Origin of the sequence: Streptomyces sp. NPDC007264 (assembly GCF_042869095.1) — a bacterium.
Lineage (GTDB): Bacteria > Actinomycetota > Actinomycetes > Streptomycetales > Streptomycetaceae > Streptomyces.
In genome coordinates this window covers 168,806-226,476 of record NZ_JBIAFD010000012.1, presented here as the reverse complement: position 1 = coordinate 226,476, position 57,671 = coordinate 168,806, and the positions used below count along the sequence as shown (strand labels likewise).

The window sequence follows — 57,671 nt, the reverse complement described above, 5'->3', positions numbered from 1 at the left end:
CCCCGCCCCCCCCCCCGGGGGGGGGGCGGGGCCCCCCCCCCCCCACGGACGCGATCTTCTTTGTGTTGCCCGGCCTTCGCTGAACCGCGCCTCTTTGCCCCTCCGGCCCGGCCGTCAACGACACGTAGGCACACGTCAGAAGGGTGTCAGAGAACGGGAGTCAGGCTTGCCACCGCCCTGCGGTACGGCTTCCATGGATGACGTGAACAGCGCCTGGCTCCTCTTCGACCGGCCGCCGAGTCCCGCTCGGCCGTCCCGTCGTGCGCCGCGCTGTGCGGAAATGCCCGCGTCCGTGTCCCACTGACGCGTTCCGCATCCCCCGGGGCGCCGTGACATCCGTCCGGCGCCCCGCCCCGTTTCCCACCCGCGCGCCCGCCGCGCCCTCCCTCGCGTGCTGTCAACCCGGATTGGATCATGTTCGACACTTCCTTTTCATCCCGCATCGTCCTGCTCACCGGCGCCACCTCCGGCATCGGTTACGAGACCGCCCGGCAGCTCGCCGAGTGCGGCGCCACCGTGCTGCTGCACCGCCGTACCGCCGAGGAGGTGCAGGCGGCAGCCGACAAGCTGGTTGCCACCGCGGGCCTCGACGCGAACCGGCTGTGCACGTACGCCGCCGACTTCACCCGCCTCGACGAGGTCGAGACCCTCGCCCGCGAGGTCGTCGCCGGCAGCAAGGCCGGCCAGCGCTGACCGAGGGAGGTGGCGGTCTGCGCCGTCCCCGACCGCAGGCGTCACCACCTCGGCCCGGCCTGCGTCGCCTCCCTGTGCGTCCACTACGCGTCGTCAGCCCGGCGGCGAGCCGTCGCCTCAGCGCGTAGCGGGCGCCGACTCCCCCGTACGGCTCAACCACCCTCCGCGCAAGAAGACCCCTGACCCTTGACGTGCGGCCCGCGCCCGCCCCATCTGCCTTAACGGATCCTTGACGCGCCCGGCGGAATCACCCGTGGGCCCACGGGTCACTCTCTGCATACGCTGGTGCCGCCGTCCGTGTGATGGCCGGAACCCCACGCTGAGCCGCACATCAGGAGAGCACGTCGATGGCCACCACCGAACACCCACCGCCGAGCCGACTGCGGACGTGGATGCTGGAGGGCCTGTCCGACATGGGCAAGCACGGCGGCCACGCCGACCCGCATGCCGAGCCGAAGCCACCACACAAGGGCCAGCGCTGGTACCGGGTGATGTGCCTGACGGGCGTCGACTACTTCTCCACGCTCGGCTACCAGCCCGGCATCGCCGCCTTGGCGGCCGGCCTGCTCTCTCCGATCGCCACCCTCGTCCTCGTCGTCGTCACCCTGGCCGGAGCCCTACCGGTGTACCGCCGCGTGGCCGAGGAGAGCCCGCACGGCGAGGGCTCGATCTCGATGCTGGAGCGGCTGCTGTCCTTCTGGCAGGGCAAGCTGTTCGTCCTGACGCTGCTGGGCTTCGCCGCCACCGACTTCCTGATCACCATCACCCTGTCAGCCGCCGACGCCTCCACCCACCTGATAGAGAACCCGCACCTGACCAGCACGCTGCACGGCCAGCAGATGATCATCACGCTGCTGCTGGTCGCCCTGCTGGGGGCGGTGTTCCTCAAAGGCTTCCTGGAGGCGATCGGCGTCGCGGTCGCCCTCGTGGTCGTCTACCTCGCACTCAACGCCGTGGTCGTGGTCGTCGGCCTGTGGCATGTCCTGACCGCCGGGCACGTGGTCACCGACTGGACCAGTGCCCTGACCACCGAGCACGGCAACATCTTCGCCATGATCGGCGTGTCCCTGCTGGTCTTCCCGAAGCTCGCCCTGGGCCTGTCCGGCTTCGAGACCGGTGTCGCCGTGATGCCGCACGTCCAGGGCGACCCGAATGACACCGAGGAGGCGCCGAAGGGCCGGATCCGGGACACCAAGAAGCTGCTGACGGCCGCCGCTCTGATCATGAGCGTGTTCCTGATCGCCACGAGCTTCATCACGACGGTGCTCATCCCGGAGAACGAGTTCAAGGACGGCGGCAAGGCCAACGGCCGCGCACTCGCGTACCTGGCCCACGATTACCTGGGCGGTGCCTTCGGCACCCTCTACGACGTGTCGACGATCGCCATCCTGTGGTTCGCCGGCGCCTCCGCCATGGCCGGCCTGCTCAACCTGATGCCGCGCTACCTGCCCCGCTACGGCATGGCCCCGCAGTGGGCCCGCGCCGTGCGCCCCATGGTGATCGTCTTCACCCTCATCGCATTCCTGGTCACCTGGATCTTCGACGCCAACGTCGACGCGCAGGGCGGCGCCTACGCCACCGGCGTGCTGGTCCTGATGTCCTCGGCGGCGATCGCGGTGACCATCGCCGCCCGCCGCGCCCGGCAACGGGGCTGGACCATCGGCTTCGCAACCGTGTCCGCGGTCCTGCTCTACGTCACCGTCGCCAACGTCATCGAGCGCCCGGACGGTGTGAAGATCGGCGCCTGCTTCATCGCCGGCATCATCCTGGTCTCGCTCCTGTCCCGGCTGGCCCGCGCTTTCGAGCTGCGCGTCACGCACGTCGAGATGGACGACATGGCGGAACGATTCATCCGCGACATGTCCCACCGGCGCATCCGCTTCATCGCCAACGAGCCCGGTCAGCGCGACAAGGCCGAGTACCGCGACAAGATCGAGCAGATCCGGGCCGACAACGACCTGCCTGAACAGGAAGACTTCGTCTTCGTCGAGGTCACGGTCACGGACCCCTCCGAGTTCGAAGCGGGCCTGGTGGTGCGCGGCGAGGTGCTGCACAACCGCTACCGCATCCTGACCCTGGAGTCCTCCTCCATCCCCAACGCCCTGGCCGCGCTCGCTCTCCACACCCGGGACGTCACCGGCTGCATCCCACACATCTACTTCGAGTGGACCGAGGGCACCCCCTTCGCCAACTTCCTGCGCTTCTTCCTCTTCGGCCAGGGCGAGGTCGCCCCGGTCACCCGCGAGGTCCTGCGCGAGGCGGAGCCGCACCGCGCCCGCCGCCCGCGCGTCCACGTCGGCTGAGCGGTCCGCGCACGTCAGGATCCTGTCAAGATGCACGGGCCTGGCGTCAGAGACGCGTCAGGGCCGCTCGCCGGGGCGCGCACCGCCGCCTAGCGTCAACGTCATGCACCCGAGCGGACCGCCAAGCCCGGCCGGCGACCGCCACTGGCGCGGCAGCGCCCGGTTCGCGGTCGGCTGCGCCCTCGTCTTCTGCACGCTGGCCGTGCTCGTCGACTGGGACGCCGGCACCCTGACGGCACCTCGCGCCGTCCTGTGGCTCGGCCTGTCCGCAGCCGTCTTCGCCGTCCTGCTGCCGCCACGCGTCACAGCCGGTCAGGGCTGGCTGATGGTACGCGGCCCCCTGCGCCGACGGGCCGTACGGACGGACGCCCTCGTGTCCGTCCGCCAGTACGACGGCGTCACCGCCCACCTCGCCCTCCGGGACGCGTACGGCCAAAGCCTCGAAGTCGACTCCCGCGTCCTGGCCGCCAGCCCCCTCCTGTGGCACGAACTCGATGCCGGTATCCGCCGCTCCCTGGAGAAGAGCACCCTGCTCCATGGAGAAGAAGTATTCCGGCGGCTGGGCGAGCAGATCGACGGCGAGACGGCGCAGGCGATCTTGAGGACGTCAGGGATGCCCTAGTCACTCGCCTCTTTCCGAAGATCGTCCAAGCCCTGCCGATGTTCCAGGTCCACCATGGAGGGGAAGCGCGAAGCGCGTGAACGCAATGAGCCGGCGGGAGCCCCGGGGATGGCGCGTGGACGGTTGAGGATCTACCTGGGGGCGGCCCCGGGGGTGGGGAAGACGTACGCCATGCTCGAGGAGGGCCAACGGCTGCGTGCCTCCGGCGCGGACGTCGTCGCAGGATTCGTCGAGCCGCACGGGCGGCGGCCGACGGCGGCCATGGCCGAGGGCCTGGAGACGGTGGAACGGCACAGGGTGACCCACCGGGGAGTGGAGTTCACCGAGATGGACCTCGACGCGGTGCTCGCGCGCCGCCCCCAGGTCGCCCTGGTGGACGAGCTCGCCCACACCAACGTGGCCGGCACCGGCACCCGCAACGCCAAGCGGTGGCAGGACGTGGAGGAGCTGCTGGACGCCGGGATCGACGTCGTCACCACGCTCAACGTCCAGCACCTGGAGTCGCTGAACGACGTCGTCCGGCAGATCACCGGGGTGTGCCAGCGCGAGACGCTGCCGGACGAGGTGGCCCGCCGAGCCGACCAGATCGAGTTGGTCGACCTGCCACCCGAGGTGCTGCGCCGCCGCCTGGCGCACGGCGCCATCTACCCGCCGGACCGTATCGAGGCCGCTCTCACCCACTACTTCCGGGTGGGCAACCTCATCGCGCTACGCGAACTGGCGCTGCTGTGGCTCGCCGACCGGGTGGAGGAGGGACTGCAGCGCTACCGCGCCGAGCACGGCATCGCCGCACCCTGGGAAACCCGCGAGCGGATCATGGTAGGGCTGACCGGGGGCCCGGAGGGCGAGACTCTGATCCGCCGAGCGGCCCGCATCGCCGCTCGTACTCCGGGCAGCGAACTGCTGGCGCTGCACGTCGTGCCGGCCGACGGCCTCACCCACACCGATCCAGGGGCCCTCGCGGCCCAGCGGGCCCTGGTGGAGTCGCTGGGCGGCACCTACCACCAGACGACCGGCGAGTCCTTGGTCGAGGCGCTGCTGCAGTTCGCCCGGGCCGAGAACGTCACCCAGATCGTGCTCGGCGCCAGCCGCCGCGGCCGGCTGTCGCTGCTGCTGGACGCCGGAGTGGGGCATCGCACGATCCGCGGCTCGGGTCCCATCGACGTTCATGTGGTCACCCACGAGGAGGCGGCCGGCTCCGCCTTCACGACACGGAAGCCGAGTCCGGGCCGAGGCACCGGGCCGCGCCGGTTCTGGTTCGCGACGGCGGGGGCGGCGCTGCTGCTGCCCGCGCTGACCCTGATCCTGACGGCCCCCGCCACCCGGCTCGACCTGTCCGGGGTGCTGGTGGTGTTCCTGGTCGCCGTCGTCGTCACGGCCCTGGTCGGAGGGCTGGTCCCGGCGCTGGCCGCGGCGATCGCGGCGGCAGTGCTCGCCGACTACTACTTCACCACGCCCGTTCACTCGCTACGGGTCGAGCACGGCGGCGAAGTCCTCGCCCTGGTGGGCTTCGTCGTCACCGCGGCTCTGGTCGGCGCGGCCACCGACGCGGCCGCGCGGCGCACCCGGCAGGCCGTACGCGCCACATGGGAGGCGCAGGTACTGAGCCGGCTGGCAAGCGCCATGATGCACGGACGGGACCTGCCGACCCTCGTCGAGCAGGTACGGGAGCACTTCGGGCTGACCGGCGCCAGCCTGCTCGAACGCGACCCCGACGCATCACCCGGCCCCCGCTGGTACGTGGTCGCCAGTGCCGGCGCGGACCCGCCGGAACAGCCGTACCAAGCCGATGTCGAAAGCCCCGTCAGCGACAACCTGACCCTGGCCGCCCGTGGCAGCCTGGCCACCGAAGACCAGCGGATCCTCGGCGCCTGCGCTGCCCAGCTCGGCATGGCCCATCTGCACGGCCGGCTCGCCCGGCACGCCGCCGAAACCGACACCCTCGCCGCCGCCGAACGCACCCGCGCCTCCCTGATCCGGGCGGCCGACCGCGATCTGCGCGAGCGGCTGCGCACGGCGGATGAGGCCCTCGCCCGGCACGACACGGACACGGCTCAGGCGTCGATCCGCCGCGCCGCTCAGGTGGTCGCCAACCTGGCCGACCTCGACCGGCTGCAGGGCGGGGCCCTCGACCTCTACCTGCGCCCGGTCGACCTCGACGAGGTGCTGACCGCCGTACTGGACGACCTGGGCCCGGGAGGCCGCACCATCGAGGTCCGGCTACCGGAACAGCAACCCGACGTGATCGCGGACGCCGCGCTCCTCACCCGGGTGCTGACCGCCCTCGCGGCGGACGCCTTGCGCCACAGTCCGCCGCAACGGCCGCCGGCACTGCCCACCGAAGTCCTCGACAGCCGACTGCGCATCCGCCTGACCGGCGGCCCCGACGGCGCCCCGCGCCCGGACAGCCTGACGCTGCGGCTCTCCCGGGACCTGACCGAGGCGATGGGCGGCACGCTCGAACCGGCGGACGACGGCGGGCGGCTGTTCTCGGTGACGCTCACCCTTCCGGCCGCCTCCACACACCCGTGACCCCGCGCCGGGCGACCGCGCTGAGCGCGGCCCCACAGCGCGTCGGGGTCAGGTCACCGGTGGCGCATGTCCCGTTGCGGGCAGCGTTCGCAGCGGGCGACGTGTAGGGATGCCACCCGCTTCCAGGCCAGCGGAGCGATGCGGCCGCGCGATCGGCGCGGTCGGTACGGCTTCGGTCCTCTCTGGTCCCCCCAATGGCTCAGGGAGCGTGCGGACTGGCATCGCAGGCCCGTCCAGCGCCCGAAGCACCGCTGACGCTTACGGCAAGCCGATGACGGCTCAGGCAGGTGAAGCAGCCTGCTTCGAAGCGGCGCAACATAGCGCGGGATCGCCGGTTGGCCAAACCGGCGATCCCTCGAATCATTGATGCTCCACCGCCACTACCTGCCCCCTACGTCGGAAGGCACGACCGCCACCACATCCACAGCGGCCCAGTCCCGCACCTGCGCACGTCACAGACGCGATGGACAGTTACGCCGCCGCGTAGCTCGCGCGGAAGAGGTCCACAGCCCGCTCCACGTCCCACTCGGAGCGCAGCTGCACCTCCAGGTCGCCCGTACCGTGGTGGCCGACCTCCGTCACATCCCGGGTGAAGCCGGGAATGAGGTCGACCTCCCTGGGGTCGGCCTTGAGATAGACGAGGAGCTTGGTCTTCTGCGGCTGGCAGACGCAGGCGAAGTTCCGCAGGCGCTGATACGCCCGGTACTGCTTGCGCTGCACCCGGCTGACGCCGTCTCCGAGGCCGAGCAGCACCTCATCGACCACCTCGGCCAGCTCCGCGACGTCCTTGTGAGCCATGAGCCACGACATGTAATAGAGGCCCTGGTCGATCACGCCTGCGTCGGTGCCGCGCTTGTACTCAATTTTACCGACTGCAGGAGCTCGGACATCGGCTCTGAACTGCCACGATTCATGGACTACATGTCCGTGACGGCGGGTTGGAATCGTTGCTGTAGCTCGTCCGGGTGGACTCATGGGATGGCCCGTCCCCTGGGATGGGTGGACGCCGCGGGGCTGCTGACTGCCCTGGGCGGTTAGATCAGCTCGGGCGAGGGTGTGTCACTGGAGCTTCCACAGCCAGATGCCTTCGCCAGGGCCATCAACGCCGTGGAAGGTCGTACCACGTGCTAGGACTTTGCCGTCGGGGCTGAACGCCACCGAGTCGCTGACGTGGTCGGTGACGGTATGAGTGCTGCGGCCGGTGGCCACATCCCACAGGCGGACGCCGCCTTCGCCTCCGGTAGCAAGCGACTTCCCGTCCGGGCTGAACACCACCGAGTACGTGATCCCCCCCATGAAGGTGGTCATGGTGCGGCCGGTGGCCACATCCCACAGGCGGACGCCTCCTTCGCCTCCGGTAGCAAGCGACTTCCCGTCCGGGCTGAACACCACCGAGTACGTGGGCTCCTTGATGAGGGTGGCGGTGGTGCGGCCGGTGGCCACGTCCCACAGCCAGCACCCAACCACCTTTCCGTCTATGTAGACCTGGTCGCTGCCCGCGAGCGTCTTGCCGTTGGGGCTGAGCGAGACCGAGCGCATGTCTCGGTCTTGCCGGGTCAAAGTGGTGATGGTGCGGCCGGTGGCCACGTCCCACAGTCGGACGCCGCCTTCGCCTCCGGTAGCAAGGGTCTTCCCGTCGAAACTGAACACCAGCGATTCGGTTTGGGGGGTGTTCAGCTTGACGGTGGTGACCCCGGTGCGCGCGTCCCGCAGGCGTACGTCGTAGAAATTGCCGGTGGCGAGGGTCTTGCCGTTGGGGCTGAACGCCAGAGAGCTCATGTCGTCTTGATCGGAGAGCACGGCGATGGTGTCGCCGGTGGCCACATCCCACAGTCGCGAGTCGGAGGCGTAGGTGGCGGCGGCGAGTGTCCTGCCGTCGGGACTGAACGCCAGAGCGGAGGCGTTTTGATCGGCGAATTTGTCAGACTCTGGCCAGAACTTCACAGCAGCCCCGGCAGCTGCGCCGACTACTCCTACTGCAAGCGTGCCGAGGACTATGGTGCGCCGGTGGAATCGTCGCCGGGTCGGCGGCGCTTCCGGTCGCTTGCCCGGCACCCTGCTCTGTGCCGGAGGTGCGATGTGCGTGGCATGGTCAGATGCTTTGAGGCGGCTCAACTGTGCTGCCTGCCCGGCGGTCGGGGCCTCACCGGACGCGTTCTTGGCTACCGGGCATTTGTCAGCGGTGTCCGTGCCGCGCTGGTTGGGGCGCGGGAGGTTGCGGGCGATCAGCCTGTGCCTCAGATGGGGGTAAAGCTCGGCGAAGGTCAGCACCGGGGGGCCGCCGACAACCCCTGCGCCAATCAGGTCGAGCAGCTCCCCGGTGAACGCGGTGTAGGTGTCGGCTTGCCCCGCGTGCGCGGTGCGGTCAGCTGCGGTGAGGGTATAGGTGCCTCGTACGTCGGTTATGTCAGCCAAGTGCTGCCGATCCCCTGCGAGCACATCAATAGCGCGACCGGAGTAACAGCAGTCCAGCACAACGGCTTTAACCTTGGCCGGGCTTCCGAGCAGAACGCTTCGGATCTTGGAGTACTCCAGTCCGGTAACGTCCGGTTCGTCGGCGAGGGTGTCGCTCACGGCGAGTACGAGATCCCCGTTCATGGTGACTGTGCCGTGGCCCACGAAGTACAGCAACAGCACACCGTTGGTGTTTTGAGCATGGCGGCGCAGATCGCTCATCACACGACGGCAGTCGACGGGATTGAGGATGCGAGTGACCTGGTCGTCGGGCCAGCCGCCCAACTCCTCATCGACGAGCATCCGGTGCACGCCCCGCAGGCTCTTTCCCGCGGCAGGCACGGACGGGAAGGATGGATCCTGGTAGGTGGAGACACCGATGAGCACGGCGCGGGAGCCGGATCGGTCGATTCGATCAGTTCCCGGTGTCATCGTCGCCGTCCAGCACCCGGGTGATCAGACCTATGGGATCGCTCACGCGCCGAGCATCGACCTCGACCGTGCGGCCATTGGCGGTGACGGTCACCTTGACGTCTGAACGCCGGGCGCGCAGCCACGCAGACAGTGACTGGGCCAACGCCACACCCACTCCGCCGGAACCTAGAGCGACAGTGATCACGTCAAGCCCGCTGCCGAGCTCCGTCTCTGAAACCTCCCTGCGCACGGCCTGGACGGCGCCCTCCAACTCACGCTCCGCGCGGAGCCAACCGACAAGCGCGGCCAACTCTCCAACCTCGTCGCCACCCCTGATACGAATCACAGCGTCCATGACCTTCATCATTTCAGGCTGATCGCCAACAGACAGGAAGTTGGCCTCTCGGCACTTTCCACCGCGACGGTGGACAGAGCCGTGAGGCGGGTCGGTCAGGTCGTTGACCCCGGGGTGATGAGGCGGACTTCGAGGTCGGCGATGCGCCGGTCCTGGAAGCGGAGATTCGAGCGGGCTGCCTTGAGTCGCTCGTCGAGGGTGCGGTTGTCGGCGGTCAGTTGACGGATCCGCTGCTTGAGGGTGGTGTTCTCGGTGGTGATCCGCTGAATGGCTTCCTCGGTCCACTCGGCTTCGAAGTCCCGGATCTGGCCAAGGAGTTCGCCGATGCGAGAGCGCTGGGTGCGGATCTCGGTGTGGACGGCCTTGAGAGCATTCTCGGCGTTCAGGGCGCGTTCGCGCCAGGTCGCCTCGCGTTCGTCGTCCTGTTCAGCGAGCGTGCGGGATTGGTGTTCGCCGGCCTGCGTCATCGCTGCGGCGACCGCGGCTCCGGCCTCGACGTTGTCGTAGAGGAAGGTGCGGGAGACGTCCGATCGGCGGGCGACGGCGGCGACGCTGACCTGGGCTCTCTCGCGTCGGAGCCGGGCGATGGCCTGGTGGACGCGCTCAAGGGCGGCTTCGGTCTTGCGGCGGCGGGCGGCCAGGGCTGCCGCGGTGCGGGGTTCGGGAACGGTGGCGGTGTTCATGCGGCTTCCTGTTCGGGGTCATCTCCGTCGGCTGTGCACGTATCGCTGTACTCGTCCGGCTCGTCGCTGCCCGCGTCGGCGAGGTCGGCGGCGCGGAAGGCGGTGGACCATGGGCGATGGAAGTAGTCCTGGGGTTTGCGTAGGTCCAGGGCGAGGGCCTCGTCGCGGAGGCCGAGGCCGGCCAGGGCCTTTTCCAGGCCGTCGATGGCGCGGGCAGTGGGCTCGAAGTAGCGGTGGAGGTAGTCGGCGGTGGCGTCGTCGGGGGCGCCTTCGGCCAGCAGTCGCCACTGCTCGCGCTTGCGCCGCCAGTAGAGCAGGTCGGCGCCGGACAGGACGAACTTGTCGCAGTTGTGGCAGTCGAGGGTTCCAGGGGCAGGTGCCGCCGTCGACGACGGGCTGGAAGGTGCAGAAGCCGCCCTCGGCGGGGGTGCTGCGGCGAGAGAGGTCGATGGCCAGGGCCTGGGCCTGCTCGTGGGTGAGCGGGGTGGTGTCGCTGGTGAGGAGTTCGCCGGGATGCGTGGTGCCGGGTCCGGCGACCCACACGTGCTGGAGGAAGTTCTCCAGGTCCGACTGGGTCAGGTGGACGTAGTGCTCTGCCATGCGGTCGGAGACCTGGCCGAGGTAGCGGCGGATGTGCGTCAGGCTCGCACCGTGCCGCAGCAGCCGGGTGGCCAGCGTATGTCGGGCCTGGTGGGCGACGTAGTGACCGCCGAGGTCAAGCTCGGCGATCCAGCTGCGGAAGCCGGTGTGGAACCAGGTGTAGGACAAAGCACGGCGGCCGTCGGGGTTGAGGATGTCGGTGGGGAACAGGGCCAGGTGAGTGCGTTCGGCAGCAGTGGGCGGCCGGCCGGCGTGCCGGTCGGCGTAGTGGGTCAGGGTCTTTTGGCGGCGTTCTTCGAGCCGGTCCAGGAGATGGTCGGGGATGCGGACGGCCGCGTTCAGATTGCCGACCTTGGTCTGGTCGTGCCAGAGCAGGGGCAGCCCGCCGTAGCGGCCGACGCAGTCCAGGCGGAGCTGGATGACCTCGCTGGCGCGCCGGCCGGTGACGATGATGGTCTCCCACATATCCCTCAGTAGCTGTTGTCTTTTCGATCTCGAGCGGTGGCGGTCGAAGGCGGATTCCCGGTCGGGTGATGCTGCCGTGGCCAGAGCATGAAGACGGGGCCTCCTGAACAGCTCGTGGGTGTCGAATCCATAGAGCAACAGGAGGCCCCTGGTGCCGCAGTCTTCCGTGTCCATGGCCGGGCAGTCCAACTCGGCCGCTCCATCGTGTGATTGCCTCGCGCACGTGTACGGCAACGCGGCTGACCGGCCCGAGCGGCAGCGCCGGTACCCGTCGGATATGACGGACGCGGAGTGGGCTGAGGTCCGGCCGCTGCTGCCGGTACCTGGCTGGATGCGCGGGCGGGGCGGCCGGCCGGAGGGGTACTGCCACCGCGCGATGCTCGATGCGATCCGGTACCTGGTCGACAATGGCGTCAAGTGGCGGGCGATGCCTGCCGACTTCCCTCCGTGGGACGGGGTATACGCCTTCTTCCGCCGCTGGCGCGACCACGCCCTGGTCAAGGAGTTCCACGACCGGCTGCGCGGCCAGGTCCGCGAGCGGCTGGGCCGGGACGCGGAGCCGACGGCCGGCGTGATCGACTCGCAGTCCGTCAAGGCGGACGCCGTCGTCGGCGTCGACAGTCGCGGCTTCGACGGCGGCAAACAGATCAACGGGCGCAAGCGGCACGTCGTGGTCGACACCCTCGGCCTGTTGCTGGGCGTGATGGTCACGAGCGCGGATGTCGGCGACCGCGCCACCGCCCAGGTCCTGCTGCAGCAAGTCGCCGACGTGCACCACTGGTTGGCCCTGGTCTGGGCTGATGGCGATTACACCGGCAGCCTCGTCGAATACTGCCTGCCACGTTCGCCCTGGTCCTGGCGATCGTCAAGCGCAGCGACGACATGCGCGGCTTCGTGGTGCTGCCCAAGCGGTGGATCGTCGAGCGTCTCTTCGCCCACCTGATGCGAAGTCGCCGCCTGGTGCGCGACTTCGAGCGGCGGACCAGCAGCGCCGAGGCGGTGATCTACTGGTCGATGACCCTGCTCATGACCCGCCGCCTGGCCCGCTCACGCCGCGGGCGAGCGTGAAGCGGCCGGGCGCCGGCTCGGCCAGCCAGCCGCGTGCGACCAGGCGTTTCGCTTTCGACCTCAGCGCTTCCACCCGCGCCGGAACCACGTCCATGCCGAACAAGGCGGCCATCTCCTGGCAGGTCATCGGCCCCTGCCCGAGCCGGGCCCGGTCCGCGAGCGCGGTGAGGATGCGCTGGTAGTCCACCGACAACGCTGACCACGCAAGCCCTTCACGCCACACCGGCACTTGCGACTTCGCCTTCGCTGCTTCCGGCGTGGACGACGCCTCCTCGGCCTGCCCGTCGGCGGTCGGTGCTGTCCGGTCGGCCTGCTCGTGGCCGTGCTCGGTCTCGTCTGCCGGGGCAAGCACCTCACTCACCCGCGAGCGAGCGATGGCCCATTCCTTCCAGTCCCGCTCGGCTACCGCCAGTTCAGCTTGGATGCGGTCGGCCTCCTCCCGCAGCTCGTCCACGCGACGGCGAGCGACGAGCTCGCGCTGTTCCAGCAGCCCCACGACCGACGGCATCCATGACCTCCACAGCAGCGGCGACACGACAGACCACCACTCCCACAGGATCATCGACCCTATGCCCGACCAGCGAAAACGCCGTCCTCAAGCCCGGAAAGACAACAGCTTCTCAGCACCGCACCGTCAAATTCTCAGCACCGCACCGTCAAATCACTCCGAACTACGCGTCACGGACGGCACTCGTTTCGACTATCTTCGAGCCTCTGAAGCACCCTTTCGTGAGCCGGCATGGTGGCCGCGCGCATAGCCAACCCTCGAACTGTGTTGCCCCACCACATGTGCCCCTGACCTGCATCTTCCTACCGTGTGCCAACACCTACCCGTCCCCACCGCACACGAGGAAGTGGCGCACATGGCCTCCGGAACCACCGCTCCCCCACCCCCCGCCAGCCTCCCCAGAATCGTCGCCGCCAGCCTCATCGGCACCACCATCGAGTGGTACGACTTCTTCCTCTACGGATCCGCCGCCGCGCTCGTCTTCAACAAGCTGTTCTTCCCGGGCTCCGACCCGCTCGTCGGCACGCTCCTGTCCTTCCTCACCTACGCGGTCGGGTTCGCGGCGCGTCCGCTCGGCGCGCTGGTCTTCGGGCACTACGGCGACCGGCTGGGGCGCAAGAAGCTGCTGGTGCTGAGCCTGCTGCTGATGGGCGGGGCGACCTTCGCCATCGGTCTGCTGCCCACCCATGCGACGGTCGGCAGCGCCGCGCCGGTCCTGCTCACAACGCTTCGCCTGGTGCAGGGCTTCGCGCTCGGTGGCGAGTGGGGCGGCGCCGTCCTGCTCGTGTCGGAGCACGGCGACGCCCGGCGGCGCGGCTTCTGGGCCTCCTGGCCGCAGACCGGCGCACCCGCCGGTCAGCTCCTCGCCACGGGTGTGCTGTCCCTGCTGACCGCCGTGCTCTCGGACGACGCGTTCGGCTCGTGGGGCTGGCGCGTCCCGTTCCTCCTGTCCGGCGTGCTGGTGATCGTCGGTTTGTGGATTCGTCTGTCCATCGATGAATCGCCCGTGTTCCAGGAGGCCCTGGCGCAGGCGGAGGCCCGCAAGGCGGCCAGGGACGCCGTCGCGGAGAAGCTGCCGCTGGTCTCCGTCCTGCGCCACCACTGGCGCGACGTCCTGGTGGCCATGGGCGCGCGCATGGCGGAGAACATCAGCTACTACGTGATCACCGCCTTCATCCTCGTGTACGCCACCACGCAGGCCGATGTCTCCAAGCAGACCGCCCTCAACGCCGTGCTGATCGCCTCCGCCGTGCACTTCGCCGTGATCCCGGCGTGGGGCGCGCTCTCGGACCGGATCGGGCGCCGGCCCGTCTATCTGCTGGGCGCGGCCGGGATCGGCCTGTGGATGTTCCCCTTCTTCTCACTCATCGACACGGGCGGTTTCGGCAGCCTCGTCCTCGCGGTGACGGTGGGTCTGGTGCTGCACGGGGCGATGTACGCGCCCCAGGCGGCCTTCTTCTCCGAGATGTTCGCGACCCGCATGCGCTACTCGGGTGCGTCCATCGGCGCGCAGTTCGCCTCGGTGGCCGCCGGCGCGCCCGCCCCGCTGATCGCCACCGCGCTGCTGTCCGACTACGGCAGCTCGACACCGATCGCCCTGTATGTGATCGCGGCGGCCGTGCTGACCCTGATCGCGGTGGGCGTCGCCGAGGAAACCCGGCACCGCGATCTGACCCAGGTCGATTCCGTGCCGGACGCGGAACCGGCCGGGGCGCACACGGTGGATGCGCGCACCGTCTGAGTCCCGGTCCGTGAGCGGCCCCGTGTGCATCCGCGCACGGGGCCGACGCGCGTGTCGCGGGCCGTCGGCAGCGCGGGCAGCCACGGCGTCCGGGTGTCCGAACCGGTGCGACGCCTCGGTCAGTGCCGGGCCGTCGCCGACAGCCGGTGCAGGCGCAGCGCCAGTTGTATCTCCAGGGTGCGGGCCGGGCTCTGCCAGTCGTGGCCGAGCAGCCGGCCCACCCGCTCCAGGCGCTGCGCCACGGTGTTCACATGGACGTGCAGCTCGTCCTTGGTGCGCGCCGGGCTCATCCCGCAGGAGAAATAGGCGTCGAGGGTGCGGACCAGATCCGTGCCGCGCCGTTCGTCGTAGGCGATGACCTGGCCGATCGTGCGCCGCACATAGGCGTCGATGTCGCGGTCCCCGGCGAGCAGCAGCCCCAGGAACCCGAAGTCCTCGGCGGCGGCTCCGTCCCCGGTGCGGCCCAGCAGGCGCAGGGCGTCGAGGCAGCGCAGTCCCTCCGCGTGGGCCGCGGCGACGGAGTCCGGGCGGGTGGCGAGGTCCCCCACGGGTGCGGAGGCGCCGACGGTGACCTCCTCGCGCACGGCCGTACCGAGCTGCCGGGCGGTGCGGCGGGCCAGTTCGGTCGCCGTGTCGCCCGGGTCGAGGGGCAGCAGCAGCACCGTGCCTCCGTCGCGGGCGGCGGCGAGCCCGTGCCGGGTGGCCGCGAGGTGGGACGCGGCGGACCACAGGCGCCGGCGGGCGGCCGCCTCCTGATCGGCGTCTCCGGTCTCCGTGTCGAGGCGGGCGGCCAGCACCACATGGGTGGCGTCGAGGTCGGCACGCAGCCGGGCGGCGCGCTCGCGCAGCAGACGCGGGTCCCGGTCGCGGGCGTCGAGGAGGTCGTCCAGCAGCTCGCCGCGGACGCGCTGCTCGGCCTCGGCAGCCGAGCGGCGGGCGAGCAGCAGCAGGGAGGTGACCGTCGCCGCGCGCTCCAGCGTGCGCTGGTCGACGGGGTCGAGCCCGGGATGCCCGCGCAGGACCAGCGCGCCGAGCAGTTCGCCGCCGGCTGCCACGGCGGCGACCCAGTCGCGACCGTGCCGCACGGCATGGCCCTCGGCGCGGGACGCCTCCAGGGCCGAGGGCGGGGCGGAGTCCGCCTCGGTGAACTCGACCGTGCCGTCGAGGACCTGGGAGACGGCGGCCGCCACGTCGTGGACGCCGCCGCCGCGCAGGACCAGTTCGGCGAGCCGGTCGTGGACGTCCGAGGCGCGCTCGATCACCGCACTGCGGTCGCGGATGATCTCGTTGGCACGGGCGAGCCGGTCCAGGGCCGAACGGGTCTCGGTGAGCAGGTTCGCGGTGTCGATGGCCGCGGCGGCCAGGGCGGCGAACGAGCCGAGGAGCGCGATCTCCTCCCGCTCGAAGACCCGGGCCCGCCGGTCGGCGGCGAACAGGACCCCGATCACCTGGGGGCCGATCATCAGGGGCACACCGAGGATCGCCACCAGGCCCTCGTCGCGCACGCCCGTGTCGATCGTCCGGGTGTGCTGGAAGCGGTCGTCCTGGAAGTAGTCGGGTGTCACGTACGGGCGGGCGGTCTGGGCGACGAGGCCGCCGAGCCCCTCCCCCATGGCGAGCCTGAGCTGCTGGAAGCGCGCGGCGACCGAGCCCTCGGTGACCCTCATGTAGGTGTCGCCCGCGGCCTCGTCGTGCAGGGTCAGATACGCGACGTCGGTGCGCAGCAGCGACCGGGCGCGCTGCACGATCGCCTGCAGGACGGCGTCCAGGTCGCGCAGCCCCGCCAGGTCGTGGGCGGTCTCGAAGAGGGCGGACAGCTCCGCCTCCCGGCGGCGTCTGCCCTCCATCTCCGCGCGCACGCGCAGCGCCAGCCGTCTGGCCTCCTCCAGCGCGCCGATGCGCTCGGCGGGCAGGCCCTCGGCACGGGCGAGCAGCACCGGCTGCTCGTACGCGTCGGCCGACGCGCCCCGGGCCAGGAGCTCCAGGAACGGCGCCTCGGCACCGGTGCCGGGGCGCTCCGAGGACTGTACGTGATCGCGAGACATGCCCCCAGGATGGCCCACGGCGGGACCATGCCCGCCAGGCCTGTGGACAACTCGTGACACGTCGCCGCTCAGTGCGCGGTCCAGCCGCCGTCGAGGACCAGCGAGGCACCGGTGACGAAGGAGGCCTGCGGACTGCACAGGTAGACGACCGCCTCGGCGACCTCCTCCGGCTCGATCAGCCGTTTCACGGCGCTGTCCTGGAGCAGCACCTCGGACAGCACACGCTCCTCGGGAATCCCGTGCGCCCGCGCCTGGTCCGCCAGCTGCTTCTCGACGAGGGGCGTGCGCACATAGGCCGGGTTCACACAGTTCGATGTGACACCGTGGGGGGCGCCCTCCAGGGCGGCGGTCTTGGACAGCCCTTCGAGCCCGTGCTTGGCGGCGACGTACGCCGACTTGAAGGCGGAGGCGCGCAGCCCGTGGACCGACGACACGTTGACGATGCGGCCCCAGCCCTGCCCGTACATATGGGGCAGCGCCCCGCGCATGAGCCGGAACGGGGCCTCCAGCAGCACGGTCAGGACGGTGCGGAAGACGTCCGGCGGGTACTCCTCGATCGGCCGCACCAACTGGAGCCCGGCGTTGTTGACCAGGACGTCGGTGCCGGCGGCGGCGAGCTCGGCCGCGTCGAGGTCGGTGAGGTCCAGGACGTGCGGCTCGACGGTGCCCGGAAGACCATGGGCCGCGCCGGCGAGGGCGTCGAGCCCGGCGGCGTCCCGGTCGACCGCTCTCACCTTGGCGCCGGCGGCGGCCAGCCGCAGCGCGCAGGCGCGGCCGATACCGCCCGCGGCACCGGTGACGAGCGCGGCGCGACCGCCGAGGTCGAGCGGGGGGGCGAGGGGGCTCGGGTGGGAGGGGGGCACGGTCATGCGATCACCCTAGGCAGCGCTCGTGCCCCACCCCATATGGTCACCACCCATACTTCACAGTGGATTGGTGGGGTCGAACCATGTGGGTGCATCCAGGAGCGCCTGCTTGATCCGGAACCGCCCGAACCGGTGCAGCTCCGGCAGCGCCTCCACCGCGAACCAGCCGACCTCCAGCGACTCGTCGTCGTTGACGCGCGCCTCGCCGCCGACGGCCCGGCAGCGGAAGGTGATGTCCATGTACTGGCACTGGTCCCGGTTGGGGTACGTCACCCGCTCCAGGGCCTGGACGAGGACGACCCGATCGGCGACGGCCCGTACGGCCGTCTCCTCGTACACCTCGCGCACGGCACAGGCGGCAGGTTGCTCCCCCGGCTCCGGGATGCCACCGATCAGCGACCATCTGCCGGTGTCGGAGCGGCGCCCCAGCAGCACGCGGCCGTCGTCGTCGAAGACGACGGCGGTGACGCCGGGGAGCAGCAGCAACTGATGACCGGCAAAGGCCCGGACCGCTCGGATGAATTCGGGAGTAGCCATGGGCCGACCCTAGTGGCAGGGCCTAGCGGACCGGTTCCGCGACCTCTCGGGCATCGAGACGGACGTCCCCGGCACCGCGCCGACGGCGCCCGCGGACCGACGAGGCCACCGCCCAGCCGAGTCCACCCGCCGCGACCAGCACCAGGGCCGCCTCGGGCAGGACGCCGAGCCGGGTGGCGGGCGTCTCGGAGGAGCGCAGCGGGACCTTCTGCACAAGCGTGTCGGCCACGAACATCCCGGTCCGCTGGGTGATCCTCCCGTCAGGCATGATGACGGCGCTGACGCCGCTGGTCACCGGCACGGTGACGGTACGGCTGTGCTCCACCGCCCGCACACGGGACATGGCGAGCTGCTGGTAGGTCATCTCGCTGCGGTCGAAGGTCGCGTTGTTGCTGGGCACCGAGATCAGCTGCGCCCCGTCCGTCACGGTCGTGCGGACCGTCCAGTCGAAGGCGGCCTCGTAACAGGTGACGAGTCCCACCTTGGCGTCCGCCATGGTGAACACGCCGGGCTTGTGCCCGCGGCTGAAGTCCTGGCGCACCATCGACGTCCAGTTCTTGTTGATGACGCCGAGCAGCGAGCGCAGCGGGAGGTACTCGCCGAACGGCTGCACCTGCCGCTTGTCGTAGGTGTCGACGGGGCCCTTCTGCGGGTCCCACAGGATCTGCTCGTTGTAGAGCCTGCCGTCGCGCTCGACGACGCCGCCGACCGACACCGGCACGCCGATCGCCTTGGCGGCCCTGCCGATCACGGCGGCGGCGTCCGGGTTGGCGAACGGGTCGATGTCGGAGGAGTTCTCGGGCCACAGCACGAGGTCGGGCCTCGGGACCGTACCCGCCGCGACCTTCGCGGCCAGGCGCTCGGTCTCGCGCGCGTGGTGGTCGAGAACGGCGCGCCGCTGTGCGTTGAACTCGAGGCCGGAGCGCGGCACGTTGCCCTGGACGACCGCGACGGTCGCGGTGCCGTTCTCGGCCTTGTCGCTGACGAGGGTGCGCGCGGCGACCGCGCCCGCCACGGGAACGGCGACGCTGAGCAGTGCCGCGACGGCCGCCCCGCGCCGCGGCATGCCCCCGGTGCGCCGGCCGTCCACGACGAGGCGCACGATCTCGCACAGCCCGAAGCCGCACAGCACGACCGCGAAGCCCAGCACGGGGGTGCCGCCGACCGCCGCGAGCGGCAGGAACACGCCGTCCGCCTGCCCGAAGGCGGTCTTCCCCCAGGGGAAGCCGCCGAACGGCGCACGCGCGCGTGCCGCCTCTCCCGCGATCCACACGGTCGCCGCCCACACCGGCCAGGCGGGCAGCCGGGAGACCAGCGCGACACCCGCCCCGACGAGCGCGACGAAGACCGCCTCCACCGCGACGAGCGCGAGCCACGGGCCGGAGCCGACCTCGACGCCGGTCCACACCAGCAGCGGCAGCAGGAAGCCGAGCCCGAACAGGTAGCCGAGGCCGAGGGCCGCCTTCCAGGTGCGGTCGCGCAGGGTCCAGCCGAAGACGGCGAAGGCCGGGACGGCCAGCCACCACACGGTACGGGGCGGAAAACTGACGTAGAGCAGCACTCCGGAGAGCGACGCGGCGACGGCCGGAACGAGGCGTCGTATGCGGCGGGCACCACGGGGCGTGGGTGCGACGCCGGGTTCGAGCAGTTCGGGCTCGCCCACGGAAGTTGCGCTGACGGTCACCCGGGGAGTGTACGGCGCGTGACCATGACGCCGACAGCGCCGCTGCCCCACGCCGGTCGCCCAGGACCACGACCGTCCGCGCCGGCGGTGGCGTCGGCGGTGGCGGTGGCGTCGGCGGTGGCGGTGGCGGTGGCCACGGCGCCGCCCCGCGAAGGCCCGCGGGCGCCGCGCACGTCGCGTCGCCGTTCCCCGGCGGCCGGCCCGCCCTGTCGTGCGGACCGTCCGGGCGTCGTGGGGTCCGGCGTGCCCACGAGGTGCCCCGCGCCCTGCGCCCGTACCGCGGCGGCACGGGAGCAGGGGCGTCAGGCCGTGTACTGATAGGCGGGGTAGGTCAGGTAGCCGGCGTCACCGCCCTGGTAGTACGTGGCCTCGTCCACGGGAGCGATCGGGACCCCGGTACGCAGTCGCTCGACCAGGTCGGGGTTGGCGATGAACGCGCGGCCGAAGCTGATGAGGTCGGCTCCGAGCCCGAGCCAGTGGTCGGCGTCGGCCCGGCCGGTCTGCTTCGGCCCCATCGGCAGCACCGGGTTCACGACGAGGGTGCCCGGCCATGTGCGCCGCAGGCCCAGCAGGACCTCCTCGTCGGTCGTCGCCTCGAGGTGGACGTAGGCCGGCTCGAGCCGGGCCAGCTCGGTCAGGAGCGCCGTGTAGAGCTGGGGGACGTCGGTCTCCTCGACGCCCCAGAACGTCGCACCCGGTGAGAGCCGGATGCCCGTCCTGTGCGCGCCGACGGCCTCCACGGTCGCGGACACCGCCTCCACCGCGAACCGGATGCGATTGGCCACCGATCCGCCGTAGCGGTCGGTGCGGAGGTTGGCGTTCGACGAGAGGAACTGCGCTATCAGATAGCCGTTGGCGCCGTGCAGCTCGACGCCGTCGAAGCCCGCGTCGACGGCACGGCGGGCGGCCCGGGCGTACGACTCGGCGTGCTCGGGCACTTCGGCGGTCTCCAGGGCGCGCGGCGTCGGCGCGGGCCGGGGTCCGGCCGGGGTGAACACCTCCCCGGCGGCGGGTACGGCGGACGGCCCGATCGGCTGCATTCCGGTGGTGTCGGGATGGGAGACCCGCCCGCCGTGCATGATCTGGGCGAAGATCCGCCCGCCGTTGGCGTGGACGGCGGCCGTCACCGGGCGCCAGGAGGCGACCTGCTCGTCGGTGTGCAGTCCCGGCGTGCCCGGATTGGACTGTCCGATCAGGCTCGGCTGCACGCCCTCGGTCACGATCAGCCCCGCCGTCGCCCGCTGGGCGTAGTAGGTCGCCATCGACGGCGTCGCCAGACCGCCGGCGGCCGCCCGGACCCGTGTCATCGGGGCCATGACCACGCGGTTGGGCAGCGTGAGGTCACCGAGCCGATAACGCTGGAAAAGGGTCGTCACATCAGGCTCCTTCCTGGTAGATGCCCTGTCCCGGGCACGGCTGCTACGCTAAAACCTGACATTGACGTCAGATGCAAGGTGTGTGCCACGAGTCACATCGGGAGGACGGCGTGCGCATCGGGGAGCTCGCGTCCAGGGCCGGGGTCAGCGTCCGGTCCCTGCGCTACTACGAGGACCAGGGCCTGCTCACCAGCACCCGCAGCACCAGCGGGCAGCGCCATTACCGGGACGAGGACGTCGAGCGGGTCGCGTTCATCCAGCGGCTGTACGCCGCGGGTCTCTCCAGCCGCACCATCACGGAACTGCTGCCCTGCGTGGACTCGCCGAGCGAGGAGAACTCCGATGCCGCGCTGGAGCGCATGGCGCAGGAGCGCGACCGGCTCTCCGCACACATCACCGACCTCGTCCGCACGCGGGACGCGCTCGACGCGCTGATGGACGCGGCCCGGGCGCATCGATCGAGTCTGCGGGCGGAAGCGGCCCGCTGAGCGCCCGGGAGGCCGCACGCTGCTCGCACGCGCCCTGGATGCGACGTTATGGTGAAGTATGTCCCAGACATGCCCGGTGATCACTGACCGGCCGGGATCCCTGATCGCCGGGTGAGGTGCTCGGCGTGCCTGAAGAGGACCGATCGGGAGTCGCGAGCATGGCCGCGCAAGCCGCTCATCGGGGGGATCTCCGGGGCGGGCTCGATCGCGTCCGGGCCGACCGGCTGCGCCTGCTCGATGCCATGGACGACCAGCTGGGGGACGCCCCGATGCTGCAGCACGCCCTGCAGCAGGCGGCGGCCGAGGTCGGAGCGCTGGGCGGCATGGCCCACATACGGGTACGGGACATCACCGAAGGGCTGCGGCTGGTGTCCAGCAGCGGCCTGCCCCCGGCGTTCACCCGCCTGTGGGAGAACATCTCCGAGGACGGCTCGGTGGCCCCCGCCCGGGCCGCACGGCGGGGCAGGGCCGCCGTCACCCCCACGGTCACCGTGCCCGAGCAGGCGTTCGGCCGTCCCACGCCCGCCGTCACCCAGGTCACCGGCGTCCCACCGGACGCCGGGATGGTGGCGGTGCCGATTCCAGGTCCGGAAGGCATCCTCGGCACCCTGTCCGTCCTCGTGCCGGGAAGCGGCGCACCCGGCCCCGAACAGCTGACGTTCCTGCAGGAGGTGGCCCGGTGGGCGGGGAGCAGGCTGCGGCTCGCCCCGCCCGGCCCGGAAGGCGTGGCGCCCGCGATGCTGCAGGAGTCGGCACTCGGCCGGGACAGGGTGCCCGAGTCCGCGGCCGGCGGGAACTGGGAGTGGGACCTGCGCAGCGGGGACATGGTCGTGGACGGGCCTCTGCTCGACGCCATGCGCATCGACCGGGGAGATTTCGCCGGCACGATCGAATCCCTGGCCGCCCACATCCACCCCGACGACGTGTCCTGGGTGGTGGCGGAGGCCGACCGGACCATCCGCGCCCGCAGCCTGTTCGACATCGAGTACCGGGTGCGGGGCACCGACGGCGACTACTCCTGGATCCGCAGCCGCGGCCACACGATCTCCGGGGAGGGCGGGGAACCGGCCCGCATGACCGGTTGCGCGTGGAACGTCACGGAAGCCCACGCCTCGCTGGAGTCGGTGGGCCGCGCCCTGCTCCACATGAGCGACGGGTTCCTCTCCCTCAGGGGCGACGGTCGGATCAGTTTCGTCAACGCGGCGGCCGAGCGTGTGCTCGGCCCCGCGCGATGCCTGGTGGGCCGGTTCCTGTGGGAGGTGCCGGCCGTGGGCGGGGTGCCGGGTCTGGCGGCCTGGTGCCGCAGGGCCGCCGCCGCGGGCGTGCCCGCCGAACACGATGCGCCGCTGCCGACCGACGGCCGCTGGAGTCATCTGCGGCTCGTCCCGGGCCCCGACGGGCTCGCCCTCTACATCACCGACGTCACGGAGAAGCACCGGCGTGAGGAGGCCGACCGGGCCGCCACCGAGCGGGCGTCCTTCGTCGCCGCGATCACCCGGACCCTCACCGAGACGGTCACCGCGCAGGACGTGGTGAACGCCGTCGCCGAGACCGCGCTGCCGTTCTTCGACGCCACCGGAATGCTGATCACCGCGGTGGAGGACGGCCGCCTCGGCGTCGTCGGCTCCGCCGGTCTTCCAGCCGAGTTCCTGAAGCGCTTTCCGCCCTCCCCCCTGGAGCGCCTCCACGGCTCCGCGCCCGCCACGCCGACGGCCGCCACCCCCGTGGGAGAGGCGATCCAGACCCGTGCCCCGGTCTTCACCACGTCGCGGGAGGACTTCACCGCCCGCTACCCGCAGCTGTCCGACTTCGCGGCCGGTATGCCGCACGAGACCATGGCGTTCCTGCCGCTGATCGTCTCGGGCCACCCCATCGGCGGCCTCACCCTCTCCTGGAGCCGGTCGCGCAGCTTCGACAAGAACGACCAGACGCTGCTCAACGCCGTGAGCGGCCTGGTCGCCCAGGCCCTGGGACGGGCCCGGCTGTACGACTCGGCCACCACCCGCGCCCGCGAGCTCCAGCGCGGTCTGCTTCCCCGGGAACTGCCCTCGCTGCCCGCGGTCACCGCGGCCGTCCGCTATCTGCCCGCCGGGCAGGGTGCCGAGATCGGCGGCGACTGGTACGACATCATTCCGCTGTCCGCGGACCGGGTCGCCCTCGTCGTCGGCGACGTCATGGGCCACGGCCTGCCCGAAGCCGCCGCCATGGGACGGCTGCGTACGGCGGTCCGGACCCTCGCCCACCTCGAACTGCCCCCCGAGGACCTGCTGGCCCGCCTCAACGACATCGTCGGCGACCTGGGAAACGACCGCTTCGCCACCTTCCTGTACGGCATCTACGATCCCGTCACCGGAGAGTTCTGCTACGCCAACGCGGGCCACCCGCCGCCCGCCGCCGTCCTTCCCGACGGCACCGTCTCCTTCTTCCCCATGGCCCCCAACCCGCCCCTCGGTTCCGCCGTCCCGCCGTTCGCCACCGCCAGCCGCCGCCTGACCGACGGCGGTGTGCTGGTCCTCTACACCGACGGCCTGATCGGAGGGAACGACCGGGACCTCGATCTCGGCATGGGCCGCCTCGCCCGCGCCCTGTCCACCACCTGTTCACGCGAGCGGGAGGACCTGGACGCTCTCAGCGACTCGGTCACCGCCGCCCTGCTCCCCGACGGCAGCCCGGCCGACGACGCGGTCCTGCTGATGACCCGGGTGCACCGCCTCAGGCCGGACGACATCGCCGTCTGGGACCTCCCCGACGACCCGGTCGCCGCCGGCCAGGCGCGCCGGCTCATCCACGAGCGGCTGGCCGGGTGGGGCCTGGACGACCTCACCATGACCACCGAACTGCTGGCCAGCGAACTCATCGGCAACGTCATCCGCCACGCCAAGGGCCCCATCCAGCTGCGACTGCTCCGCAGCCGTACCCTCATCTGCGAGGTCTCCGACTCCAGCCTGACCACCCCCCACGTCCGCCGCGCCGCCGCCACCGACGAGGGAGGCCGCGGTCTGCAGCTCGTCGCCGCCCTCTCCTGTCGCTGGGGCATCCGCTACACCGAGTCGGGCAAATGCATCTGGACCGAGCAGCTCATCCCGGACGGCGCGGACCGCGGGCGACGACCGCCGGTGGGGCGCTCGCATCAGGGCTGACCGAGGCGGCAGGCGAAGGCGTCCGCCCGGGGGAGCCGCGGTTCATCGTGCCGGATTTCCGCACTGCATAAGAAGATTGAGGCAACATCAAAAACTTCTCTCTTCGTCTTGCCGCTCGGCGTGAACGGGGGTTAACGTCAATCCGCTCGGCCGCACCTCGGTGGACCGGGTTTCCTTTAATGTCATGCCCACACCATGAGTTTGGCATCTTTCACACGCCGTACCTCTCACACAGCACAAGGCAGGACCCCAGCAATCCCACGGCGTGCCGCCGCGAGGCCACGCCGCACACGACCACCGCCCGGCACCGGCCCGGCCATGACGCCCCAGGGAGGTTCACTCGTGCCCACGCACCCGCCCGCCGTGCCGTCGCCACGAGCGCGGGGCCGCCACCGCCGTCAGGTGCCGTCGGCAAAGCCGCGCCGGACCACCGCGGCTCAGCCGGACGCCGAGGGCCTGCCCTGCGGCCGTCCCTGAACGCACCACCGCGGGGTTCGCAAACCCCGATTCGCTCCATGAAGGTTCCGTCAGGGGGAGAAATTCCTATGGGTACGAACAGGCACAGACCGACGCGATGAAAGAGCCGCTGCCGGAGTCGGCGGGGCCGACGGGATTCAGAATTCTCGGACCGCTGGGTATCACGGACGGGGTGGAAACGGTCGTCCTCCAACTGTCCAAACCCGCGACCCTCCTCGCCGCCCTGTTGCTGAATGCAAACTCGGTCGTCTCCACGGAATTCCTGCTGCGGGCCGTGTGGGGGGAGGAACAGCCCGCATCCGCGAAGACGGCCCTGCACGCCTGCGTTCTGCGACTGCGGCGGATCTTCGCCGGCCATGGAATCGCCAACAGCACCATCGAGGCCGTCCCCGGCGGATACCGGATCGCCGCCGACGCCGAGACCCTCGACCTCATACGTTTCGAGGAACTGCTCCGGTCCGCGGCCGCGGCCGCGGACCCCCAGGACGAGCTGCTCGCACTGCGCGAGGCGCTCTCGCTGTGGGAGGGACCCGTCCTCGCCAACATCCCCTCCGAGGTGCTGCACCGCGACGAGGCGCCGCGGCTCAACGAGGAGTGGCTGCGGGCCACCGAGTGGCTGTACGACGTGGAACTCGCCCTCGGGCGCTGCCGGCAGGTGATCTCCGAGCTCTGGCGGACGACTCGGGCGCATCCCGGGCACGAGCGGTTCTGGGAGCAGCTCATCGAGGCGCTGTACCGGACCGGCCGCCAGATGGAGGCGCTGGCCGAGTACCGCCGGGTCAAGCTCTACCTGCGGGAGGAGCTGGGCGTCGTGCCCGGCCCCGCACTGCAGAGGCTGGAACGGGCCATCCTGCACGGCGAGGACCTGGACCCGCGGGGGTCCCGTCATGGCGCCGCCCCGTCGCCCGCGGTCCTCACGCCGCCCCCGGCGCCCGCGCCCGAGTTCGCCCCGGTGCCGGGCCCGGTCTCCGGCTTCACCGGCCGGGACGAGTGCCGGGAGATCGCCTCCCATCTCACGGCGGAGCGGTCCGGCACGGCGCTGGTGGTGATCTCGGGGGCGCCGGGGGTCGGCAAGACCGCCCTGGCCCTGGAGGTGGCCGACCTGGTCCGCGGCCACTTCCCCGACGGCTGCCTGACGCACACCCCCGGCCGGGGGGCGCAGGCCTCCCCCGCCCTGGTGCCGCGCGGCCGCACGCTGCTCGTCCTGGACGACGTGACGGCGGCCGACCAGGTCCGGCCGCTGCTCGACGCGGGTCCGGGCAGCGCTGTCGTCGTCACCACCCGGCTGAGCCTGGCGGGCCTGGTGGCCACGCACGGCGGCCGGGTCCACCGCCTGCAGGCGCTCGACGAGGAGCAGTCCGTCCTGCTGCTGGCCACCGCCCTGGGGCCCGACCGGGTGGCCGCGGAACCCGAGGCGGTGCGTGGACTGGCGGCCCTGTGCGGGCACTTCCCGATCGCCCTGCGCATCGCGGCGGCCAGGCTGCTCACCCGGCCGCGACTGCTGGTCAAGGACTGCCTGACGTGGCTTCGGCAGGACCCGTACGGCCGGCTGTCGATCGCGGACGATCCGCAGATGTCGGTCGCCGGGCTGCTCGGCCGCGCGTTGGAGCGGCTGGACCCGGACACGGCCCAGGCGTTCCTGCGGGTCGCGGCCGCCGTGCCCCGCCCCTTCTCGACCGGCGACGCGGCGGCCGCCCTGGGGCTGCCCGACGCGGAGGCCGAGGAGGTCACGGAGCGGCTGGTGGACGCCGGGCTGGTGGAGGAGGCCGGCCTGCCCGGCACCTACCTGATGCACGACCTGTTACAGCGGTTCGCCCGGGAGATGGGGGCGCGGTCGGCAGCCGCGGCCGTCCGCTGACCCGGACGGCGCCAAGGGGCCGAACCCCGCGACACGCTCACACGCCTCGGCCCGCTGCCGGGTCGGGCCCTTCCGGTCCTCGGCCGTACCGGTCCGACCGGTCCTCGACATATGAAGCCGTCACCTCTACAGAGATGTTGCTGACATGGATGAAGCCTACGAGGCGATCGCCCGGACGCGGCCGCGGATCCGTCGGGACGTACTGTTCACCGAGACCCCTCGGGGGGTCCTGTTCCACAACGCGGACGGAGGATTCCATCTGGAGGGCCGGACGGCCTACCGGTTCGCCGCCCTGATGGTGCCCTTCCTCACCGGCGACCACCGGGTCGCCGAGGTCTGCGCGAGCCTGGGCGAGAGCCAACGGGCCATGGTCACCCGACTGGTGAGCGCCCTGTACGAGCGGGGCTTCGCCCGGGACGTCCCGGTGCGCGACGAGGCGGCTCAGTCGCCGGCCGAGCCGGTCGCCCGGCGCTTCGCCGCCCAGATCGCCTACGTCGACCACTACATCGACGGCGCCGAGGAGCGGTTCGAGCGGTTCAGGCGGACCCGGGTGGCGGTGGTCGGCGAGGACCTCGTGGCCCGCTGGTGCGCCCTCAGCCTGATCCGCAACGGCATCGCCCGCGTCGGTGTGTCACCCGGCCTGGACGCCCCGGAGAACGCCCTCTCGGAGGTGCGGGCCGAGGCCGCGGAGCTGACCGGGCAGGACTGCCCGGCGGAGCTCGCCGTCCTCGGCACCGCCGACGAGGCACGCCTGCTCGAGTGGGCGGACCTCGAGGGCTTCGACGTCGTGGTGACGACCGGCGGCGGGCCCGGGCCCCGGCAGCTGGTGCACCTGCTGCGGACCGGCGTCCCGGAGGGCAGGACCCTGCTGCCGTTCTCGGTCTTCGGTGACTCCGCCGTCGTCGGCCCCGCCATGACGTCCGGCACCACCGGCTGCTGGTACTGCGCCGCGCTGCGGCTCGGCGCCAACGGCGACCCGGGCACGGCCGCGGACCTGTGGAGCGCGGTCGCCCTGGGCACCCCCGTACGCGGCGCCCGCCGGCCCGGGCGGCCGCTCTCGGCCATGCTGGGCAACCTGCTCGGGTACGAGGTGTTCCGGCTCGTCACCGGGGCGCTGCCGGCCGAGACCGAGGGGCAGGTGGTCCTGCAGGACCTGGACTCCCTCGACACCACCACCGAACCGCTGCTCCCCCACCCGTGCTGCCCCCACTGCTCGGCCGCCGACGCGGAGGAGCCCTGGCCGGACGGCGCCCGGGAGCTGCCCGAGGCCCCACGGGCGGCCGCGGCCGGGCAGCCGGTCGAGGCCCAGGCCGAGGCCGAGGAGCTGGTGGGGCGACTGAACGCCCGGATGGACCTGGTGCGGCCCTTTACGGGGGTGTTCCGCCGGTTCACCGACGAGCCCTGGACCCAGACCCCGTTGAAGATCGGCTCGCTGAGCCTGTCGCTGGGCGGCACCGTCCGGCGGGAGATCGCCGCCTTCGACGTCCACACGGTCGCCGGGGCCCGGCTGCGGGCTCTGGACACCGCGGCCGCGGTCTACGCCGAGCACGTGGTGCCGCCGCGCGGGCTGCTCACCGGGGCCGCACTGGCCGAGGCCCGCGACCGGCTGCCCTCCGTGGCGCCCGGGGCGCTGTCCACCGCCAGCGGCACCGCGCCCGGCACCGACCGCGTCGGCCACTGGACGGTGGCGGTCTCCCTGCTCACCAAGGAGGAGGCACTGGTCCCCGCGGCGGCGGTACGCACCTTCGGGGAGCACAACACCGAGCGGCTGTGCGTGCCGACCAGCGGTGGCACCGGGGTCGGCGGCACGCCGGCGGAGGCCGCAGCCGCCGGACTGCTGTCGGCGCTGGCGTACGACTCCCTGCTGCGGGCCCTGCGGCGTACCGGCCCGGTGTCCCTGGTGGCACCGGAGCGGCTGTCGGCCGACGCGGAGCTGACCTTCCTTGCCGCCTCCGCCCGCAACCTGGGGCTCGACCTGGAGCTGCTCGACCTGGGCGAGGCCGGGCGCTCCGGCGCCCATGTGCTGCTCGCCCGGGCGCAGGACCCCGAGCGCGGCGGCTGGGCCTGGTCGGTGGGCGGCGCGCTGGGCCGGCGGGCGGCGGCTTCGGTGGCCGTCCGCGACCTGCTGGGCTCGGTGCAGCTGCGCCGGGACCCGGAGTGCGCCGGTGCGGTCGACACCGGCGACCCGCTGCTCGCGGACCTCGAGCCGGCGGCACTCGCCGTCACCGCCGAGGACGCGCCGCGGCCGGACGCCACCTGGGAGGACCTGCTGAGGCGGCTGCGCGAGGCGGGTCGGGACGCCCTGGCCGTCCGCACCGGCTCGGCCGACCTGCGGGCGGGCGGGCTGAGCGTGGTCAGGGTGCTGCTCGCCGGTGGCGGTGCCGATGCCGACTGAGGTCGCGGCCGGGCCGCAGGGGGCGTTCACCGCCGCCCTGGCCGGTCTGCTGCGCGAGGAACTGGCCGGGCACGGCTGGGAGTCGCCGCGGGTGTCGGTCTCGGCGCTGGGTCTGCGGGACGAGTTGGCGGTCGGCGTTCCGAAGGACGCGGCCGCGGCCGGCGCCCCGGAGGACGGGACGGAACTGCCGGTCCAGGTGTACGGGCACCACGCGCTGGTCGGCCCGCTGCCCAGGGGCGGCGCGACCGGGCGGGCCCGGCCGTGCCGGCTCTGCCTGGGGCGGCGCTGGCAGTCGGTCCGGCCCCGCTGGCTGCGGGACGCGCTGGAGCTGGGTTCGGGGACCACGGCGGCCGGGACGCCCGCGTACGCCACCGCGTTCGCCGCAGCCGCGGTGTCCGCACTGGCCGCGGCACACCGGGAGGGCACGTCCACGGACCGTGGGGACACCGGCGGCGGGGACACCGGCGGCGGAGGCGCGGACGGCGGGCCGGTCGCCGATGTCTACATGGTCGACCTGCGGACCCTGCGGGTGACCCGGCATCAACTGCTCGCGGACCCCGGGTGCCCGGTGTGCGGGCGCAGCGAACCGGACGACCGGCGGCTGGCCGAGATCGCGCTGCGCAGTGCCCCCGAGTACGCGCCGGGCGCCTTCCGGGTGCGCGGCATCGGGGAGTACGACCTGCCGACCGGGGCGCTGGCCGGCCCGGTGTGCGGGGCGCTGGGCTCCGCCACGGTGCACGACCTGGGGTCCGTCTCCACCTCGGCGGTCCTGGGCGCCTTCTCGATGCGCTCCGGGGAGTACCTGCGGGAGACCTTCTGGGGCGGGCACGCGGACAGCTACGCGACGAGCACCCGGATCGGCATGCTGGAGGGGCTGGAGCGGCTCGCCGGGATGCGGAGCCGGGCCAGGGCACCCCGGGTGGTGGCCTCACTGGAATCGCTGGGCGACGAGGCGCTGGACCCCCGGGTGTGCGGCCTGTACTCGGCGGACTTCCACCGGGCCAATCCCCACGTGGTGCCGTTCTCCGCGGACCGGGAGATCCCCTGGGTGTGGGGGTGGTCGCTGCGCGACCGGCGTCCGCTGCTGGTGCCGGAGATCATGGCGTACTACCACACGCCGGGCCTGGAGAACCGGTTCGTCCAGGAGAGCTCCAACGGCTGCGCCTCGGGCGGCTGTCTGGAGGAGGCCGTCTACTTCGGCCTGATGGAGGTCGTCGAACGGGACGCCTTCCTCCTCACCTGGTACGGCCGGGCCGCGCTGCCGGAGATCGACGCGGCCGGCAGCACCGACCCGCACACCCGCCAGATGACCGACCGGCTGGCGATGTACGGCTACGAGGCACGGTTCTTCGACGCCCGGGTGACCTTCCGCGGCATCCCCGTCGTGGTGGCGGCGGCGATCAGGCCCGACGGCGGGCCGGGCACGCTCTGCTTCGGCGCGGGCGCGAGCCTCGACCCGGAGGCGGCACTGCGCGGCGGACTGTGCGAGATCGCCACGGACTCGGTCAACCTGCAGGGCAGGTTCCGGCGGGACGAGGCCCGGCTGCGCTCGCTGGCCGCCGACTTCGACCTGGTGCGGACGCTGCACGACCACCCGTTGGTCTACGGGACGCCTCAGATGGCCGCGCACGCCTCCTTCCTGCTCGGTGAGCCGGGCGAGCCCCGCCCACGACGGCAGCCCATGGGCGAGACGTACGCCGCGGTCCCACGGCGCTCGGGTGATCTGCGCGAGGACCTGGAACGGTGCCTGGCGGAGGTCACGGACGCCGGCTTCGACGTCGTGGTGGTCGACCAGACCCTGCCGGAGCAGCGCGACCTGGGGCTGTGCACGGTCAAGGTGTTCGTGCCCGGCCTGATCCCGATCGACTTCGGGTGGGAACGCCAGCGGGCCCTGCTGATGCCGCGCATGCGCACCGCGCTGCGGGAGGCGGGCCTGCGGGACCGTGACCTGCGGCCCGAAGACCTCAACCCCGCTCCGCACCCCTTCCCCTGAGTGCACTCCGGCGCATCGCGCAGCCGAGCGTGCTCCCCCGCACCGCGCAGACAAGGACATCCCGTGGGTTTCGCTCATGAATACGCGGCCGCCATCCTGGCGCGCGGCCGGGTCCGTATGGAGCCGGCCGACTTCGCCCCCGACTGGTCGGACCGCCCGCGCAAGGCCAAGTTCTACCCCGAGGCCGAGGCGTTCCCGCTGCCGGACGGCGGCCTGCCGCCGGACGGCACGGTCCAGGAGGGCCTGTATCCGACGCAGGCCCCGGCGGGGCGCTTCACGCTGCCGCTGCTCTCCGGCATGCTGCTGGACTCCTACGGCCAGCTCGGCCGCCGCCTGGCGGTGCACGCCAACACCGACCTGGCCGAGCTGCCGTTCTATCCGCGGGCCAACTGGTTCCGGGGGGCGTCCTCCGGCGGCGGCCTGTACCCGGTGAGCATCTACTGGGTGTGCGGGGCGGGCGGCGCGATGACGCCGGGGGTGTACCACTACTCGACCGCCCGGCACGCCATGGTCCGCCTTTCGGCCGGGGACGTCTCGGGGGACGTGCGGGAGGCCCTGGGCGGCCTGCCCGCGGCGGAGGGGGTCGGCGACTTCCTCGTCCTGGGCGTGAAGTTCTGGCAGAACGCCTTCAAGTACAACAGCTTCTGCTACCACGCCGTCAGCATGGACGTCGGCGCGCTGCTGCAGACCTGGCGGATCTGGGCCGTGGCCCGGGGCCTGCCGATCACCCCGGCGCTGTGGTTCGACGAGGAGCGGCTCGGCCGCCTGCTGGCGCTCTCCCCCGAGGAGGAAGGCCTGTTCGCGGTGGTGCCGCTGCCCTGGCGGGCGGAGCGGGCGGCCGCGCCGGCGGTCGGCACCCTGCCCACGGCGGTCCGGCACCGGGACCGGGAGCGGTCCCGCCGGGTCCTCGCCTTCGAGACGGTGCGGCGCATCCAGGCGGCGACCCTGGAGGGCGCCGCGGCCCGGCCGGCCCCGAAGGCGTTGGACGGCGCCGCCGCCCGCCCGGCCGAGCCGGCGGGGCAGCGGTGTCCGCTGCCGCCGCCGACGCCGCTCGACACCGGGGTCCGTGACGTCCTGCGGCGGCGGCGCAGCAGCTTCGGGCGGTTCCGGGCGGGGCGGCCGATGAGCGCGGCCGAGTTGTCCACGGCGCTGGCGGCGACCGCGGCGACGGGGGCGCACAGCGACGCCGAGGGTCACGGCGAGGCCCGGCTGGCCAAGCTGTACGCCTTCGTCAACCACGTCGAGGGCATCGCGCCGGGGGCGTACGAGTACGACCCTGTCGGCCGGGAGTTGCGGCTGGTCAAGCCGGGCCCGCCCGGCGCGTTCCTGCAGAAGAACTACTTCCTGGCCAACTACAACCTGGAGCAGGCCGGCGCGGTGCTGGTGCCGACCGTGCGCACGGCAGCGGTGCTGGACGCGGTCGGGGACCGCGGCTACCGCCTGGTGAACGCCACGGTCGGCGCGATCGCCCAGACCCACTACACCACCGCCGCCGCGCTGGGCCTGGCCGGTGGTGTGGCCCTGGGCTTCGACAACCTGTCGTTCATCGAGGAGCTGGGGCTGCCGGAGGGTGAGGCGCCGCTGATCATCATGCTCATCGGCCACGAGCGGCCGGGGGCGGCCGACTTCCGCTACGAGATCGCCTGAGCGGGCGGGGAGAGGAGGCGGTGCCGTGACCGCAGAGACGGCCGAGCGGATGCCGGGCACCCGGCCGGCAGGGCCCGGAGGTGGCCCCGAAGAGGAGTGGTCCCTGAGGGAACGGTTCATGCTCCGGGTCGCGGGTCTGCCCATCGAGGCGGTCCAGGGGCTGCGCTGCCCCGGCAGCAGCCGCTGGGCCGAGGAGGTGCTGGCCGAGGAGGAGCGGCTGGGCTCGCGGGGCGCGGCGATCAGCGACCGGCTGCACCCGCTGGTCGCACAGGTCGACGACGACGGGCTGCGACGCGGGCTGATCCGGCTGCGCAGAAACGTCTTCAACGGCCGCCCGGCAGACGACCCGGCGGTGCTCGCCGCGCTGCGCTCCGCTCCGCATGCCGGGCTGGCCGACGACGTCGTCCGATGGGAGGAGCAGCGCGCCGCTCTGGCTCAGCTGCGCGCGCGAGGCCCGGCGGTGCTGGCCGCCGACCTGGTCCTGGCCCGCACCGAGCTGCGCCGCCTGGCCGGCGACGAGCGGCTGCGCAGGGGCCTGCAGCTGGCCTCGCCGGTGCTGGCAGGGCAGTTGGACGCCTTCGTGCGGCACGACCCGGCGCGGCCGCCGGACAAGCGGCGGCGCAAGGTCGAACGGTCGCTGCTCGCCTACGTGTACCGGATGGCCTGCAAGACCAGCCCGTTCAGCACCTTCACCGCGGTGGCCGCGGGCCGCTTCACGCCGGAGCCCGCACCGGAGGCGGCGGAGGCGCACGTCGTGCGGGTCGCCGACGAGTGGTCGAGCCATCCGCGGCTGAACGTGGTGGCACTGTCCCGGCTCGCCGACCTGATCCTGGCCGACGCCGAGCGGCGGGGCGACCTGCCGGTCCGGCTGGCGTCGGGCTGGGGCGAGGACGACGACCGGATCCGCTACGTCCGCCGGTCGGTCATGCTGGGCGACGACACGGCGGCGGTGACCCTGGACACCGCCCGCGACCGGGTCTTCTTCCTGCGCCGCAGCGGCACCCTGGACCGGCTGCAGCGGTTGTTCGGGGAGCGGCCGTCGGTCCGTTACGGGGAGATCTCCGACTGGCTCTGCCGCGATCAGCGGGCCGAGCCCGAGGAGGCCGGGCGCTATCTGTCGGCGCTGGTGCAGCTGGGCATGGTGCAGGTGCCGTGCCTGTCGGTCGACGTGCACAGCCCCGACCCGGCCCGGGACTTCCAGGCCGCCCTGCGGGCACTGGACCGGGACTGGGCGCGGCGGCTGGCCGACGCCCTCGACGGCCCGGTCTCCTGCCTGGACCGCTACGCCGGGGCCGACGCCGCCGAACGCGGCCGCCTGCTGGCCGAGCTGCGCGCGGGCCTGCAGGCGATCCAGCGGGAGCTGGGCGACGAGACGGCGACCCTGCCGCAGACCATCCTGTACGAGGACGTACGGGCCGGCGGCGGGAGCGTCTCCCACCGGTTGCCGAAGGAACCGGCGGACGGGGCGGGGCCGCACCGTTCGCTGCGTGTGCTGGAGCGGGCGCTGCAGGCGTTCGACCGGACGATCGCCCACCGGATCACCTTCAAGGGCTTCTTCCTGGCCCGCTACGGCGCCGGCTCCCGGTGCGACGACGTGCTGAAGCTGGTGCACGACTTCCGTGAGGACTTCTACGACCAGTATCTGACGGTCAGCAACCGCCGGAAGGCGTTCGACGCGGAGGGCGCGTACGTGCCCGAGGCCGACTGGCTGCACCTGCCCGGGATCGCGGCGCTGGACGAGGCCAGGCGGACGTTCACCGGTGAGCTGCGCCGGCTGTGGCAGGAGCACGGGGGCGAGGCGGAGGTACGGCTCGGCGAGGAGGCGCTCGCCGCGGTGGCCGACCGGCTCGGCGAGGTGGCGCACGTCTTCAGCCCGCGGACGCACTTCGTGCAGCCGGTGCACCGCGAGGACGACCCGCACCTGGTGCTCAACCAGTCGTACGGCGGGCTCAGTTTCCCGTTCAGCAGGTTCACCCACTGCTTCGACGGTCCGGCGGCCGGCCCGGACGGAGATCTCTCGGACCTGCTGCGGAGCGCGGCGGCCACGGCCCGGCCGGCCGGGGCGGTGCTGGCCGAGCTGACCGGGGGCTTCGCCACCACCAACCTCAACCTGCACGGCCGGCTCGCCGAGTACGAGATCGTCTGCACCGGCGAGACCAGTTCGGCGCCGGCCGACCGGCAGCTGCCCGTGGAGGATCTCTGCCTGGAGCACGATCCGGTCGCCGACCGCCTGGTGCTGCGGTCGAAGCGACTGGACCGGGAGGTGGTCCCGGTGTACTTCGGCTACCTGGCGCCGCAGATGCTCCCGGAGATCCCGCAGACCCTGCTGCTGCTCTCCCCCACCTGGATGATCCCGCTCGACGTCTGGGGCGGGGTGCCGGAGGGCCCCGCCCGTGACGGGGTGACCGTACGGCCGCGGATCCGCTGCGGCGACGTGGTGCTGAGCCGGCGCACCTGGAAGGGCCCGGTCTCGGTGCTGCCGCTGCGCACCCCGGGGACGACCGACGACGCATGGTTCCTCGGCTGGCAGCGCTGGCGCCGCACCCACGGGGTGCCCGCCCGGGTCTACGTCACCGTCGGCGCCGCGGGCGGCCGGGGTGCGGCGGCCCGGGCCACCCGCGGCAAGCCGCAGTACGTGGACTTCGACAGCCCTCTGGCGCTGGCCGTGCTGGAGAACCTGTTCGCCTCCCCCGAGGACCTGGTCCACCTGCAGGAGGCCCTTCCTGACGAGGACGACCTGATCACCCGTTCCGGCCGCGGCTCCCACGTGGCCGAACTCGTCCTGGAGACCCTGACCGTGCGCCGGCCGGGCGGCGCACCCACCTCCCCGGCCCCGGCCGGCATCCCCAGCGAGGCCGTCGAATGACCGAGATGACCGACACGACCGAGACACCCCCCGTGCCCCCCGGCGGGCCGGGCGGACAGTGGCAGGCCCTGCACATCTTCTACGCCGCCAACCCGCGGCCGCTGCTGCTGCAGTGCGTCCGCCCGCTGGTGGACGGCCTGAAGGCGGAGGGACTGCTGGAGGGGTACTTCTTCATCAACTACTGGCTGGAGGGCCCGCACATCCGTCTCCGGCTGAAACCGGCCGCGGAGGCCGCCACCGAGGAGGTGCGGGTCCGCGCGCAGCGCGCGGTCGGCGACTTCCTGCGGGCCCGGCCGGCGCTGTACGACGTGGAGGCGTCGGGGTTCCGCGCCGAGATGTACAACACCCTCTTCGGGCTGGAGTACCGCGAGGAGGAGAAGGGGCGGTACCTCGGCGCGGACGGGCGGATGAGGCTGCGGGACAACAACACCTGCAGCTTCGAGCCGTACGAGCCGGAGTACGGCAAGTACGGCGGACCGGCCGGCGTGGCGCTCGCCGAGTGGCACTTCGGGCACTCCAGCGACCTGGTGATCGACGCGCTGGGCACCCTCAACCTGCACCTGCGGACGGTGGCGCTGGGCACCGCCGCCCAGCTGATGCTGGTGATGGCCGGTTCGTTCCTGCGCGACCGGGACGCGGTCACCGAGTACGTCGACGCCTACCACCGCTTCTGGCACAAGTCCTTCGCCGGGACGGACCTCATCGGCAGCGAGGAGTACGAGAAGGGCTACGAGGCCATGCCGGCGGGCCTGGGCCGCCGGTTCGGGTCGGTGCTGGAGGCCATCTGGCAGCGGGAGACCGACCGGCTGCCGGCCTTCCTGCGCGGCTGGGCCGCGCACTGCACCGAGTCGGCGCGGCGCGCGGCGGACCTGGCCGTCCGCGGCGAGTTGGTCTTCCGCCCCTGGGACGACAGCCGCGACGAGCGGGTCACCGATCCCGCGCACGCGCTGCCGCGTCTGCTGTTCCCCTACATGCACATGACCAACAACCGGCTGCACATGACCATCCGGGACGAGGCGTACCTGTCGTACGTGCTCGGCCGGGCCCTGCGGGAGGAGCAGGCGGCGGATCCGGCCGCCCCGTCGGGCGGTCGGGGATGACCGCCGGGGCGCCGTCACGGGCGCTGGCCGCACAACGGCCCGCGCTGCGCCCGGACGTGATGCTGAGCGGCCCGCTGCTGGACGGCTCCGCCACGGTGCACCTGGTCGAGGTCGGGCGGAGCGGCCGGTCGTTCCTCATGGGCGACAAGGAGTACTTCCTGCTGGCCCGGCTGGACGGCGAACGCACGCTGGGCGAGCTCGGCGAGGAGTACGCGCGGCACTTCGGCCGCCGGCTGGGCGACGCCAACTGGGCGCAGCTGCTGCGGCTGCTGTGGACCAAGGGCCTGCTGGCCGGGGCGCCGGACGCGGCCGTGGAGCCAGAGCCGTCGCGGCGCGGGGTGCTGGCAGGCACGTTCGAACTGGTCCCGGACGCCACCGCGCTGACGGACCGGCTGCTGCGGGTGGCCGGCTTCGCGCTGCGGCCCTGGTTCCTGCTGCCGGTCCTGCTGCTGGCCGCGGCGATGGAGGCGCAGGTCGCCGCCGGGCTGGGCGGCTACCTGCGGCAGAGCCGCCCGCTGCTGCACCAGCCGGCCTCCCTGGTGGCCGTCGGCTGCGCGCTGTGGCTCAGCTCGGCGTTCCACGAGCTGGCGCACGGGGTGGCCGGACGCCGTTTCGGCGCACGGGTGAGCGGGATGGGGCTGCGCTGGCGACTGCCGGTGGTGATCGCGTACTGCTCGGTGGACGGCCTGCCGTACCTGCGCTCGCGGTGGCAGCAGGCGGCCGTGTCGGTGGCGGGCACGGTGGCGAACCTGTTCTTCCTGCTGCCTTTCTGGGCGCTGCACGCCGTGCTGCCGCACGGTGCCTCGGCGCGGTCGGCCGTCGCCGGGCTGCTGCTGGCCGGCAGCGCGCTGGCGCTGGTCAACCTGGTCCCGCTGCCGCCGTTCGACGGGTACAAGATCGTCGGCCAGGTGCTGCGGGTGCACCGGCTGGCCTCGGGCAGCGGCCGCTACCTGGCGCTGCGGGCCGCCCGGCTGCTCGGCCGGAGGACCGGTGCGCCGGGCGGCACGTACTCCGGGCGGGCCCGGACCGTGTACACCGCCTACGGCATCGGCGCGGTCCTGCTCCTGTGCGGCGCGACGGCGGCCGTGACGGCCGTCTGCGACCGGGCCCTCGCCCCGCACCTCGGGGCCTGGGTGGACGTCCTGCCGGGAGGACTTGCCGTCGTCCTCCCCGTGCTCAACGCACTCGGCGGCAGGTGGCGCGGGCGAGGCCCGACCGCGCGTACGGCACCGGAATCCCCATCCACGAAGAGGTTCGAAGGAACATGACCGAGACAGCCGGAGATCCGGCACCCGCAGTGGTCCTCGAGGCCGTGCGCAAGAGTTACGGCGGCCGGGAGGCGGTGGCCGGCATCTCGCTGCAGGTGCGGCACGGGGAGTTCTTCGGACTGATCGGTCCGAACGGCGCGGGCAAGACCACCCTGGTCGAGATCATGGAAGGGCTGCGGCAGGCCGACTCCGGCACGGTCACCGTGTTCGGCGAGAGCCCGTGGCCCCGCAACACGGCCCTGCTGCCGAGGATCGGCGTGCAGACCCAGTCCTCCGCCTTCTTCGCCCGGCTGACCGCCCGCGAGCACCTGCGGACGGTGGCCGCGCTCTACCGGACCGACGACGACGCCGCGGAGCGGGCGCTGGCCCTGGTCGACCTCACCGACCGGGGGGACCAGCGGATCGAGGCGCTCTCGGGTGGCCAGCGGCAGCGACTGGCCATCGCCGCCGCGCTGGTCCACGAGCCGGAGCTGATCTTCCTCGACGAGCCCACTGCGGCCCTGGACCCCCAGGCGCGCCGCTCCCTGTGGAGCGTCCTGCGGACCCTGAGGTCGCAGGGGCGCACCATCGTCTACACCACCCACCACCTGGACGAGGCCGAGGCGCTGTGCGACCGGGTGGCCATCGTCCGGGCCGGCCGGGTCGTGGCGCTGGACAGCCCCGGCCGGCTGCTGGACGCCCTGGGTGCCCCCACCCGGCTGGTGATCCCCGCCGACCGGATCACGGTCCAGGAGGCCGCGGACATCGGCGGGGTCGACCGGGCCGTCCTGGAGGGGATGTCCGTGGTCATCGAGACCCGCAGTGCCGGCCGGGTGCTGGCGGCGGTGGACGCGGCCGTCGGCCTGGAAAAGGTGCAGACACGCACCGCCACCCTCGAGGACGTCTATCTCGCCCTGATCGGATCGGAGCAGAACGCGTGAGCGCCTACCGCGCCCTGACCAAGGCCGGCTACCGGGCTGCCTACCGGGACAAGACCACCATCTTCTTCACCTTCGCCTTCCCGTTGATCTTCCTGGGCATCTTCGGAACGATCTTCCGCGACGAGCCGCCGGGCAAGGACGGGCTCAGCTCCATCGCCCACATCGCCCCCGGCGTGCTGTCCTGGGGCCTGGCCAACGCGGCCGTCTTCGGCACCGCCTTCACCCTGGTGCAGTGGCGGCGCGACGACCTGCTGCGGCTGATCCGCCTGACGCCCACCTCGCTCGGCTCGGTGCTGGCCTCCCGGTACGTGCTGTCGCTCGCCGTCGCCGCGGTGCAGGCGGTGCTGTTCGTGGGCGTGGCCATGCTGCCGGTCTTCGGCCTGCGCCTCGGCTCGCACTGGCCGCTGGCCGTCCCGGTGCTGGTGGTCGGCATCACCGCCTTCCTGGCCCTCGGCCTGGTCATCGGGTCGCTCGCCAACACCCCCGAGGCGGTGTCCGCCGTCGCCAACTGCGTGATGATGCCCATGGCGTTCTTCTCCGGCGCGTGGATCCCGCTCGACACCCTGCCCGGCTGGATCCGGACGCTCTCCCGCGTGCTGCCGCTCCGCTACCTCAACGACGCCTTCACCGGGACCGTCGCGGGCCACGCCGGACTGGGCGGCGTCGCCGCCTCCTGCGGCGTGCTGCTGGTCTTCACCGCCGTCCTGGCCGGCGCCGCGCTGCGCATGTTCCGCTGGAGCAACGCGTCATGACCACCGTGATCGGGACCGCCCCGGACGACGACGCGCCGCCGGACGCCCCGCCGGACGCCCCGCTGGAGGCCGCCAGGCTGCAGCTCCAGCAGGCACTGGACGAGTGGATCTCCCGGACCGGCCCACTGCCCCCCGGAGCCCCGGGCCCCGTGGTGGTGCCGCTCGGCACCGCCGACGCCGGCGCCTTCGACGGCGACCCGTACCGGAGCCTGCGGCGCCGGGCCAACGTCCACCTCGCCGCCGACGCGGTGCTCGTGGGCCCCTGGGGCGGCGCCGACGACGACACCGCCGCGTGCGGCAACTGTCTCGCCCTGCGCTGGCAGCGGCTGCGCTCGCGGTCGCAGCGGGAGGCCCTGGAGACCGGTGGCGGCCTGCGGGCGGCGGGAGGGTGGCCGCTGCTCACCGGCTACCTGGTGGACCCGGTGTGGGCCCTGTACCAGCAGCGGATGGTGCCCGGCGCTGCGACCGCGCCCGCCCGGCCGGCCGACGACCCTCGCGCCGCCGACCCGCGCGCCGCCGCCGACCTGTCGCTGCCTCAGGTCAGCCGACTGGACCTGGCGACCCTGCGGGTCGAGACGGTCCCGCTGCTGCCCGACCCGCTCTGCCCCGTCTGCGCCCGGCCCGGGCCCGAGCGGGCCCCGGACGCCGTGCTCGCCCTGCGCTCGCGTCCCAAGCCGGCCCCCGGCGTCCACCGGCTCCGGCCGGCGGCGAGCTACCCCGTCCCCACTCGGGCGCTGGCCAACCCGGTGTGCGGTGCGCTGGGCGCCAGGGTTCATCTCAACGTGACCTCGCCGACCACCGCACCGGTGTCCGGCGCCGCCTTCGTCCGCGGCTACGCCGGGCTCACCGATGTGAACTGGAGCGGTCAGACCAACGCGTACGCCTCCAGCCGCGACCTTGCGTACCTGGAGGGCCTGGAACGGTACGCCGGCACCCACCGGCGCCGGGGCACCCTCCCGGTGGTGGACTCCTGGGAGAACCTGCGCGAGGAGGCCCTCGACCCCCGCACGTGCGGGGAGTACGCACCGGAGACCTATCGCGACGACCCGGCGGTACGCCCCTTCGACCCCACCCGGGCGATCCCCTGGGTGTGGGGCTGGTCCCTGCGGGACGAGCGGGCCCTCCTGGTGCCCGTGCGGCTGGTCCACTACAGCGCGCAACTACGGGACGACGGCTTCGTCTTCGAGTGCTCCAACGGCTGCGCCACCGGCAGTTGCGTGGAGGAGGCGATCCTGCACGGGCTGCTGGAGCTGATCGAGCGGGACGCCTTCCTGCTCCACTGGTACGGCGGGGGCGCGGCGACGGAGATCGACCTCTCCGGTCTGGAGAGCGGTCCTGTGCGGGCCATGGCCGACCGGGCGGCGCTGCGCGGCTACCGCCTGCACGCCTTCGACAGCCGGGTGGACCTCGCGATCCCGGTCGTCACCGGCCTCGCGGTCCGCCGCGACGGCGGCCCGGGCCATCTGTCGTTCGCCGCCGCGGCCGCCTTCGATCCGGCACAGGCGGCGGAGGCGGCGCTGTCCGAGGTGCTCACCTACATCCCGCACCTGGCACAGCAGGTCCGCGACCACCGCCCCGCCCTGGAGCGGATGGTGGAGGACTACGACGAGGTCAGGCACCTGCCGGACCACGCGCGGCTGTTCGGGCTGCCGCAGATGGCCCGCCACGCGCGCACCTACCTCGAACCGGCGGCCGTCCGCACGGCCGGGGAGCTCTACGGCGACTGGGAGGGGGTCAGGCCCCGCTCCGGCGACCTGCTGGACGACCTGCGGTACTGCCTGGACCGGCTGGTGGGCGCCGGTCACGACGTGGTCGTCGTCGACCAGACCACCCCCGAGCAGGAGCGCGTCGGGCTGCGCACGGTGGCCACCATCGTGCCGGGGCTGCTCCCGATCGACTTCGGCTGGCGCCGGCAGCGCGCGCTGCGGATGCCGCGGCTCCGCACCGCGTTCCGCCGCGCGGGGATGCGCGGCACCGACCTCGCCGAGACCGAGATCCGCCGGGTGCCGCACCCGTTCCCCTGACGTGCGAGGCCCCCTCGGCGGACGACGGGCGTCACCGAGGGGGCCTGCGGCAGACCGTGGAGGTCAGGCGCTGCAGCTGGTGGTGCTGGTGGTGGAGGAGCAGGTGCTGGTGGAGGAGGCCAGCTCGATCTCGGTGGCGTCCGAGTAGTCGGAGAGCTCGAAGGTCTCCGACTCCAGCTCCAGGATCTCCTTGGCGAGGGTGTCGAGGTCGGTCTTGGCCATGGCTGCCTCCTTGGGGGTGGACAGGACCTCCGGCGGTTCCGGGGCCCTCCTGCACCGGTGCCATTCCAGCAATCGCCGCTGGCAGATCACCCTCTCCTCTGCTGACCACCCGCTGACGCCCCGCTGACGCCGGCTCCGTCGCCGGGCCGCCGCCACGGCCGACCGGCCCGACCGCCTCCGGGACATCGGGCCCCGGCCCCGATCACCGAACCCCCGACTCTCTCCCTCGCCGCCCCAGTCCCCACTCCCCAAGTCCCCCAGTCCCCCAGTCGCCAATTCCCCAGTCCCCCCGTCCTCGAGGAGCCGACGTCGATGAGCACCACCACCCCGCCCATGGACCGCGTCCCGGCTCTCACCGCGGACGTCCTGGTCCCGGCCGCCTCCCTCTACCTCGACCTGCACGGCAACCCCGAACTGTCCGGTGCCGAGCAGCGCACGGCGGAGCGCTTCGCCGATCGGCTGGCCGAGGCCGGCTGCACGGTCGCCACCGGCGTCGGCGGGCACGGCGTGGTCGGCCGGCTCGGCGACGGCGAGCGACCTGTGGTCATGCTGCGCGCCGAACTGGACGCCCTGCCGGTCCGCGAGGACACCGGACTGCCCTACGCCAGCACCGCCGTCTGCCGCACCACATCCGGCGAGGAGGTACCGGTGATGCACGCCTGCGGCCACGACCTGCACCTGGCGGCGGCCGGGGGCGCGGCCACGGTGCTAGCCCGGCTCACCGACGCCTGGCGCGGCACGGTGCTGGTCGTGGGGCAGCCCGCCGAGGAGACCCTCACCGGGGCCAGGGCCATGCTGGAGGACGGGCTGTACTCCCGGTTCGGTGTGCCCGACGTCGTGCTGGCCCAGCACGCGGCCACCCTGCCGGGCGGGACGGTGGCGCACGGCCGCGGGCCCGTGATGGCCTCGAGCGTCGACCTCCGGATCACCGTCCACGGGACCGGCGGACACGCGGCCTCCCCCCAGCTGGCCGTCGACCCGGTGGTGGCGGCCGCCGCGATCGTGCTGCGGCTGCAGACCGTCGTCTCCCGGGAGGTGGGACCCGCCGAGCCCGTGGCGCTCACCGTGGGCTCGCTGCACGCCGGGGCCCGCAGCAACGTGATCCCGGACCGGGCCGAGCTGGGGGTCACCGTGCGCGGCTACTCGGACGCCGTGCTGGACCGGGTGTCCGCGGCCGTGCGGCGGATCGTGCGCGCCGAGTGCGCCGCGTCCGGCTGTCCGCGCGACCCGGAGGTCGTCGAGGTGTCCCGGTCCCCGGCGAACGTTCCCGACCCGTCGGCGACCCGGGCGGCGCGGTCCGCCCACGAGGCACTGCTCGGCGCACGGCGGGTGACGGACTGGCAGCTGTCCATGGCCGCCGAGGACTTCGCGCTGTTCGGCCCCGCCGGGGCGGCACTGCACGGTGCAACGGGCGTGCGCACCGCGTACTGGATGCTGGGCACCGTCGCCCCGAAGCGGTGGGCGGCGACCCCGGGGACCTCGGCCGCCGAGAAGGTGTCCGGCCTGCCGTCGAACCACTCGCCGCGGTTCGCCCCGGACCTGCGCAGCGCACTGCCCACCGGGATCTCCGCCATGGCGGCGGCCGCCCTGGTACACCTGGGCAGCCCCTGAGCCGGGAGGGCGTGCCGGACGCCGTACTCCTCGGCGGGCGGGTGCCGCACGGCTCGCAGCACGCCCTCGACCGCGGCTCGTGCCCTGCCCGCGGACCCGCCGCCGGGAACGCCCACCGGCCCCGGCGGCGCGCCGGTGCGCCGGTACGCCGGTACGCCGGTGCGCCGGTGCGCCGCCGGGTCACGTCTCCCGTACGGGTGCGTACGCCTCGGGGCGCAGGCCGAACGTCCAGGCGACCCCCTCTCTGGCCTCCCGTGTCGTCGGGGGCACGCGGAGCCAGTAGGTGCGGTGCGTGCCGTCCGGTTCCGGGGTCGAGTTGAGGACCTCGACCATCACGACGGGCTCGTCGCCCGGGAGTTCGATGCTCCAGAGGATGCCGGTGCCGTCCCGGTGGAGGGGCCGGGCGCCGGAGTCGCTCAAGTAGCGGTCGTAGCCGTAGTACTCGAGCATGACCCGCCGCAACTCGGCGTTCTCCTCCGCCCTGATGTGCTCCGGCGTCAGCGTGGGGAGCGTCTCCAGGAAGGCGCGGGGCACCGGCATGCCGCGCCAGGCGTACAGGGCGAAGCCGTCGGGGAAGGCCAGGGCGGGACCGTCTCCGTGGTCGAGCCGGCCGGCCTCGTCGCGATGCAGGGCCACCGGGCGCTCGCACACCACCGCCGCCTTCTCGAACGGCCACCACCAGCCGGCGCTGCGGCACACCTGCGCCAGCCCGTCGAGCGGGGGCCCGTCGGCGGCGAGGGCCGCCAGCCAGGGCGCGTCGTGCTGTCCGAGTACGGCGTCCAGCAGGATCAGCCGGATCTCGGTCACGGCGCCCGGGTCGTCGGCGGCGAGGTCGTCGAGCACGCCCGCACGGATCCGGTCGACCAGCGCCTGGGTGGTGTCCCACAGCCGGCCGCCCGTCGCCGACCAGTGCTCCGACCAGCCCGCCGCACCCAACTCCTCGTGCATGCGGCGCCGTTCGGCGGCCCACGGTGCGGTGCGCACCGCCTCGCGCACGCTCCGTCCCGGGTCGGCCAGGTCCCGCACCAGCGTCACGCCCTCCCGCGGCGACCGGGCCCAGACCACGCGCTCCGGCTCCGCAAGCCCGGCACGCCGGTACGCCCGCCGTATGCCGGCCTCCGCCGTCGCCCGGTCCGCGGGCAGGACGGCCGCCGCGCACTCCCGCCAGGGCCGCACCGCGTCCGCGCGGGCCCCGCCGCCGTCGCCGCCGGATCCGCCGGCCGTCGTCACCTCGGTCGCCTCCACCGCCGTGGACATCCTCGACTCCTCCTCCGTCACCTCTGTCGCTCCACCCACGCCGATCACGCGCCGTCAGTCCGCCACGATCCGCACGGACCCGGGGACGTACTCCCGCTGCCGGATCACGCGGTACCACCCCTTGGGCAGGGGGATCGCGGCGTGCTCCTCGTGGACGACCCGCCCGCCCTCGGGCAGGTGCAGCAGCAGCGGCCCGAACGGCCCCGGCTCGCTCACGAGTTCACCGGGTCCGACGACCGCGTGGGCATGGCCGGTGACCTCGCCCAGGGCCAGCACGAGCCGCCCCCGCGCGTCCCGCGGTTCCTTCGGCGCGTGCGGGACGTGGGGCGGCACCGCCTCGTCCGCGACGGGCACGATCAGCACGTCTCCCTGCCGGTACATGGTTCTCCCCTCCGGCTCGGCGCGCCGCGCACCGCAGCCATGCCGAGACCGTACGGGCCGCCACTGACAACGGGCCGGGACGGGCGCCCCGCGCAGCGCGCTGTCAGTGGCTGTTGCTAGAACTGCTGCACACGTCGCGAACGGCGCCGCACTGCGGCGTCCCGGATCGCCACGCCGGCACCACACCGCACCCGAACCCGACCCGTTGCACGTCAGGAGCAGTCCGCATGGCCATCGGTAGCCACCTGGAGGAGCTGTACGGCCTCCCCGCCTTCACTTTCCCCGGCCCTGACGTGACGGCGGAGCTGCCCGAACCCGGCGCTGTCGCCTGGCGCGTCACCGTCGACATGTACGAGTGCGAGGAGGAGTGGGAGGACGCGTTCGCACGCTTCTGCTCCGCCGTCGACACGACTCAGGTGCGTGCCCTCGTCGTCGGCGCCTGGACGGAGGCGTACGACACGGCGCCGACCGCGGTCGTCGAGGCCCTGCTGGCGGCGCGTGACCGGCTGCCCGCGCTGCGGGCGCTGTTCTTCGGTGACATCGTGTTCGAGGAGTGCGAGATCTCCTGGATCCATCAGACGGACGTCTCCGGACTTCTGACCGCTTTCCCCGCGTTGGAGGAGTTCGGCGTACGCGGGGGGACGGGGCTGGGTTTCTCCGCGCTGCGTCACGAGAAGCTGCGCAGACTGACCGTGGAGACCGGCGGTCTGCCCGCCGACGTCGTCCGCGGCATCGGCGGCAGCGAACTGCCCGCGCTGGAGCACCTCGACCTGTGGCTGGGCACCTCGTGGTACGGCGCCGACAGCGAGGCGTCCGACCTGGCGCCGATCCTGTCGGGGGCGCGGCTTCCGCGCCTGCGCCACCTGGCCCTGCGCAACAGCGAGATCCAGGACGAGGTGGCCGCGGCCGTCGCGGCCGCCCCGGTGGTCGCCCGCCTGGACGTGCTGGACCTGTCCATGGGCACCCTGAGCGACGAGGGCGCCGCCGCGCTGCTCGCGGGCCAGCCGCTGACGCATCTGACATCCCTCGACCTGCACCACCACTACATCAGTGAGCCTCTGCGGCAGCGCATACGGGAGACGCTCGAACCCGCAGGCGTCGCGGTGAACCTCGACCCGGACGACGCCCACCAGTACCAGGAAGACGACGGCACGGTCCACCGCTATGTCGCTGTCGGCGAGTGACCCGGGCCCCGGCGCCACGGTCCCGCGGGACGGCGACAGGGGCGGGGACCGCGGCAGGGGTGGGGACCGCGGTGGAGCGGCCGCGCACGGCGTGCGTTTCGCCGTGGTGGGCAACCCGGAGAACCGCAGGGTGACTCTGTTCGGTGCGGCCGTGCGCGCGGCCGGTCTGCCCGCACCCCGCGTGGTCCCGTGGGAGCGGGTGCTGCGTTCGGGCGGAGCCGACTTCGCCGACGGTGAGGTCGTCCGGGTCGACTCGCCCGGTGAGAACCCCGCCGTCGACCTGTTGCTGCGCGGCATCCCCGATCCCACCAGGGTCGAGGGTTCGGCTCACTGGTACGGGCGCTTCATGACGGCACTGCGCGGCCTGCGGGGCGGCGTCCGCCTCGACGACGTGGACGACCTGGCGGTGCTGTTCGACAAGCGGCGCTGCCACGCCGCCCTCTCCGCGACCGGGGTGCCGGTACCCGAGTCACCCACGTCGGGGCGCGAGGGCGCGGCCGTGCGCGGTTGGGACGACGTACGCGCCCTGATGCGCGACCGCCGGATGCCACGGCTGTTCGTCAAGCCGGCGCACGGCTCCTCGGCGTCCGGCGTCCTGGCCGTCGAGTCGTCGGGCAGTCGGGTCCGGGCCACCACCTCCGTCGAACTCGCCCCGGACGGGCGGCTGTTCAACTCCCTCACGGTGCGCCGGTACGAACGGGAGGAGCACATCGCGGCGATCGTGGACACGCTGGCCCCCGACGGCCTGCACCTGGAGCGCTGGCTGCCCAAGGCGTCCCAGCGGGGCCGCGCGGCGGACCTGCGGATCGTCGTCGTGGACGGCCGCGCCACCCACGCGGTGGTACGCACCAGCACCTCGCCCCTGACCAACCTCCACCTGGGCGGCACCCGCGGTGACCTCGACGCCGCGCGGGAGGCCGTCGAGACCGCGGGCGGCCGCTGGGCGGACGTCCTGGCCGTCTGCGAGCGGGCCGCGGCCTGCTTCCCGCGCACCCTGTGCGTCGGGGTCGACCTGCTGCCCGCCGTCGGATGGCGCCGGGTCGCGGTCGGCGAGGTCAACGCCTTCGGCGACCTGCTGCCCCGGCTGACGGGACTGCCGGGCAGCGGAGCGGAAGGGCTCGACACCTACGCGGCCCAGGTGGCGGCCGTCCTGCGCGGCACCGCCGTCGCAACGCCCGGCACCGCCGCCCCGACGCCCGGCACCGTCCCGCACGCCCGCCGGACCGATCCGCACCACCAGCACAGAACGGGAAACAGCCATGCCAGCGCCTGAACCGACCCTCCCGCCGCAGGGCCCGCGCGGTGGTCCAGGGGCGCCCGTGCCTCTCCCGGCGGCGGGCGAGCCGGACATGAACGAGATCGTCGGCAGCCACGACATCCTGCTCGTCACCCTCGACACCCTGCGCCACGACGTCGCCGCCGACCTGGCCGCGGCCGGGCGCACACCGCACCTGACCCGTCATCTGCCCGGCGGACGCTGGGAGGAGCGGCACGCACCCGGCAGTTTCACCTACGCCTCCCACCAGGCGATCTTCGCCGGGTTCCTGCCCACGCCCGCCGCGCCGGGCCCGCATCCGCGCCTGTTCGCGGCCGCCTTCGCGGGCAGCGAGACCACGGCGGAGCGCACGTATGTCTACGACACCCCGGACCTGGTCTCCGGCCTCGCCGGGGCGGGCTACCACACCGTGTGCATCGGCGGCGTCGGCTTCTTCACCAAGCAGGGCGCCCTCGGCTCGGTGCTCCCGGACCTGTTCCAGGAGTCCCACTGGGAGCCGGAGTTCGGGGTCGCCTCGCCGACGTCGTTCGAGTCGCAGGTCGCCTGCGCGGAGCGGGTGGTGCGCGAACTGCCGCACGAGCGGCGACTGTTCCTCTTCGTCAACGTCGCCGCCCTGCACCAGCCCAACTGGTTCCACCTGCCCGGCGCGACCCGCGAGGAAGGCGACTCCCGCGCCACGCACGCCGCCGCCCTCGAGTACGTCGACCGGCACATCGGCCGCCTGTTCGCCGCCATGAGCAGCAGGCGCCGCTGCTTCGCCGTCGTCTGCTCGGACCACGGCACCGCATACGGCGACGACGGCTACACCGGTCACCGCATCGGTCACACCTCCGTGTGGACCGTGCCCTACGCCCACTTCTTCCTGGACCGTACGCCCGCCCCCGCCGAGGCCGGCCGATGACCACCGCGACCGTCCCACAGCCGCACGGCGACCGACCGCAGCCCGTGCACCCGTACCGGAGCCCGTACCAGAGCTACGTCTACGCCTACCCGCACAAGACCGCCTACCGGAAGCTCCCGGACCGCCCGCCGCTGAGCACGCTGTGGGCCACGGAGCCCAAGGACGCCCTCTCCCTCTACCTGCACGTCCCGTTCTGCGAGGTCCGCTGCGGATTCTGCAACCTGTTCACCCGCATCGGCGCACCCGACGGACTGGCCGGCGCCTACCTGGACGCCCTCGACCGGCAGGCGGGGGCCGTACGGGAGGCACTGGGCGCGGGGGACCCGGTGCGGTTCGCCACGACGGCCTTCGGCGGCGGCACGCCCACCTTCCTCACCGCCGCCGAACTCGAGCGGCTGTGCGACATCGCGGAACACCGCATGGGCGCCGACCTGCGGGCCGTCCCGCTGTCGGTGGAGGCCTCGCCCGCCACGGCCACCGCCGACCGGCTGGAGGTGCTGGCCGCGCGCGGGGCCACCCGGCTGAGCCTCGGGGTGCAGAGCTTCGACGACGCCGAGGCCCGTGCGGCCGTACGGCCGCAGCGCCGCGCCGACGTCGAGGCCGCGCTCGGCCGCATCCGTGACACCGGGATCCCGGTCCTCAACATCGACCTGATCTACGGCATCGACGGGCAGACCGAGGAGAGCTGGCTGCGGTCGCTGGACGCGGCCCTGGCCTGGCGCCCCGAAGAGCTGTACCTCTACCCCCTCTACATCCGCCCCCTGACCGGTCTCGGCCGCCGCGCCGGCGACAGCGACCCGGCCTGGGACGAGCAGCGCCTGCGCCTGTACCGCCTGGGCCGCGACCATCTCCTCGCCCACGGCTATGCGCAGCGGTCCATGCGGATGTTCCGCCGCGCGGACGCACCGCCGCAGGGAGCGGACGACCACGCCTGCCAGACCGACGGCATGATCGGCCTGGGCTGCGGCGCCCGCTCCTACACCGCGGGGCTGCACTACTCCTTCGACTACGCCGTCGGCATGCACGAGATCCGCTCCATCATCGACGACTACGTCTCCCGGCCGGGCCGTGACTTCGCGCACGCCGAGTACGGACGGCGCATCGACGCGGACGAGGCCCGGCGCCGCCATCTGCTGCAGTCGCTCCTGCAGGCCGGGGGCCTGGACGGCGCCGGCTACCGCGCCCGATTCGGCGGCCGCGCACCGGCCGACGACTTCGGACGCGAACTGGCCGGATTCGCCGACCGGGGCTGGCTGGAGGACGCGGATCGGGACGCCTCGGCGCTGCGGCTGACCCCCGAGGGCCTGGCCCACTCCGACGCCATCGGCCCGGAGCTGTTCTCACCGGCCGTGCGGGACGCGATGGCCGCCTACGCGAGGAAGTGAGGCGGCCTCGCATGGACCTGACCCTCCTCTACCGGGGCCCGCTGGCCTCGTGCGACTACGACTGCCCGTACTGCCCCTTCGCCAAGCGCCGCGACAGCCGGGAGCAACTCCGCGCCGACCGTGCCTGCCTGGAGAGATTCGCGCAGTGGGCCGCGGACCGGACCACCGACCGCCTCTCGCTCCTCTTCACTCCTTGGGGGGAGGGCCTGGTGCGCTCCTGGTACCGGCGCGCCCTGGCCGAGCTGTCCCACCAGGCCCATGTCCGCCGCGTCGCCATACAGACCAACCTCAGCTGCCGCACCGACTGGCTCGCCGAGGCCGACCCCGACACCCTCGCCCTGTGGTGCACGTACCACCCGGGGCAGACCCCGTACGACCGCTTCCTGGGCAAATGCCGGGAACTGGCCGAGCGCCGGGTCCGTTTCAGCGTCGGCGTCGTCGGTCTGCCGGAACACCTCGAGGCGGCCCGGCGGCTGCGCGCCGATCTGCCGGAGCAGGTGTACCTGTGGGTGAACGCCGCCGAAGGCCACACCTACGACGACGCGCAGGCCGACCGTTGGACCGCGCTCGACCCGCTCTTCCCCTACTCCCGGCACCCGCACGCGAGCGCGGGCCTGCCCTGCCGCACCGGCGAGTCCGTGATCTCCGTCGACGGTGACGGCACGGTCCGCCGCTGCCACTTCGTCCGCGCCGAACTGGGCAATCTCTACGACGGCACGTACCGCCGGGCGCTGCGCCCGCGCCCCTGTCCGCGTTCCGTGTGCGACTGCCACATCGGCTACGTCCACCTGGAGACGCTGCCGCTGTACGACGTGTTCGCGGGCGGTGTACTGGAACGGATCCCGGCGCCGGCCCCCCTGCCACGCGCTCCGCTCCCCCTGTGCGATCGGCGGGCTACGGGGTGACCGTCACGGTGACCTCGTAGCGTCCCTGGCCCGGCGGGCAGCGCATCGCCTCGCCGCACGAGTCGCGGCGGGCGGTGACGAGCGCGGTACCGGACCGGCGGGCGGTGAACTCCGCGGCGGAGACACCGCAGCCGCCGCCGGGCCGGCAGGTGCCGCCGGGCGTGGTTCGGGCCCCTGCGGGGGCCAGCACCCGCGGGTCCGAGCCGGTGGGGGCCGACCAGTAGGTGCTGTGCAGGCGCACCACGACACGTGTGCCGGGGGGCACGCGAACCGTGGTTCCCCGTGCCCGCTCGTCGAGGACGACCGATCCGGAGGGGGATGCGGTGGAAGCCGCCTGGGCGGGACGGCTCGACGACGGCGGGGAGGCCGGCGGTCCCGCGGGACCGGACGAACAGCCGCCCAGGGCGCCCGCCGCGGCGGCCGCGGCCACGGCGGCGAGCCCTGCGCGCAGCGCGCGCCGGGCGGGGCGGTGGCCGACCGTGGAACGGGGCATGGGCCCTCCTGTTGATGCCACCCGGACGGGACGGAAGGACGGGGTGGGGGCGGGCCCGGTGACCCGCCCCCACCGTACGGTGTGCAGGGCGTCAGGAGACGGTCACGTCGTCGTAGTAGGTGTACGTCGCGTCACCCGCGTAGTTGTCGTCCTTGTTGGTGAGGGTGAGGGTGTAGTTGTGGCCGGCGGTCACCGTGCCGGAGACCTGCTTCCAGCCCGCGCCCTGGGTGCAGGTCTTGGCGAGCAGCGTCGTGGTGGTGCCGGCCGTGGTGTCCTGGAGGGTGGCCGTCGCCCAGTCGTAGGTCACCGTGTCCGGGCAGGTGACGTTGTACCAGAAGGAGACCTTGCTGGTGCCGGAGGGCGCCGCGAAGCTCTGGGAGACCGAGGAGGTGCTGGTCGGGCTGCTCGATCCGACCAGCGCGCCGTAGCTGCCGCCGTGCGCCGCCGAGGCACTGGCGGAGGCGGTGCCGCTGGTGGTCCAGCTCGACAGGCTGCCGGTCTCGAAGGTGCCGTTGGTGAGGGTGCCGCCGCCGCTGCCGCCCCCGACGATCGCGTGCGACATGGCGCAGGAGTTGGTGTCGTTCGACCAGCTCGCCTGCTCGGCGAAGGTGCCGGTGCCCATGGTGACGTTGGCCGCCCCGCCGGTGGTGCCGGGCGAGAGCCAGGCGCATTCGTCGGCGTTCTCCTGGCCGTCGTACGAGCTGCCGGTGTGGTTGGTCCAGCCGCCGGCCGGGTTCTGGTCCGACATCATCTCCTGCCACTCGTGGCCGAGCGTCATGGTCCACCCGTCCAGCGTTCCGGGCGAGTTGACGAAGCCCACGCCACAGCCGGCGCCGGAGTCCATGTTGTACGGCTGGTTGCTGAACGCGATGTCGCCGTAGGAGGAGGACACCGCACCGCCGGTCAGCGTGGTGTCGCCGTTCCAGTCGTGCCAGGCGCAGTAGTTGCCCTGGTAGCTGTCCGGGTTGGTGTTGTGGGGCGAGAGGACGACGTAGTACGCGTCGCGGTTCGACGCGGCGGTGGTGTTGCCGAAGTGACCGGCCGCCTTGACGGCCTCGGCGCCCAGCTGGTGCCCGGTCGCGGCACTCGGGGAGGCGGCCGAGTTGTCGTACCACACGCCGGACAGTACGCCGCCGCTCTGGTACGGGATGAAGTTCGCGTTGGACGGGCAGCTGGTGGCGCCCGTCGTCACGTTGGGCCCGTCACACCACTGGGTGAGGTCGGCGGACCACCGCTCGTTGCCGGTGCCGATGTCCTTGAACATCTCCTGTGCGACCGGAGCGGCGCCGTCCGGGTCACCGGAGAACGTGGCGTCGCCGTTGCCGTCGGTGCCCTGCGTGCCCCACTGGGAGCCGTAGAAGACCAGGTAGACCTTGGAGTGACCGCTCTGGACGCCGATGCCGTCGACGCCGCCGCCGTAGGACAGCGTCTGGGTTCCGGTCGCAGCGGCCGCGGCCGGGTGCTGGGCCGTCCACGACTTCATCTTCGCGTTCCGCTGGATGGTCGGTACGGCGCCGTGCCGGTACGGGTGCTGGTAGGACGGGCTGTAGGGGTTGGATCTCACCGTCTGGCCTGCGGCCTGGGTGGCGGCTTCCGCCTGGGGCATGGAGGCGAGTGCCACGCCGGTGAGAAGGGACAGCGAGGCGAGACCGGTCAGGGTCGCTCGGGCTGCGCCGCGTATGTGGGGAGCTCCCATGGGTGATGGGATCCTTTCTGCGTACAGACCACCGCCGTGGGTCCGGCGGAGGTGGATGCGTGGAACGTCGACGAGGCGCATCACGAAGGCACGCCGGCTCCGGGCCGCCGGTGCCGGTTCCGTCGCAGGGCAGGACGAGAGGCCGCGGCGGCACCGGAGTGACTGCACGGGCCATGCGCTCGGCAGTTGGGGAACTCACGTACGGCGTTGCATTCCGCGTGGAACTCTCGTCCTTGACCGGACGGAAGTGAAAAGCAGCGAGGGTATTTCCCCGCGTTGTTGCTGGTGGTTCATGTGAGGCGCTGTCAGACGCGGAGAAGCAAATCAGTGCTGACGGGTTCACGTCAATGGGGCTCATAGTCTTCTTACAGGAAAGTGTCCGCACCCTCTGCGCGCGACGCCGCGCGACCGCCGAGGAAGCACTGTTCTCGCTGGTCAAGGGCCCGCGCGGCGACCGTGCGGCACACTCGGGCCGGCCTGACGACCCAGCCGGGCGGGCCACTTGACACCTTCAGGACCCCGACAGACATCGGGATTCCCAGGCTGTTGAAAAAACGAAGAAAAAGGCCGGTCAAGAAGCCGTAATTCACGGTCAATTGTTGGATGTCTCAGCCGGGTGCGTCGCTCGGCGCGCTCGGGTGCGACGGACGGGGGGGGCAGGGCGGGGCGCCTCCCTGCCCCGCCTCACTGCTTCTTCGCAGCGGCCACGATCGCCTCTCGTATGCGGTGGTACGTTCCGCAGCGGCAGACGTTGCGGATCTCGTCGAGGTCCGCCTCGCCGATCTCGCGCCCTTCCGCCCGGGCCTGGCGGACCTTCGCGACGGCGGTCATGATCTGACCCGGCTGGCAGTAGCCGCACTGGGCGACGTCGTACTCGAGCCAGGCCTCCTGCATCGGGTGCAGTGGCCTGCCCACGGTTGCCGGAAGTCCCTCGATGGTGGTGATCTCGTCGTCCGGCCCGATGTCCTTCACCGGGACCGAACAGGGGTTGAACGCCTTGCCGTTGATGTGGCTCGTGCATGCCTGGCACACGCCGAGCCCGCAGCCGTACTTCGGTCCGGTGATGCCCAGGACGTCCCGCAGCACCCACAGCAGTCGCACGTCGTCCTCGATGTCCACGGTGACGGTCGTGCCGTTGAGGATGAAGGTGTGTTCGGGCACGTGGACTCCTAGAAGGCGCGGCTCAGGCCGTCGGTGGGGGACGCGGGGACGGGCGGGGTGGTCGGCAGGGGATCGAAGCCGAGCGGGCCGCCGTGGTTGATCGGGAAGACCGTCGGCATCGTGCCGGTGGCACGGCCGTAGGCGCAGGCCACCGCGGCCATCGCCCCCGCCACGGCCAGTTCCCCGGCGCCGCCGGGCGTTCCGGTGGTCGGCGGCATGACGACGATCTCCAGCTCCGGCGGCGTGTTCCACTGGCGTGTGTAGAAGTAGTTGTCCCAACTTCCTTCCAGGAAGTGCCCGTTGTCGAGGTGAAGGCCGGAGCTGAGCGTGATGGCGATGCCGTCCATGATGCCGCCCGTCATCTGGGCCTCCAGCCCGCGGGGGTTGACGGCGAGGCCCACGTCGACGGCGCAGACGACCCTGGTGACACGGGGTCCGGTGCAGGCGTCGGGGATCGTGCGGCCGGTGGTCTCCGGCCGGCAGTCGATCTCCGCGAGCACCGCCACGTACGCGTGGTACTCGGGGTGGATCGCGATGCCCTGCGCCGTGCCCGCGGGCATGCTCCGGCCCCAGCCGCCCACCTCCGCGGCCTTGTCCAGGACGGCCCGGGCCCGTTCGTCCTTGAGGAAGGAGCGACGGAACCGATAGGCGTCCCTGCCCATCCGCTTCGCCAGCTCGTCCACCACCAGCTCCTGCGCGCACCGCACGTTGGGCGAGTAGATGTTGCGCATGGAACCGGTGTTGAAGCCCTTGTCGGTCTCGTTGAGCAACTGGGTGACGACACCGAAGTCGTAGGGGGTCTGCTGGGTCAGCGTGAAGACGGTCTCGGAGAAGGTGAGGTCGCCCACGGGCAGCCTCGCGGCCTCCGAGGTGATGATCTCGCCGACGCCGTGGCCGAAGTCGGTGGCCACGGACGTGTGGCGCTGGTCGTAACCGAGCACCTGGCCGAGCGCATGGCAGGCGCGGACCCTCGAGGTGGCCATGGGGTGGACGCGGCCCTGCCGGAAGTCGTCCGTGCGGTGCCACATCAGCTTGACGGGCTTGCCCGTCCTCTTGGAGATCTCCGCGGCCTCGGCGGCCGCGTCGTGGAACAGCTTCCGTCCGAACGAGCCGCCGCCCTCGGTGACATGGACCGTGACCGCGGTGGGCGGCAGACCCAGCTGCGACGCGATCTGCTCCCGCGCGGTGATCGGTGACTTCAGGCTCGCCCAGATCTCGGCGGAGTCCTCCCGGACGTCGGCGACGGCGCAGTTGGGCTCCAGCGCGCTGTTGCTGGCGAAGTGGAAGGTGAAGCGGGCGTCGACGGACCTGACGAGCGGAGCGGGGGCGGGGAGCGGGAGTTCGGCCCTGCGGAGCTCGTCACGAACGGTGGCGTCGGACCGGCCTTCCGCGGTCCCCGGATTCCAGGTGACCCTCAGGGCGCGGACGGCGTCGATGCACTGCCCGAAGGTGCGGCCACGGACGGCGACACCGGTGGAGACCGGCACGACGTCGGTGATGCCGGGCATCGCCCGCACCTCGTCCAGGTTCTCCACCGAGCGGACCGTGCCGTTGATCGTCGGGGGCCTGCACACCATGGCCGGCAGGGCGCCCGGCACATGCAGGTCCATGGCGAACCTCTTGCGTCCGGTGACCGCCTCGAGCGCGTCGATGCGCCGCTGCGCGGTCCCGATGACCTTGAAGTCGGACGGCTCCTTGAGGGTGACGGAGACCTGAGTGGTGGTCAGCGAGGCGGCCTTCCCGACGAGTTCTCCGTAGGTGAGGCTCCTGCCGCTCACCGTGGAGGTGACGCTCCCGGCCTTCGTGGTCAGGGTACCGATCGCCTCTCCCAGTTCGAGGGCCGCCGCCGTCAGCAGCCGCCCGCGGGCGACGGCCGCCGCGACCCGGATGGGGGTGTAGGTGGAGATCGTGGTGTTCGACCCGCCGGTCAGCTGGTTGAACACCAGCTCGGGCCGTGCGTCCGCGAGCGAGACGCGGATCCTGTCCAGGGGCAGGTCCAGTTCCTCGGCGATGAGCATGGCGCTGGAGGTGGTGACGCCCTGCCCGACCTCGGCCCGCGGCAGGGCGAAGGAGGCGGTGCCGTCGGGGTCGATCCGGATCGTGATCAGGTTCGCGGTGGGCAGGGCGGCGTGGGTGAGCATGTCGTTGAGGTCGTAGATCTCGGCCGGGCCCGGCACGGACGGCACCACCGCGGCCGCGTCCGCGGGGGCGAGGACGTCCTCGCCCAGCCGGGCGGCGACGGTCAGCGTGGAGGCGGCCACCAGGTATCCCAGGAAGGTCCGGCGCCCGGGGCCGTCGGGCCGGGCGGCGGTCTCGTGCGGCTGCGGGCGGTGGTGGGCTCCCATCAACTGTCCTCCCGACGGCGAAGCGGAGTACCCCGTGTGCGCCGCGAGGGGGGAGGCGGCGCCCGGCGTCGGGTGCGCCTCCGGGTCGTCCTCGGCGGCTCTTGACTGTGCACGGTGGGCCCGCGCCGCGGAAGATCCCGGTGGCTCATCTCCTCACAAGCCTCACGGCGCTTCACATATGCGGCCCCTCGGGCTCCGTGGGCCCTGCGCCGGACGGCCGCGCGCCTCGGCCTTGACAATCCATGGGGACGGCTGAAGGCTGACCGACCAGTCGGTATGAGAGGGTGGATCGTGAACGAGGTGAGCATCTCCACCGCCGCGGGCGTGTTCGACGCGATCACGGCGGGTCCGGTGGGGGGCCGTCCGGTGCTGCTGCTGCACGGTTTCCCGCAGACCGGGCGGGTGTGGGAACGGCAGATCGCGGCGCTGGCCGCGCACGGCCACCGGGTGGTGGCACCCGACCAGCGCGGGTACTCCCCCGGCGTCCGCCCCGAACGGCCCGAGGACTACCGCGTCGACGTCCTGGTCGAGGACGTGGTCGCGATCGCGGAGGAACTGGGCTGGGCGTCGTTCGATCTGGTCGGCCATGACTGGGGAGGCGCGGTGGCGTGGTGGACCGCCGACGCCCACCCCGACCGGGTGCGGACCCTGACCGTCGTCTCGACCCCGCACCCCGGCGCGCTGGCCACCGCTCTGCGCGCCGACGGGGATCAGCGCGAGCGCTCGCGCTACATGATCGACTGGCGTGAGACGCCCGCGACCGAGGAGCGCATGCTCGCCGACGGAGCCGAGGAGCTTCGCGCCTGTTACGGCGGCGAGGTCCCGCCGGCCGGAGTCGAGGCGTACGTACGGCACCTGTCCCGGCCCGGCGCTCTCACCGCGGCACTGAACTGGTACCGCGCCGGCCGTCCGGACCGCGCGATCGGCGTCATCGACGTGCCCACGCTGTACGTCTGGAGCACGCAGGACAGCGCGTTCGG

At 72.7% G+C, this 57,671-nt stretch carries 42 protein-coding genes and 1 pseudogene (1 of these 43 cut by a window edge); 25 read left to right on the top strand and 18 right to left on the bottom strand.

The window, feature by feature from the left end:
• Nucleotides 1–414 precede the first annotated feature (414 nt).
• The 4 genes from ACFYMU_RS22200 to ACFYMU_RS22185 all read left to right on the top strand — a co-directional run bounded on the left by ACFYMU_RS22200 (nucleotide 415) and on the right by ACFYMU_RS22185 (nucleotide 6,150).
• Nucleotides 415–693 carry an SDR family NAD(P)-dependent oxidoreductase gene (locus tag ACFYMU_RS22200; RefSeq protein ID WP_388375698.1) on the top strand — a complete coding sequence of 93 codons (279 nt, stop codon included), beginning with the start codon at nucleotides 415–417 and terminating at the stop codon, nucleotides 691–693.
• A 347-nt stretch (nucleotides 694–1,040) separates the two neighbouring features.
• Complete coding sequence (locus ACFYMU_RS22195; RefSeq protein ID WP_388375696.1) at nucleotides 1,041–2,996, top strand: amino acid transporter; 1,956 nt, start codon at nucleotides 1,041–1,043, stop codon at nucleotides 2,994–2,996.
• 103 nt (nucleotides 2,997–3,099) lie between these two features.
• Nucleotides 3,100–3,618, top strand: coding sequence for a hypothetical protein (locus tag ACFYMU_RS22190; RefSeq protein WP_388375693.1), 519 nt, complete (start codon nucleotides 3,100–3,102; stop codon nucleotides 3,616–3,618).
• Between the two features lie 108 nt (nucleotides 3,619–3,726).
• Complete coding sequence (locus ACFYMU_RS22185; RefSeq protein ID WP_388375690.1) at nucleotides 3,727–6,150, top strand: DUF4118 domain-containing protein; 2,424 nt, start codon at nucleotides 3,727–3,729, stop codon at nucleotides 6,148–6,150.
• A gap of 471 nt (nucleotides 6,151–6,621) precedes the next feature.
• Here ACFYMU_RS22185 and ACFYMU_RS22180 read toward each other — a convergent pair.
• The 5 genes and pseudogenes from ACFYMU_RS22180 to ACFYMU_RS22160 form a co-directional block, all read right to left on the bottom strand.
• Nucleotides 6,622–7,032: pseudogene (locus ACFYMU_RS22180) on the bottom strand (DUF5655 domain-containing protein); the annotation flags it as partial.
• Nucleotides 7,033–7,209: 177 nt separating this feature from the next.
• The gene (locus ACFYMU_RS22175; protein WP_388375761.1) at nucleotides 7,210–8,907 is read right to left on the bottom strand and encodes a caspase family protein; all 1,698 of its coding nucleotides are present in this window, start codon (nucleotides 8,905–8,907) and stop codon (nucleotides 7,210–7,212) included.
• Between the two features lie 112 nt (nucleotides 8,908–9,019).
• Nucleotides 9,020–9,373 carry a hypothetical protein gene (locus ACFYMU_RS22170; protein ID WP_388375687.1) on the bottom strand — a complete coding sequence of 118 codons (354 nt, stop codon included), beginning with the start codon at nucleotides 9,371–9,373 and terminating at the stop codon, nucleotides 9,020–9,022.
• Between the two features lie 95 nt (nucleotides 9,374–9,468).
• Nucleotides 9,469–10,056: a DUF6262 family protein gene (locus ACFYMU_RS22165; RefSeq protein ID WP_388375684.1), complete on the bottom strand. Its 588-nt coding sequence runs from the start codon at nucleotides 10,054–10,056 to the stop codon at nucleotides 9,469–9,471.
• Between the two features lie 18 nt (nucleotides 10,057–10,074).
• Nucleotides 10,075–11,121 carry a tyrosine-type recombinase/integrase gene (locus ACFYMU_RS22160; RefSeq protein WP_388375759.1) on the bottom strand — a complete coding sequence of 349 codons (1,047 nt, stop codon included), beginning with the start codon at nucleotides 11,119–11,121 and terminating at the stop codon, nucleotides 10,075–10,077.
• A gap of 277 nt (nucleotides 11,122–11,398) precedes the next feature.
• Between ACFYMU_RS22160 and ACFYMU_RS22155 the strand changes: the two genes are divergently transcribed.
• Nucleotides 11,399–12,189, top strand: a protein-coding gene (locus ACFYMU_RS22155) for an IS5 family transposase (RefSeq protein WP_388375682.1) whose coding sequence is annotated in 2 segments (ribosomal slippage) — nucleotides 11,399–11,975 and nucleotides 11,975–12,189 — 792 coding nt in all. Because the reading frame shifts where the segments join, the coding sequence is not laid out codon by codon here.
• Here the strand turns inward: ACFYMU_RS22155 and ACFYMU_RS22150 are convergent.
• Nucleotides 12,146–12,697, bottom strand: a complete 552-nt coding sequence (locus tag ACFYMU_RS22150; protein WP_388375756.1) for a hypothetical protein — start codon at nucleotides 12,695–12,697, stop codon at nucleotides 12,146–12,148. The genes ACFYMU_RS22155 and ACFYMU_RS22150 overlap by 44 nt on opposite strands.
• Before the next feature lie 355 nt (nucleotides 12,698–13,052).
• Here ACFYMU_RS22150 and ACFYMU_RS22145 point away from each other — a divergent pair, with 355 nt between their 5' ends.
• The gene (locus ACFYMU_RS22145) at nucleotides 13,053–14,438 is read left to right on the top strand and encodes an MFS transporter (protein ID WP_388375679.1); all 1,386 of its coding nucleotides are present in this window, start codon (nucleotides 13,053–13,055) and stop codon (nucleotides 14,436–14,438) included.
• Nucleotides 14,439–14,557: 119 nt separating this feature from the next.
• Here the strand turns inward: ACFYMU_RS22145 and ACFYMU_RS22140 are convergent, their stop codons facing one another.
• The 5 genes from ACFYMU_RS22140 to ACFYMU_RS22120 all read right to left on the bottom strand — a co-directional run bounded on the left by ACFYMU_RS22140 (nucleotide 14,558) and on the right by ACFYMU_RS22120 (nucleotide 20,946).
• Complete coding sequence (locus tag ACFYMU_RS22140; RefSeq protein ID WP_388375677.1) at nucleotides 14,558–16,483, bottom strand: helix-turn-helix domain-containing protein; 1,926 nt, start codon at nucleotides 16,481–16,483, stop codon at nucleotides 14,558–14,560.
• 68 nt (nucleotides 16,484–16,551) lie between these two features.
• The gene (locus ACFYMU_RS22135) at nucleotides 16,552–17,352 is read right to left on the bottom strand and encodes a 3-hydroxybutyrate dehydrogenase (protein ID WP_388375674.1); all 801 of its coding nucleotides are present in this window, start codon (nucleotides 17,350–17,352) and stop codon (nucleotides 16,552–16,554) included.
• Nucleotides 17,353–17,406: 54 nt separating this feature from the next.
• Nucleotides 17,407–17,886, bottom strand: coding sequence for an NUDIX domain-containing protein (locus ACFYMU_RS22130; RefSeq protein WP_388375672.1), 480 nt, complete (start codon nucleotides 17,884–17,886; stop codon nucleotides 17,407–17,409).
• A gap of 22 nt (nucleotides 17,887–17,908) precedes the next feature.
• On the bottom strand, nucleotides 17,909–19,570 hold the full coding sequence (gene lnt, locus ACFYMU_RS22125; RefSeq protein WP_388375670.1) for an apolipoprotein N-acyltransferase: 1,662 nt from the start codon (nucleotides 19,568–19,570) through the stop codon (nucleotides 17,909–17,911).
• Nucleotides 19,571–19,872: 302 nt separating this feature from the next.
• Nucleotides 19,873–20,946 carry an alkene reductase gene (locus ACFYMU_RS22120; protein ID WP_388375667.1) on the bottom strand — a complete coding sequence of 358 codons (1,074 nt, stop codon included), beginning with the start codon at nucleotides 20,944–20,946 and terminating at the stop codon, nucleotides 19,873–19,875.
• Between the two features lie 110 nt (nucleotides 20,947–21,056).
• Between ACFYMU_RS22120 and ACFYMU_RS22115 the strand changes: the two genes are divergently transcribed.
• The 12 genes from ACFYMU_RS22115 (at nucleotide 21,057) to ACFYMU_RS22060 (ending at nucleotide 41,874) form a co-directional block, all read left to right on the top strand.
• A complete protein-coding gene (locus tag ACFYMU_RS22115) occupies nucleotides 21,057–21,434 on the top strand; it encodes a MerR family transcriptional regulator (RefSeq protein ID WP_388375664.1) in 378 nt (125 codons plus the stop codon).
• 158 nt (nucleotides 21,435–21,592) lie between these two features.
• The gene (locus tag ACFYMU_RS22110) at nucleotides 21,593–24,574 is read left to right on the top strand and encodes a SpoIIE family protein phosphatase (protein ID WP_388375660.1); all 2,982 of its coding nucleotides are present in this window, start codon (nucleotides 21,593–21,595) and stop codon (nucleotides 24,572–24,574) included.
• Nucleotides 24,575–25,223: 649 nt separating this feature from the next.
• Nucleotides 25,224–26,909 (top strand): BTAD domain-containing putative transcriptional regulator, encoded by a 1,686-nt coding sequence (locus ACFYMU_RS22105; RefSeq protein WP_388375657.1) that lies wholly within the window; start codon nucleotides 25,224–25,226, stop codon nucleotides 26,907–26,909.
• 145 nt (nucleotides 26,910–27,054) lie between these two features.
• On the top strand, nucleotides 27,055–29,304 hold the full coding sequence (locus tag ACFYMU_RS22100; RefSeq protein WP_388375654.1) for a TOMM precursor leader peptide-binding protein: 2,250 nt from the start codon (nucleotides 27,055–27,057) through the stop codon (nucleotides 29,302–29,304).
• Complete coding sequence (locus ACFYMU_RS22095) at nucleotides 29,294–31,297, top strand: TOMM precursor leader peptide-binding protein (RefSeq protein WP_388375652.1); 2,004 nt, start codon at nucleotides 29,294–29,296, stop codon at nucleotides 31,295–31,297. Before ACFYMU_RS22100 ends, ACFYMU_RS22095 begins: the two co-directional genes overlap by 11 nt.
• Nucleotides 31,298–31,360: 63 nt before the next feature.
• Entirely contained in the window at nucleotides 31,361–32,944 is a 1,584-nt protein-coding gene (locus tag ACFYMU_RS22090) for a nitroreductase family protein (protein WP_388375649.1), read from the top strand.
• A 49-nt stretch (nucleotides 32,945–32,993) separates the two neighbouring features.
• Nucleotides 32,994–35,810: a lantibiotic dehydratase gene (locus ACFYMU_RS22085; protein WP_388375753.1), complete on the top strand. Its 2,817-nt coding sequence runs from the start codon at nucleotides 32,994–32,996 to the stop codon at nucleotides 35,808–35,810.
• 5 nt (nucleotides 35,811–35,815) lie between these two features.
• Nucleotides 35,816–36,910 carry a lantibiotic dehydratase C-terminal domain-containing protein gene (locus ACFYMU_RS22080; RefSeq protein WP_388375647.1) on the top strand — a complete coding sequence of 365 codons (1,095 nt, stop codon included), beginning with the start codon at nucleotides 35,816–35,818 and terminating at the stop codon, nucleotides 36,908–36,910.
• Nucleotides 36,907–38,178, top strand: a complete 1,272-nt coding sequence (locus ACFYMU_RS22075) for a site-2 protease family protein (RefSeq protein WP_388375644.1) — start codon at nucleotides 36,907–36,909, stop codon at nucleotides 38,176–38,178. The genes ACFYMU_RS22080 and ACFYMU_RS22075 overlap by 4 nt, the downstream gene beginning before the upstream one ends.
• Nucleotides 38,175–39,098 (top strand): ABC transporter ATP-binding protein, encoded by a 924-nt coding sequence (locus ACFYMU_RS22070; protein ID WP_388375641.1) that lies wholly within the window; start codon nucleotides 38,175–38,177, stop codon nucleotides 39,096–39,098. The genes ACFYMU_RS22075 and ACFYMU_RS22070 overlap by 4 nt, the downstream gene beginning before the upstream one ends.
• Nucleotides 39,095–39,850: an ABC transporter permease gene (locus ACFYMU_RS22065; protein ID WP_388375638.1), complete on the top strand. Its 756-nt coding sequence runs from the start codon at nucleotides 39,095–39,097 to the stop codon at nucleotides 39,848–39,850. Before ACFYMU_RS22070 ends, ACFYMU_RS22065 begins: the two co-directional genes overlap by 4 nt.
• Nucleotides 39,847–41,874, top strand: a complete 2,028-nt coding sequence (locus ACFYMU_RS22060; protein ID WP_388375636.1) for a TOMM precursor leader peptide-binding protein — start codon at nucleotides 39,847–39,849, stop codon at nucleotides 41,872–41,874. The genes ACFYMU_RS22065 and ACFYMU_RS22060 overlap by 4 nt, the downstream gene beginning before the upstream one ends.
• Before the next feature lie 63 nt (nucleotides 41,875–41,937).
• Here ACFYMU_RS22060 and ACFYMU_RS22055 read toward each other — a convergent pair whose 3' ends face one another.
• On the bottom strand, nucleotides 41,938–42,096 hold the full coding sequence (locus ACFYMU_RS22055) for a thiazolylpeptide-type bacteriocin (RefSeq protein WP_388375633.1): 159 nt from the start codon (nucleotides 42,094–42,096) through the stop codon (nucleotides 41,938–41,940).
• A 312-nt stretch (nucleotides 42,097–42,408) separates the two neighbouring features.
• On the opposite strand from ACFYMU_RS22055, the gene ACFYMU_RS22050 reads away from it, so the two are divergent.
• Nucleotides 42,409–43,707, top strand: a complete 1,299-nt coding sequence (locus ACFYMU_RS22050) for an amidohydrolase (protein ID WP_388375630.1) — start codon at nucleotides 42,409–42,411, stop codon at nucleotides 43,705–43,707.
• A gap of 180 nt (nucleotides 43,708–43,887) precedes the next feature.
• On the opposite strand, the gene ACFYMU_RS22045 is transcribed toward ACFYMU_RS22050, so the two are convergent.
• Together ACFYMU_RS22045 and ACFYMU_RS22040 are read right to left on the bottom strand one after the other, a co-directional pair.
• A complete protein-coding gene (locus ACFYMU_RS22045) occupies nucleotides 43,888–44,964 on the bottom strand; it encodes a DUF6745 domain-containing protein (protein WP_388375627.1) in 1,077 nt (358 codons plus the stop codon).
• Nucleotides 44,965–45,018: 54 nt separating this feature from the next.
• On the bottom strand, nucleotides 45,019–45,345 hold the full coding sequence (locus ACFYMU_RS22040) for a hypothetical protein (RefSeq protein ID WP_388375624.1): 327 nt from the start codon (nucleotides 45,343–45,345) through the stop codon (nucleotides 45,019–45,021).
• 227 nt (nucleotides 45,346–45,572) lie between these two features.
• On the opposite strand from ACFYMU_RS22040, the gene ACFYMU_RS22035 reads away from it, so the two are divergent.
• The 5 genes from ACFYMU_RS22035 to ACFYMU_RS22015 all read left to right on the top strand — a co-directional run bounded on the left by ACFYMU_RS22035 (nucleotide 45,573) and on the right by ACFYMU_RS22015 (nucleotide 50,996).
• Nucleotides 45,573–46,529, top strand: coding sequence for an STM4015 family protein (locus tag ACFYMU_RS22035; protein ID WP_388375622.1), 957 nt, complete (start codon nucleotides 45,573–45,575; stop codon nucleotides 46,527–46,529).
• Between the two features lie 91 nt (nucleotides 46,530–46,620).
• Nucleotides 46,621–47,802: an STM4014 family protein gene (locus ACFYMU_RS22030; RefSeq protein ID WP_388375620.1), complete on the top strand. Its 1,182-nt coding sequence runs from the start codon at nucleotides 46,621–46,623 to the stop codon at nucleotides 47,800–47,802.
• A gap of 76 nt (nucleotides 47,803–47,878) precedes the next feature.
• The gene (locus tag ACFYMU_RS22025; RefSeq protein ID WP_388375750.1) at nucleotides 47,879–48,706 is read left to right on the top strand and encodes an STM4013/SEN3800 family hydrolase; all 828 of its coding nucleotides are present in this window, start codon (nucleotides 47,879–47,881) and stop codon (nucleotides 48,704–48,706) included.
• On the top strand, nucleotides 48,703–50,091 hold the full coding sequence (locus ACFYMU_RS22020; RefSeq protein WP_388375617.1) for an STM4012 family radical SAM protein: 1,389 nt from the start codon (nucleotides 48,703–48,705) through the stop codon (nucleotides 50,089–50,091). Before ACFYMU_RS22025 ends, ACFYMU_RS22020 begins: the two co-directional genes overlap by 4 nt.
• Before the next feature lie 11 nt (nucleotides 50,092–50,102).
• Nucleotides 50,103–50,996: an STM4011 family radical SAM protein gene (locus ACFYMU_RS22015; RefSeq protein ID WP_388375614.1), complete on the top strand. Its 894-nt coding sequence runs from the start codon at nucleotides 50,103–50,105 to the stop codon at nucleotides 50,994–50,996.
• On the opposite strand, the gene ACFYMU_RS22010 is transcribed toward ACFYMU_RS22015, so the two are convergent.
• From ACFYMU_RS22010 to ACFYMU_RS21995, 4 genes are all read right to left on the bottom strand, one after another.
• Nucleotides 50,986–51,489: a hypothetical protein gene (locus ACFYMU_RS22010; RefSeq protein ID WP_388375612.1), complete on the bottom strand. Its 504-nt coding sequence runs from the start codon at nucleotides 51,487–51,489 to the stop codon at nucleotides 50,986–50,988. The two genes, ACFYMU_RS22015 and ACFYMU_RS22010, sit on opposite strands and share 11 nt — an antisense overlap.
• Nucleotides 51,490–51,580: 91 nt before the next feature.
• Nucleotides 51,581–53,185 carry a hypothetical protein gene (locus ACFYMU_RS22005; RefSeq protein WP_388375609.1) on the bottom strand — a complete coding sequence of 535 codons (1,605 nt, stop codon included), beginning with the start codon at nucleotides 53,183–53,185 and terminating at the stop codon, nucleotides 51,581–51,583.
• A gap of 684 nt (nucleotides 53,186–53,869) precedes the next feature.
• Nucleotides 53,870–54,346 (bottom strand): (2Fe-2S)-binding protein, encoded by a 477-nt coding sequence (locus tag ACFYMU_RS22000; RefSeq protein WP_388375606.1) that lies wholly within the window; start codon nucleotides 54,344–54,346, stop codon nucleotides 53,870–53,872.
• An 8-nt stretch (nucleotides 54,347–54,354) separates the two neighbouring features.
• Nucleotides 54,355–56,691 carry a molybdopterin cofactor-binding domain-containing protein gene (locus tag ACFYMU_RS21995; RefSeq protein WP_388375604.1) on the bottom strand — a complete coding sequence of 779 codons (2,337 nt, stop codon included), beginning with the start codon at nucleotides 56,689–56,691 and terminating at the stop codon, nucleotides 54,355–54,357.
• 300 nt (nucleotides 56,692–56,991) lie between these two features.
• Between ACFYMU_RS21995 and ACFYMU_RS21990 the strand changes: the two genes are divergently transcribed.
• Nucleotides 56,992–57,671, top strand: partial view of an alpha/beta fold hydrolase gene (locus tag ACFYMU_RS21990; RefSeq protein ID WP_388375601.1) — the 5' portion only. Its footprint extends 202 nt past the window's final position; only the first 680 of its 882 coding nucleotides appear in the window; its start codon is at nucleotides 56,992–56,994; its stop codon lies off the right edge, out of view.

Bases quoted from the DNA above. Each gene is read 5' to 3' on its own strand.
- ACFYMU_RS22200 (WP_388375698.1), top strand. From the start codon at position 415: ATGTTCGACACTTCCTTTTCATCCCGCATCGTCCTGCTCACCGGCGCC.
- ACFYMU_RS22195 (WP_388375696.1), top strand. From the start codon at position 1,041: ATGGCCACCACCGAACACCCACCGCCGAGCCGACTGCGGACGTGGATG.
- ACFYMU_RS22190 (WP_388375693.1), top strand. From the start codon at position 3,100: ATGCACCCGAGCGGACCGCCAAGCCCGGCCGGCGACCGCCACTGGCGC.
- ACFYMU_RS22185 (WP_388375690.1), top strand. From the start codon at position 3,727: ATGGCGCGTGGACGGTTGAGGATCTACCTGGGGGCGGCCCCGGGGGTG.
- ACFYMU_RS22175 (WP_388375761.1), bottom strand. From the start codon at position 8,907: ATGCTCGTCGATGAGGAGTTGGGCGGCTGGCCCGACGACCAGGTCACT.
- ACFYMU_RS22170 (WP_388375687.1), bottom strand. From the start codon at position 9,373: ATGGACGCTGTGATTCGTATCAGGGGTGGCGACGAGGTTGGAGAGTTG.
- ACFYMU_RS22165 (WP_388375684.1), bottom strand. From the start codon at position 10,056: ATGAACACCGCCACCGTTCCCGAACCCCGCACCGCGGCAGCCCTGGCC.
- ACFYMU_RS22160 (WP_388375759.1), bottom strand. From the start codon at position 11,121: ATGTGGGAGACCATCATCGTCACCGGCCGGCGCGCCAGCGAGGTCATC.
- ACFYMU_RS22150 (WP_388375756.1), bottom strand. From the start codon at position 12,697: ATGCCGTCGGTCGTGGGGCTGCTGGAACAGCGCGAGCTCGTCGCTCGC.
- ACFYMU_RS22145 (WP_388375679.1), top strand. From the start codon at position 13,053: ATGGCCTCCGGAACCACCGCTCCCCCACCCCCCGCCAGCCTCCCCAGA.
- ACFYMU_RS22140 (WP_388375677.1), bottom strand. From the start codon at position 16,483: ATGTCTCGCGATCACGTACAGTCCTCGGAGCGCCCCGGCACCGGTGCC.
- ACFYMU_RS22135 (WP_388375674.1), bottom strand. From the start codon at position 17,352: ATGACCGTGCCCCCCTCCCACCCGAGCCCCCTCGCCCCCCCGCTCGAC.
- ACFYMU_RS22130 (WP_388375672.1), bottom strand. From the start codon at position 17,886: ATGGCTACTCCCGAATTCATCCGAGCGGTCCGGGCCTTTGCCGGTCAT.
- ACFYMU_RS22110 (WP_388375660.1), top strand. From the start codon at position 21,593: ATGGCCGCGCAAGCCGCTCATCGGGGGGATCTCCGGGGCGGGCTCGAT.
- ACFYMU_RS22100 (WP_388375654.1), top strand. From the start codon at position 27,055: ATGGATGAAGCCTACGAGGCGATCGCCCGGACGCGGCCGCGGATCCGT.
- ACFYMU_RS22095 (WP_388375652.1), top strand. From the start codon at position 29,294: ATGCCGACTGAGGTCGCGGCCGGGCCGCAGGGGGCGTTCACCGCCGCC.
- ACFYMU_RS22085 (WP_388375753.1), top strand. From the start codon at position 32,994: ATGCCGGGCACCCGGCCGGCAGGGCCCGGAGGTGGCCCCGAAGAGGAG.
- ACFYMU_RS22080 (WP_388375647.1), top strand. From the start codon at position 35,816: ATGACCGACACGACCGAGACACCCCCCGTGCCCCCCGGCGGGCCGGGC.
- ACFYMU_RS22075 (WP_388375644.1), top strand. From the start codon at position 36,907: ATGACCGCCGGGGCGCCGTCACGGGCGCTGGCCGCACAACGGCCCGCG.
- ACFYMU_RS22070 (WP_388375641.1), top strand. From the start codon at position 38,175: ATGACCGAGACAGCCGGAGATCCGGCACCCGCAGTGGTCCTCGAGGCC.
- ACFYMU_RS22060 (WP_388375636.1), top strand. From the start codon at position 39,847: ATGACCACCGTGATCGGGACCGCCCCGGACGACGACGCGCCGCCGGAC.
- ACFYMU_RS22055 (WP_388375633.1), bottom strand. From the start codon at position 42,096: ATGGCCAAGACCGACCTCGACACCCTCGCCAAGGAGATCCTGGAGCTG.
- ACFYMU_RS22050 (WP_388375630.1), top strand. From the start codon at position 42,409: ATGAGCACCACCACCCCGCCCATGGACCGCGTCCCGGCTCTCACCGCG.
- ACFYMU_RS22045 (WP_388375627.1), bottom strand. From the start codon at position 44,964: ATGTCCACGGCGGTGGAGGCGACCGAGGTGACGACGGCCGGCGGATCC.
- ACFYMU_RS22040 (WP_388375624.1), bottom strand. From the start codon at position 45,345: ATGTACCGGCAGGGAGACGTGCTGATCGTGCCCGTCGCGGACGAGGCG.
- ACFYMU_RS22035 (WP_388375622.1), top strand. From the start codon at position 45,573: ATGGCCATCGGTAGCCACCTGGAGGAGCTGTACGGCCTCCCCGCCTTC.
- ACFYMU_RS22025 (WP_388375750.1), top strand. From the start codon at position 47,879: ATGAACGAGATCGTCGGCAGCCACGACATCCTGCTCGTCACCCTCGAC.
- ACFYMU_RS22020 (WP_388375617.1), top strand. From the start codon at position 48,703: ATGACCACCGCGACCGTCCCACAGCCGCACGGCGACCGACCGCAGCCC.
- ACFYMU_RS22015 (WP_388375614.1), top strand. From the start codon at position 50,103: ATGGACCTGACCCTCCTCTACCGGGGCCCGCTGGCCTCGTGCGACTAC.
- ACFYMU_RS22010 (WP_388375612.1), bottom strand. From the start codon at position 51,489: ATGCCCCGTTCCACGGTCGGCCACCGCCCCGCCCGGCGCGCGCTGCGC.
- ACFYMU_RS22005 (WP_388375609.1), bottom strand. From the start codon at position 53,185: ATGGGAGCTCCCCACATACGCGGCGCAGCCCGAGCGACCCTGACCGGT.
- ACFYMU_RS21995 (WP_388375604.1), bottom strand. From the start codon at position 56,691: ATGGGAGCCCACCACCGCCCGCAGCCGCACGAGACCGCCGCCCGGCCC.